The sequence below is a fragment of the Pseudenhygromyxa sp. WMMC2535 genome, from assembly GCF_011083025.2.
This window is the reverse complement of sequence record NZ_JABJWV010000001.1, coordinates 173,015-230,685: the sequence shown is the minus strand read 5'-3', so window position 1 is coordinate 230,685 and position 57,671 is coordinate 173,015. Positions and strand designations below refer to the sequence as shown.

General features: G+C 68.8%; 41 protein-coding genes (2 of these 41 running past the window's edge). 23 read left to right on the top strand and 18 right to left on the bottom strand.

The window, feature by feature from the left end:
- Positions 1–717: the 3' portion of an aldo/keto reductase gene (locus tag G6O69_RS00830; RefSeq protein ID WP_172301588.1), read on the top strand. Its footprint begins 279 nt before the window's first position; the window shows 717 of its 996 coding nt (coding positions 280–996); its start codon lies off the left edge, out of view; it ends in the stop codon at positions 715–717.
- Between the two features lie 133 nt (positions 718–850).
- Here the strand turns inward: G6O69_RS00830 and G6O69_RS00825 are convergent, their stop codons facing one another.
- Positions 851–2,185: a cytochrome P450 gene (locus G6O69_RS00825; protein WP_172301586.1), complete on the bottom strand. Its 1,335-nt coding sequence runs from the start codon at positions 2,183–2,185 to the stop codon at positions 851–853.
- 82 nt (positions 2,186–2,267) lie between these two features.
- Complete coding sequence (locus tag G6O69_RS00820; RefSeq protein ID WP_172301214.1) at positions 2,268–3,227, bottom strand: hypothetical protein; 960 nt, start codon at positions 3,225–3,227, stop codon at positions 2,268–2,270.
- Positions 3,228–3,370: 143 nt separating this feature from the next.
- On the opposite strand from G6O69_RS00820, the gene G6O69_RS00815 reads away from it, so the two are divergent.
- Positions 3,371–4,279 carry a Fe-S cluster assembly protein HesB gene (locus tag G6O69_RS00815; protein WP_172301584.1) on the top strand — a complete coding sequence of 303 codons (909 nt, stop codon included), beginning with the start codon at positions 3,371–3,373 and terminating at the stop codon, positions 4,277–4,279.
- Between the two features lie 3 nt (positions 4,280–4,282).
- Here G6O69_RS00815 and G6O69_RS00810 read toward each other — a convergent pair whose 3' ends face one another.
- Positions 4,283–5,275 carry a hypothetical protein gene (locus tag G6O69_RS00810; protein ID WP_172301582.1) on the bottom strand — a complete coding sequence of 331 codons (993 nt, stop codon included), beginning with the start codon at positions 5,273–5,275 and terminating at the stop codon, positions 4,283–4,285.
- A 280-nt stretch (positions 5,276–5,555) separates the two neighbouring features.
- Between G6O69_RS00810 and G6O69_RS00805 the strand changes: the two genes are divergently transcribed.
- Positions 5,556–7,370: an ABC transporter ATP-binding protein gene (locus G6O69_RS00805; protein WP_172301580.1), complete on the top strand. Its 1,815-nt coding sequence runs from the start codon at positions 5,556–5,558 to the stop codon at positions 7,368–7,370.
- Between the two features lie 60 nt (positions 7,371–7,430).
- Here the strand turns inward: G6O69_RS00805 and G6O69_RS00800 are convergent, their stop codons facing one another.
- Positions 7,431–8,579 carry a type I restriction endonuclease gene (locus G6O69_RS00800; RefSeq protein WP_172301578.1) on the bottom strand — a complete coding sequence of 383 codons (1,149 nt, stop codon included), beginning with the start codon at positions 8,577–8,579 and terminating at the stop codon, positions 7,431–7,433.
- 92 nt (positions 8,580–8,671) lie between these two features.
- Between G6O69_RS00800 and G6O69_RS00795 the strand changes: the two genes are divergently transcribed.
- The 3 genes from G6O69_RS00795 (at position 8,672) to G6O69_RS00785 (ending at position 11,819) form a co-directional block, all read left to right on the top strand.
- Positions 8,672–9,133 carry a hypothetical protein gene (locus G6O69_RS00795; RefSeq protein WP_172301576.1) on the top strand — a complete coding sequence of 154 codons (462 nt, stop codon included), beginning with the start codon at positions 8,672–8,674 and terminating at the stop codon, positions 9,131–9,133.
- Positions 9,134–9,253: 120 nt separating this feature from the next.
- Positions 9,254–11,188, top strand: coding sequence for a DUF6345 domain-containing protein (locus G6O69_RS00790; RefSeq protein ID WP_176396544.1), 1,935 nt, complete (start codon positions 9,254–9,256; stop codon positions 11,186–11,188).
- On the top strand, positions 11,175–11,819 hold the full coding sequence (locus tag G6O69_RS00785; RefSeq protein WP_172301573.1) for a hypothetical protein: 645 nt from the start codon (positions 11,175–11,177) through the stop codon (positions 11,817–11,819). The genes G6O69_RS00790 and G6O69_RS00785 overlap by 14 nt, the downstream gene beginning before the upstream one ends.
- An 86-nt stretch (positions 11,820–11,905) precedes the next feature.
- On the opposite strand, the gene G6O69_RS00780 is transcribed toward G6O69_RS00785, so the two are convergent.
- From G6O69_RS00780 to G6O69_RS00770, 3 genes are read right to left on the bottom strand one after another with little or no spacing between them, the layout of a single operon-like run.
- On the bottom strand, positions 11,906–12,748 hold the full coding sequence (locus G6O69_RS00780) for an alpha/beta hydrolase-fold protein (protein WP_172301571.1): 843 nt from the start codon (positions 12,746–12,748) through the stop codon (positions 11,906–11,908).
- Positions 12,749–12,779: 31 nt separating this feature from the next.
- The gene (locus tag G6O69_RS00775; RefSeq protein WP_172301569.1) at positions 12,780–14,507 is read right to left on the bottom strand and encodes an Hsp70 family protein; all 1,728 of its coding nucleotides are present in this window, start codon (positions 14,505–14,507) and stop codon (positions 12,780–12,782) included.
- A 26-nt stretch (positions 14,508–14,533) separates the two neighbouring features.
- Entirely contained in the window at positions 14,534–15,502 is a 969-nt protein-coding gene (locus G6O69_RS00770) for a J domain-containing protein (RefSeq protein ID WP_172301567.1), read from the bottom strand.
- Between the two features lie 71 nt (positions 15,503–15,573).
- Between G6O69_RS00770 and G6O69_RS00765 the strand changes: the two genes are divergently transcribed.
- A complete protein-coding gene (locus G6O69_RS00765) occupies positions 15,574–16,359 on the top strand; it encodes a hypothetical protein (protein WP_172301565.1) in 786 nt (261 codons plus the stop codon).
- Positions 16,360–16,429: 70 nt separating this feature from the next.
- On the top strand, positions 16,430–17,140 hold the full coding sequence (locus G6O69_RS00760) for an FHA domain-containing protein (RefSeq protein ID WP_172301563.1): 711 nt from the start codon (positions 16,430–16,432) through the stop codon (positions 17,138–17,140).
- Between the two features lie 15 nt (positions 17,141–17,155).
- On the opposite strand, the gene G6O69_RS00755 is transcribed toward G6O69_RS00760, so the two are convergent.
- The 5 genes from G6O69_RS00755 to G6O69_RS00735 all read right to left on the bottom strand — a co-directional run bounded on the left by G6O69_RS00755 (position 17,156) and on the right by G6O69_RS00735 (position 24,497).
- Positions 17,156–20,077 carry a serine/threonine-protein kinase gene (locus tag G6O69_RS00755; protein ID WP_176396543.1) on the bottom strand — a complete coding sequence of 974 codons (2,922 nt, stop codon included), beginning with the start codon at positions 20,075–20,077 and terminating at the stop codon, positions 17,156–17,158.
- A complete protein-coding gene (locus G6O69_RS00750) occupies positions 20,046–20,903 on the bottom strand; it encodes a hypothetical protein (RefSeq protein WP_172301559.1) in 858 nt (285 codons plus the stop codon). Before G6O69_RS00750 ends, G6O69_RS00755 begins: the two co-directional genes overlap by 32 nt.
- Positions 20,904–20,919: 16 nt before the next feature.
- Complete coding sequence (locus G6O69_RS00745; RefSeq protein WP_172301557.1) at positions 20,920–21,375, bottom strand: hypothetical protein; 456 nt, start codon at positions 21,373–21,375, stop codon at positions 20,920–20,922.
- 5 nt (positions 21,376–21,380) lie between these two features.
- On the bottom strand, positions 21,381–22,646 hold the full coding sequence (locus tag G6O69_RS00740; protein WP_172301555.1) for a hypothetical protein: 1,266 nt from the start codon (positions 22,644–22,646) through the stop codon (positions 21,381–21,383).
- A gap of 375 nt (positions 22,647–23,021) precedes the next feature.
- Complete coding sequence (locus G6O69_RS00735) at positions 23,022–24,497, bottom strand: MBL fold metallo-hydrolase (protein WP_172301553.1); 1,476 nt, start codon at positions 24,495–24,497, stop codon at positions 23,022–23,024.
- Between the two features lie 269 nt (positions 24,498–24,766).
- On the opposite strand from G6O69_RS00735, the gene G6O69_RS00730 reads away from it, so the two are divergent.
- From G6O69_RS00730 to G6O69_RS00715, 4 genes are all read left to right on the top strand, one after another.
- Positions 24,767–26,812 carry an integrin gene (locus G6O69_RS00730; RefSeq protein WP_172301551.1) on the top strand — a complete coding sequence of 682 codons (2,046 nt, stop codon included), beginning with the start codon at positions 24,767–24,769 and terminating at the stop codon, positions 26,810–26,812.
- A 217-nt stretch (positions 26,813–27,029) separates the two neighbouring features.
- Positions 27,030–29,024 carry an FG-GAP repeat protein gene (locus G6O69_RS00725; protein WP_217909738.1) on the top strand — a complete coding sequence of 665 codons (1,995 nt, stop codon included), beginning with the start codon at positions 27,030–27,032 and terminating at the stop codon, positions 29,022–29,024.
- Positions 29,025–29,237: 213 nt separating this feature from the next.
- Positions 29,238–31,091 carry an FG-GAP repeat protein gene (locus G6O69_RS00720; RefSeq protein WP_172301547.1) on the top strand — a complete coding sequence of 618 codons (1,854 nt, stop codon included), beginning with the start codon at positions 29,238–29,240 and terminating at the stop codon, positions 31,089–31,091.
- Positions 31,092–31,371: 280 nt separating this feature from the next.
- Positions 31,372–32,460 carry an aromatic ring-hydroxylating dioxygenase subunit alpha gene (locus tag G6O69_RS00715; RefSeq protein WP_217909737.1) on the top strand — a complete coding sequence of 363 codons (1,089 nt, stop codon included), beginning with the start codon at positions 31,372–31,374 and terminating at the stop codon, positions 32,458–32,460.
- A gap of 36 nt (positions 32,461–32,496) precedes the next feature.
- On the opposite strand, the gene G6O69_RS00710 is transcribed toward G6O69_RS00715, so the two are convergent.
- The 4 genes from G6O69_RS00710 to G6O69_RS00695 all read right to left on the bottom strand — a co-directional run bounded on the left by G6O69_RS00710 (position 32,497) and on the right by G6O69_RS00695 (position 39,320).
- Entirely contained in the window at positions 32,497–36,141 is a 3,645-nt protein-coding gene (locus G6O69_RS00710; RefSeq protein ID WP_172301545.1) for a M1 family aminopeptidase, read from the bottom strand.
- Positions 36,138–37,064 carry an ABC transporter ATP-binding protein gene (locus tag G6O69_RS00705; RefSeq protein ID WP_346016988.1) on the bottom strand — a complete coding sequence of 309 codons (927 nt, stop codon included), beginning with the start codon at positions 37,062–37,064 and terminating at the stop codon, positions 36,138–36,140. Before G6O69_RS00705 ends, G6O69_RS00710 begins: the two co-directional genes overlap by 4 nt.
- A gap of 160 nt (positions 37,065–37,224) precedes the next feature.
- Positions 37,225–37,710 (bottom strand): nuclear transport factor 2 family protein, encoded by a 486-nt coding sequence (locus tag G6O69_RS00700; protein ID WP_172301543.1) that lies wholly within the window; start codon positions 37,708–37,710, stop codon positions 37,225–37,227.
- A gap of 176 nt (positions 37,711–37,886) precedes the next feature.
- Positions 37,887–39,320 (bottom strand): tetratricopeptide repeat protein, encoded by a 1,434-nt coding sequence (locus G6O69_RS00695; RefSeq protein WP_172301541.1) that lies wholly within the window; start codon positions 39,318–39,320, stop codon positions 37,887–37,889.
- Between the two features lie 56 nt (positions 39,321–39,376).
- Between G6O69_RS00695 and G6O69_RS00690 the strand changes: the two genes are divergently transcribed.
- From G6O69_RS00690 to G6O69_RS00665, 7 genes are all read left to right on the top strand, one after another.
- Positions 39,377–39,616 (top strand): hypothetical protein, encoded by a 240-nt coding sequence (locus G6O69_RS00690; RefSeq protein WP_172301539.1) that lies wholly within the window; start codon positions 39,377–39,379, stop codon positions 39,614–39,616.
- Between the two features lie 175 nt (positions 39,617–39,791).
- Entirely contained in the window at positions 39,792–40,382 is a 591-nt protein-coding gene (locus G6O69_RS39605) for a beta-propeller fold lactonase family protein (protein ID WP_255215664.1), read from the top strand.
- Positions 40,379–42,514, top strand: coding sequence for a hypothetical protein (locus G6O69_RS00685; protein ID WP_255215663.1), 2,136 nt, complete (start codon positions 40,379–40,381; stop codon positions 42,512–42,514). Before G6O69_RS39605 ends, G6O69_RS00685 begins: the two co-directional genes overlap by 4 nt.
- Before the next feature lie 247 nt (positions 42,515–42,761).
- Positions 42,762–44,906 (top strand): serine/threonine-protein kinase, encoded by a 2,145-nt coding sequence (locus tag G6O69_RS00680; RefSeq protein ID WP_172301537.1) that lies wholly within the window; start codon positions 42,762–42,764, stop codon positions 44,904–44,906.
- 138 nt (positions 44,907–45,044) lie between these two features.
- Complete coding sequence (locus G6O69_RS00675) at positions 45,045–46,241, top strand: hypothetical protein (protein ID WP_172301535.1); 1,197 nt, start codon at positions 45,045–45,047, stop codon at positions 46,239–46,241.
- A 104-nt stretch (positions 46,242–46,345) separates the two neighbouring features.
- The gene (locus G6O69_RS00670) at positions 46,346–48,076 is read left to right on the top strand and encodes a protein-arginine deiminase family protein (protein WP_172301533.1); all 1,731 of its coding nucleotides are present in this window, start codon (positions 46,346–46,348) and stop codon (positions 48,074–48,076) included.
- Positions 48,077–48,078: 2 nt separating this feature from the next.
- On the top strand, positions 48,079–48,942 hold the full coding sequence (locus G6O69_RS00665) for a HEAT repeat domain-containing protein (RefSeq protein WP_172301531.1): 864 nt from the start codon (positions 48,079–48,081) through the stop codon (positions 48,940–48,942).
- Positions 48,943–48,961: 19 nt separating this feature from the next.
- Here G6O69_RS00665 and G6O69_RS00660 read toward each other — a convergent pair whose 3' ends face one another.
- Together G6O69_RS00660 and G6O69_RS00655 are read right to left on the bottom strand one after the other, a co-directional pair.
- Positions 48,962–50,251, bottom strand: a complete 1,290-nt coding sequence (locus G6O69_RS00660; RefSeq protein WP_172301529.1) for a TIGR04222 domain-containing membrane protein — start codon at positions 50,249–50,251, stop codon at positions 48,962–48,964.
- Positions 50,251–51,207, bottom strand: a complete 957-nt coding sequence (locus G6O69_RS00655) for a phage holin family protein (RefSeq protein WP_172301528.1) — start codon at positions 51,205–51,207, stop codon at positions 50,251–50,253. Before G6O69_RS00655 ends, G6O69_RS00660 begins: the two co-directional genes overlap by 1 nt.
- A 281-nt stretch (positions 51,208–51,488) precedes the next feature.
- Between G6O69_RS00655 and G6O69_RS39275 the strand changes: the two genes are divergently transcribed.
- From G6O69_RS39275 to G6O69_RS00635, 4 genes are all read left to right on the top strand, one after another.
- A complete protein-coding gene (locus G6O69_RS39275; protein WP_346016987.1) occupies positions 51,489–52,751 on the top strand; it encodes a hypothetical protein in 1,263 nt (420 codons plus the stop codon).
- A gap of 121 nt (positions 52,752–52,872) precedes the next feature.
- Positions 52,873–53,856, top strand: coding sequence for an HWE histidine kinase domain-containing protein (locus tag G6O69_RS00645; protein ID WP_346016986.1), 984 nt, complete (start codon positions 52,873–52,875; stop codon positions 53,854–53,856).
- Positions 53,853–54,221, top strand: coding sequence for a response regulator (locus tag G6O69_RS00640; protein ID WP_176396542.1), 369 nt, complete (start codon positions 53,853–53,855; stop codon positions 54,219–54,221). Before G6O69_RS00645 ends, G6O69_RS00640 begins: the two co-directional genes overlap by 4 nt.
- A 59-nt stretch (positions 54,222–54,280) precedes the next feature.
- On the top strand, positions 54,281–57,671 hold the 5' portion of the coding sequence (locus G6O69_RS00635) for an AAA-like domain-containing protein (RefSeq protein ID WP_172301524.1). It continues 311 nt past the right edge of the window; the window shows 3,391 of its 3,702 coding nt (coding positions 1–3,391); it begins with the start codon at positions 54,281–54,283; its stop codon lies off the right edge, out of view.

The window sequence follows — 57,671 nt, the reverse complement described above, 5'->3', positions numbered from 1 at the left end:
TCCTTCCAGGGCGTCCGCGGCGACCCGGCGTACGTCCGCGAGTCCTGCGACGCCAGCCTCCAGCGCCTGGGCGTCGACTACATCGATCTCTACTATCAGCACCGCGTCGACCCCAAGGTGCCGATCGAGGAGACGGTCGGGGCCATGGCCGAGCTCGTGAAGGCCGGCAAGGTCCGCCACCTCGGGCTGTCCGAGGCCGCGGCCGAGACCCTGCGCCGGGCCCACGCTGTCCACCCGATCACCGCGCTACAGAGCGAGCTCTCGCTGTGGACCCGGGATCTCGAGGCCACGACCGTGCGAGCCTGCGCCGAGCTCGGCGTCGCCTTCGTGGCCTACAGCCCGCTCGGGCGCGGGTTCTTGACCGGGGCGATCAACAAGGTCGACGACCTGGCCGAGAACGACTACCGGCGCAGCGCCGAGCGCCTGCAGGGCGAGAACTTCGACACCAACCGGGCGCTGGTCACCAAGCTCGAGAAATTCGCCGCGGCCCGCGACTGCAGTCCGGCTCAGCTCGCCCTGGCCTGGGTCCTGTCCCGCGGCGAGCACGTGCTGACCATCCCCGGGACGCGCAAGATCCATCGCCTCGAGGAGAACGCGAAGGCGGCCGAGATCACGCTGACGGCCGAGGAGCTCGCCACCCTCGACGAGCTCGCGCCGGCGGGGGCCTTCGCGGGCCTGCGCTACCCCAAGTCGAACATGTCGCTGATCAACGGCTGAGCAGGTTTGATCAGGCTTGATCAGGTTTGATCAGGTTTGGTCAGGTTTGATCAGGGCCGCGGGCGTGCGCGCGATGGCCCGAGCGCCGGTGCAGCGAGGCTGCATCGGCGCGGGTCCCCGCAAGGCGGCGGGCTCAGTCGCGCCAGCGCAGGGCGATGGCGACCTCGCCCGCGGGCCGCACGGTGGCCACGGGCTCGGGCTGGACGTCGGCGCCAGCGACCAGCTCGAACTCGGCGTTGCGCATCAGCGCGGCGATGATCACCGCGCTCTCGAGCAGCGAGAAGCTGTTGCCGATGCACACCCGCGGCCCGCCGGAGAAGGGCAGCCAGGCCCAGCGGTGGCGGTCTTTGACGGCCTCGGGGGCGAAGCGCTCGGGGTCGAAGCGCTCGGGGTCGGGCCACAGCGCGGGGTCGCGGTGGAGCAGCCAGAAGCTGGGCATGACCATGTCGCCGGGCTCGAGGGCGAAGCCGCCGATCTCCTCGTTGGCGATCACGTCGCGCATCACCGCGGCCGCGGCCGGGCGCAAGCGCAGGACCTCCTGCACGACCTGCTTGGTGTACTGCATGGCCATCAGCGTCTCGTAGCTCGGCGGCCCCGGGGGCAGGGCGTCGACCTCGGCTTGGAGCTTGGCGACCACCTCCGGCACGGGGGCGAGGAGCACGAACATCCAGGTCATGGTCAGCGCCGTGGTCTCGTGCCCGGCGAGGAACAAGGTCATCAGCTCGTCGCGCAGCGCTTTGTCGTCGAGGCCCTCGCCCGTGTCCTCGTCGCGGGCCTGGAGCAGCATGGACATCAGCGAGCCCTCGTCCTCGCCGCGGGCGAGGGCCCGGCGACCCTCGGCGATCAGCCGATAGATGACCGCGTCCAGGGACGCGCGCGTGCGCTTGAAGCGGATGTTGCTCGGGGTCGGTAGCCAGCGGGGGATCGGGACGTTGCCGAATTCCGAGAGGTCGATGAGCGCGCCCGAGAGCAGCTCGTAGGGGACCTCGGCGTGGGCGGTGATGCTGCGCCCAAAGAGCGTGGCCACGACCACGTCGAGGGTCAGCTTGGTCATCTCGCGGTGCGCGTCGAGGCGCCCGCCCTCGGGCATGCGCGCGCGCAGGTCGGCGATCCACTCGTCGGTGATCTCGACCATGGTGGTGGCGAGGCGCTGGAGGCTGCGCATGTGGAAGGCCGGCTGGGCCAGGCGCCGGCGCGCCTTCCAGTCGCTGCCCTCGAGGGTCACCAGGCCCATGCCCATGAGCCGGCGGACCGGATCGTAGGCGGAGCCCTTGACGAAGTTGGCGCGGTCCTCGAGCAGGACCTTCTGCATGTGCTCGGGCCGCGAGATGAGCACGACGTCACGGTTGAGCATGCGCATGCGGAACACCTCACCGAGCGCTTTGGCCTGAGACTCGACGAAGGGGAGGATCGCCGAGGGCTTGAGCTGCGCCGCGTGCCCGAGCAGGGGGAGGGCGCCAGGCGCCATGGGAGGGCGGGGGAGAGCGCTTGGAGTTCCCACCCGGGTATTGAACCACAGTGTCAGTCACGCGGTGGCGTGAACTGAGGGCTCACAACCAGGAGGTCCGAAACGCGTACCAGGAGTAGTAGGCGGTGAGCGCGCTCGAGTTGTTCGTGCACTCGGGCAGCCTGTGGCTCTGAACCGAAAAGAGCTTCCAGGCGGACACGACGTAGGTGAACGCGACATGGTTGCCGAGGTTGATGTGGTCCTCGCCGTAGTCGAGTTCGAAGTTGGTGGGTTGGCCAAGAGCGTTGCAGCATTCGACGGCTGCGCCGTCTAATTGGTTGCACGCACACGAGTTGGTCTCGAGGCCGGGGACTGGTGGGTCGGGGATCACGTTGTCGCCTGTGGCCGTGAGCGTGGCTCCGTCGCGGGAGGCGATGAGAGCGGGGTTGCTGGCTACCACGAGGGTCATCGAGTCGTAGTCGCAACGCTCATTTTCGATCCCGATGGCTGATCCGAGCTCGACCTCGATGCAGATTGGTGGGGAGACGTCATCTGCTTCCTCCACCTGATCCATGAGTTCGTCGGCCAGGCCTTGGCCATGGCGGACGTGGATGGTGTGAGGCGACTCGTCACAGTCACTGCAGAGGAGTCCGGTGCAGCTAGAGCCCCTGATTTCGAAGCCATTGGCGTCCCACTCGTAGCTGGTCGCCTTGATGCGGGTTGGGGGAGACGAGGGGCATTCCCCTCCGTTGTTCGTGCCCTGTGTGACGCCAAAGTGCAGGGGCTCGCGGATTTCGAGATATTCGCAAGCGCTGTAGTCGTCGCTCGTCTCGCCGCTGCTCTCGCTGTCGTCGCTGCTCTCACTCTCACTCTCACTCTCACTCTCACTCTCACTCTCACTCTCACCGCTCTCACCCTCACCAGCGCTCTCGCTCCCACTCGAGCCCGACTCCCCCTCGCCGCCGCTCTCACCCACCTCGCCAGCGCTCTCGCCAGCCTCGAAACCCTCATCGTCGAGCCCGTCTCCAAGGTTCTCGTCCTGCGAGAAAGCCGGGTTCGTCATGGTGCATGATGCACAGAGGACGGCGCCGAGCCCGGTGAAGTGAAGCGCATGCACACGCACCATGGGGGCGTTCTTACCATGTCGGCGACAACCCAGGTACGCGCCAACTTCGCGTCACGCTGGTGCGCGATTACCATGCACGCGTGCCGACTCGGAGCTTGCGAATCTCGGTCCCGACCCCCTACGACCTCGGCGTGGTCCTGCGAGGGCACGGCTGGGCTGGGCTGGCTCCACACGAGCTCGACGAAGAAAACCTGCGCAGCGCGCTGGATTTATCCGCAGTCTGTGGGCGAGGCCCCGTGGTCGACCTCGAGGTTGGGCAACGAACCCCGAGCGACGCGCTGCGTGTACGCGTGAGCGCTCGCCGGCCGCTCTCGCGCGAGCAGCTCGCCCATGTGCGTCGTGCTCTCGTTCGCAGCCTGGCCGTGGAGCTCGAGCTTCAGGAATTTTGGACGCGCTGCGACGCCGTCTCGCGCCTGGCCTGGGTCAGGCGTCAGGGGGCGGGACGGCTGATGTGCTCGCCGACCCTATTTGAAGACCTGCTCAAATTGCTGATGACCACCAACTGCGCGTGGTCCAACACCAAGGCCATGGTGAGGCGGACGGTCGAGGGCCTGGGTAGGCGCGCCCCCTCGGGCCGACGGGCCTTTCCCAGCGCCAAGGTCTGCGCGCGCGAGGACGAGAGCTTTTGGCGTGACGAGGTCCGCGTGGGCTATCGCGCGGGCCACTGCCGCGCCCTCGCCGAGGGCTTCGCCAGCGGTGGGCTCGAGGCCCGCCTGGATCCGAGCCTGCCCACGGTCGAGCTGCGTCGGCGGCTGCTCGCGCTGCCTGGCTTTGGGCCCTACGCCGTGGGTCAGGCGCTGCGCCTGCTCGGCCACTTCGACGACCTCGCCCTCGACAGCTGGGTGCGCAAGCGGGCGGCCGAGCTCCATGGCCTGAAGCCCGGCGACGACCGGGGGATCGCGGCCCGCTACGCGGAGTTTGGCCGCCACGCGGGGCTGGCCCTGTGGATGGACGTCACCGGGCCGGTGGGCGTGGGGGCCTCCGAGTGAGGCTCAGTCACCGGTGTAGTACATGAACCACGAGATGTCTTCGACGTCGTCACACAGCTGCCCATCTTGGGCCTGGGTGATCAGGAACTCGAAGTCGTACGTGTCCTGTTCGATGCTCTGGAAGGTGACCTGGGTGGGGACCTTTGGCGTCACCTCGACGCTGTTGACGTCGAGCACGCTGAAGGTCTTGATCCCCGGGCCATCTGCGCAGCAGTTGCTTCCGGAGCCGAGCTGGTCGCAGGGGCAGATGTCTTCTTGCAGCGGCTCGATGCTCTGCCAGTCGCTGACGTAACCATCCTTTGCCGTGCCTTCGGGGAAGTCTGCGTTACCACGGCCCACGGCGAACTTTGGCGGGGCGATCTGGGGCTCGATATCGAAGAATTTGACCGAGAGCGAGTTGTAGGCGCACATGCCATCGTATTCCCCGATGTACTCGTTGAATTCGACGATGTAGCAGGTCCCTTCGTTGCTCGTGGCGTAGTCCGGGACGCTGATGTTGACGGCGCCTAGAGGGTGCTCTCCGCTGCAATCGTCGCAGCCGATCCCTGTACAATGGCGAACCTTCCAAAAGTCATCGCTGGTGCCGCTGTAGGTCACGAAGAAGGGGTCCCCCGAGGGACAACCGTCGGCGAGATCGTCGGCGATCCCATACACGGGGTGCAGGGTCTCCTCGAGGTCGGGGTAGCAAAGCTCGACCCCGCTCTCACTGTCCGTGTCGGCGGTGCCGCCATCGGCGGTCGAGGTGCCATCATCGGCGGTGCCACCGTCGGCGGTCGAGGACCCGCCGTCGGCGGTTCCGCCTTCGCCGTTGGTCGTCGAGCCATCCGCAGAGCCGACCTCGTCGGCGGAGCCGCCGACCTCGTCGGCGCTCGCCTCTTCGCTGCCGTCTCCGCTGCCGTCGCCGTCGAAGTTCGGGTTGTACTGGTTGCAGGCGAGGAGCGGGAGGGTGAAGGGGAGGATGAGATGGAGCGCGCGAGGACAGGCCAAGGATTTCATGGTGGTCAAAAAGTAGCACCGTGGCGCGGGCTGTGGAGCGGGACGTAGTCGCGGTGAGGCTGGCGACGGGCGAGGCAGACTCCGGCGAGGGCTGGTGAGACCACGCTGGGTTGCACACGGCTCGCTGGGCTCGTGACCGCGCAACTTCGGCGCGACGATCTCGTGACGGCGACTTCAGAACCCGCAGACTGGGGCAGGACCTCCGCGCTGGGCTGATCCTGGACTCATCTCCACTCGCTCGCGGACCAGGCGCCCGAAAGCCGTGTATATGCAGCGCTTCATGGCGAGCTCTCCCTCCCACCCCTTGGTCCGCTTGTTGCGCCACGCGGACGGGCACCGCGGCACGATCGTCGTCGCCACGCTCTACTCCGTCCTCAACAAGCTCTTCGACCTCGCGCCCCCGATCCTGATCGGCGCGGCCATCGACATCGTGGTCTCGCGCCAGGACTCCTTCATCGCCAAGCTCGGCTGGCCCGAGGCCGAGCAGCAGCTGTGGGTCCTCGCCGGGCTCACGCTCGCGGCCTGGGGCGCCGAATCGGTGTTCGAGTACGCCTACGCCCTGAAGTGGCGGCGCCTGGCCCAGACCATCGAGCACGAGCTGCGCATGGACGTCTACCGCCACGTCCAGGACCTCGAGCTGGCCTACTTCGAGGACCGCAGCACCGGCGGGCTGATGGCCGTGCTCGCCGACGACATCAACCAACTCGAGCGCTTCTTGGACGACAGCGCCAACCAGATCATCCAGCTGATCACCACGATCCTCGTGGTCGGGGCGATCTTCTTCGTGGCCGTACCCTCGGTGGCGTGGATGACCATGCTGCCGATGCCCTTCGTGATCTGGGGATCAATCAGGATCCAGCGCCTGCTCCAGCCGCGCTACGCGGCGGTGCGCGAGCAGGTCTCGCTGCTCAACGGCCAGCTGGTCAACAACCTCGGCGGGATCGCGACCATCAAGAGCTTCACGGCCGAGGACCACGAGGTCGCGCGCATCGAGGCCCACAGCCGCGCCTACGAGGCCGCCAACGGCCGGGCGATCACGCTGAGCTCGGCCTTCGTCCCGGTGATCCGCATGTTCATCGTCGCCGGGTTCACGGCGATCTTGGTCTACGGCGGGCGCATGGCCCTGGCCGGCGACCTCAACGTCGGCCTCTACAGCGTGCTGGTGTTCATGACCCAGCGCCTGCTGTGGCCGCTGACCCGGCTGGGCGCGGTGCTCGACCAGTACCAGCGGGCCATGGCCTCGATCACCCGGGCCCTGGACCTGCTCGACACCGAGCCCAAGATCCGCTCGGGATCCAGGGCGCTCGCGCTTGGCGAGGTCCGCGGAGCCGTGTCTTTCGAGGACGTCGAGTTTCACTACGACCCTTCACTGGGGCCGAAAGACCTCGGCGGCGAGCAGGCGCAGCTCGTGCCGATCCTGCGCGGGCTCAGCGTGGACATCCCCGCCGGGCACACCGTGGCCTTCGTGGGCTCGACCGGCGCCGGCAAGAGCACGCTGATCAAGCTCTTGCTGCGCTTTTATGACGTCAAGGGCGGGCGCGTGTGCCTCGACGGCGTCGACGTCCGCGAGCTCGAGCTCGGCAGCTTGCGCCAGGCCATCGGTCTGGTCAGCCAGGACGTGTTCTTGTTCCACGGCAGCATCCGCGACAACATCGCCTACGGCAGCTTCGACGCCTCGGACGCGGCCATCGTCGCCGCGGCCAAGGCCGCCGAGGCCCACGAGTTCATCCTCGGCCTGCCCAATGGCTACGACACCATCGTGGGCGAGCGCGGCCAGAAGCTCTCGGGCGGCCAGCGCCAGCGCGTGTCCATCGCCCGGGCGCTGCTCGCCGACCCGCCGATCCTCGTCCTCGACGAGGCGACCTCGAGCGTCGACAACGAGACCGAGGCCGCGATCCAGCGCTCGCTCGAGCGGATCACCAAGGACCGCACGACGATCGTGATCGCCCACCGGCTGTCGACGATCCGCCGGGCGGACGCGACCTTCGTGCTCGAGCACGGCCGCGTGGTCGAGCACGGGACTCACGAGGCCCTGCTCGAGCAGGACGGGCTCTACGCCTCGCTGTGGCGCGTACAGACCGGCGAGGCCGCCTGAGTCAGCCCCGCGCGGCGCTCGGACGCCGCGCAGCGCTCGGGGCTGCGCGAGCTCTCCGCGTCAGCTCGCGCGCTCTTTGCCCTCGGGCGTGGGCTCGCCGTCCGCCGGGCTCGCGTCCAGAGACAGCCAGTGCTTGGCCGTGGCCCGCAGCTGCTCGCGCAGGCCGTAGATCGAGTCGAGGCCCTCGATCGGGTGGCGGGTCTCGGTCTTGTGCTCGTCGAAGGTGCCCACGTACTTGCGCGCGCGGTTGAAGTGCAGCCGGCACAGCGGCTTGCGGTTGTTGTCGTCGACGAAGATCGCAAAGTAGGTCTTGCTGTCACGGTAGGTCACGCGCTCGGGGGCGAGCACGTCGCAGACGATGGCCTTGACGATCTGAAAGCCCTCGAGCTCCTCGTTGGTGGTCACCACGCCGTCGCTCGGCGCCGCGGGGGCCTCGGGCTCGTCGGCGACGACGGCCGGGCTGTCTTGGGCCGGGACCTCGACGCGGGCGTCCTCCTGGGCGATGGCCTGGCGCAGCCGCGCGCCCACGCGGTCGCTGACGAAGCCGTTGAGGGTGCGCTTGACCAGCTGGGTGAACTGCTCCTTGGCCGACTGGGTGAAGCGCCCGTTGGGGTTGGCCTGCTGGAAGAAGAAGCGCACGAAGTCCTCCTCGGGCGCCTCGAACTGGCGCTCGAAGGCCGCGCGAATCTCTCGCATGAACTTGAGCTCGCTCGCGGCCTCGAGCATGTCGTCGAGGTCGAAGTGGGCCTTGGACAGCTTGCTGACCTCGTTGATCAGGCTCTCGCGCAGCTCGAGCAAGTTGAGCTCCAAGAACGGCTTTTCGTCCATCTTGTTGGGCTCCTCGAGGTCCGAGTAGAAGCGATAGACGACCCCGTTGGTCAGCACGGCGATGCGCGCCTTGGTGACCGTGAAGTAGCGAAAGAGCTGGCTGGAGTGCGAGATGTCGAGCTCGGCGGCGACTCTCTTGGCCTCGATCAGCATGACGATGTCGTCGCCGCGCTTGATCACATAGTCGACCTTCTCGCCCTTCTTGATCCCGACGTCGGCGTTGAATTCGGGGATGACCTCCGCGGGATCGAAGACGTCGTAGCCCAGGGCCGCGATGAAGGGCATGACCAGCGCGTTCTTGGTCGCCTCCTCGGTCTCGAGCATGCCGGCGGTCTTCTCGGCCTTGGTTGCGAGGTTCTTGAGTTTGTCTTCGAAGTTCACGGGCTCTTGTAGCGTTAATTTGCACCGGTCAATCGATAGATTGAGGGGAGCGCGCGGGCGAGCGCCGCGAGCGCTGGGGGTATACTGAGCCCATGACCGACCGCATGCGCCTCCACTTCGCCATCCAGATCCTCGCCATGATGGTCGGTGTCGCCGGTGCCTGCGTCGCCGTGATGGTCGACGCGATGTTCGCTGTCGAGCCGGCGGCGATGGTCCAGGCCACGGCCGAGTCGCAAGAACTCCCCGAGGCCGAGGTCCTGGATGGCTGCGAGCGCGGCTACAGCTCGGCGCGCTCGCTGGTCGAGGCGGATCTGGACCAGCTGTGGTGGTCGCGGGAGCAGGCCCTCGCCCGCTGCCACGCGAGCCTGGGGGAGGACGCGTCGGCCTGCGAGCCGGGGGCGATCATGCCCCTCGAGCAGGCTGTCTGCTTGGTCGAGGCGCAGATCGGCGAGGGCGAGGTCCAGCGCGTGGAGCTGCGCTTCGACGCGGTGCGTGGGCAGATCCATTGGCTGCTCGGGAGCAGCCGGCGGGCGTTTCGGATCATGCCCTCCTGAGCTCGGGGGCTACCAGGCATCCTCGACTGGCACGAGGCCGTCGTCCTCGACAGCGGCGCGTCGGGGAGCCGCGCTCGCAGGATTGTCTTTGACAGCAGGCCCTTCTCGGGACTGATTGGTGTGGTCGCGGTGGTGAGGCAAGCGCTGCGCTCGTGTCACGTGCTGGCCATCCCTTTGACAGAGATCCAGAGGCTCGACTATGGTGGGCTGATGAAGGGGCTGTCGGGGTCGAGCAGAGTGGCCTTTGTGCTGTCCGTGCTGACGATCGCGTGCGCTGATACGTCGATCTCCAGCGAAGGCTCGACCGGCGCTGACGAGGTCGGCGAGCCGGATGCCACCGACCAAGGCCAAGAGGACGACGGCTCACCCGCGGGCGCTTACGAGACCTTCTTCATCGGCGAGAGCACCAAGTTCGACGGGGGCGGGGCCTGTGAGAACGAGGATGTCTCCACGGTCACGAGCACCCTGCGCAACCGTCTGGACAAAGCCGGCTGGTCTGGGTTGCGCTTTGTCGACGACAATAGCTGGCCCGAGGACTTCTGGGAGCGCAGCATCTTGGCCCTCGGCCTCGACGATACCTATGGCGATCAGGCCTCGCTCGTGGTCTACGCCGGGCACGGCAACGTGGGGCGCTTGCAGTGGGGCCGCCCGTCGGACAATGGAAATTGCCGGGCTCGTATCCGCACGGAGGTCCGGCTGGGTCGACTCGCTGGCGACCGAGCCCGAGTCGCCATGTTTTTGACCTCGTGCACCTCTCGGCAAGACCTGCTGTGGTCGAGCTATCGGCAGAACGCCTTTCGTCAGGTTCTCGGCTATCACAATTCTCCCTACGTCGGCTATGACGAGGCCCGCAAGGTGTTCAAGCGCACCCAGGATGGACAGCCCACGGCCTACGCCTGGCTCGACGAGATGGAGAACAACGGCGCGCCGGGTAAGAACTCTCCTGTCACGACCACCCTGGGCAGCTCTGCAGCCGAGGCCGAGGCTGTCCATCCCCACACCAACCTCGCCGATGGTGAGGGCTTGTTGGGCGAGCTCCCCGAGCCGGCCGGTGGCTACTACTTCGAGATGTACGACAACGGTTGCACGTCTCCTTGTGGCAGCTGCTCCAGCAGCCTGCAGTCGATGCCTGAGGTCTCCATGGGACAGGTGGTGACGCGCCTGGAGCTGACCCGGCCTCAACGTGGGCGCGTCGAGTTGCGTGAGCGCGCGAGCGGCTTGGTCCTCGCTCTTGGTGGGGCCTTCGACCCAAGCGAGGACGAGAGGCTGGCGCGCTGGGCCGCCGAGATCGAGGCCAGTGGGAGCCTTGCCTTCGTGAGCCTCCTCTGCGACGGAGAGATCTTCGATCTCAGCTACGACCCCGATAACGATGAGCTGCGCGTGAGCAATCGTAGCGCCCTGGAGCGTGCGCGACCAAGCGTAAATCGACACCGCATGGTGGCTGACACGCTGAGCATGGACGAGACCCAGACGATTGCCGAGGGCACGCTCGCTCGGCTGCGCGACCAGCTGGACGCTTCCATGACCTGGGACGCAGCGATGGAAGTTGCCACGCGGTCGGGCGGATTTGGTAGCCGAGAGGATGAGGGAACCGCTCCCGCGACCCCCTTTGAGTACCTGTTCTCGATCCGGCCCAGGGTGGATGGCTTCGAGATCTCTGGTGCCGAGCTCCGCGTCGGAGTCACGCGCCTGGGCGAACTCTCCAGCGTTGTCCTCTCCGAGGTCTCGGCTCAACCGGCGGGCGCTGCCAAGATCCAGCGCACTGTGAAGCAGGCCGTCGCCGATCTCGAGGCAGGGCTGCGGGCTGTCGAGCCGGGGATGGGGGAGCTCGTCTTCGACGAGCTGCGTTTGGGCTACGCCCTGAGCGAGGGGGAGCGCGCCGCTGTGGTCGAGCCCGGCGTGCTCGTCGGCCATGTCGCCGCCTTCGCCCAAGGTGAGTCCGTCTCCCGGCGGGTTCCACTTCGGGTTCCGCTGACCTGCACGGCTTGCGACCCAGTGTTGCTCGCGCAGGCCGATCCTTCGCCCAGCCCTGGAGATAGCCGTGCTCCACGCTAGCCGTGCTCTCGTAGCCCTCGCCGCCTTGGCCATGATGAGGACCTGCCCCAGCGAGCAGGAACCTTGTCAGTACGAGGACTCGCCGCTCTCGGCCGATGACCTCACTCCTTGGGGAAGCGTCGTCGGGGAAGAGCTCGCCCAACTCGTGGGCCCCTACGAGGGCACCTGGTACTGGAAGGAGAGCCATGAGTACGTGGAAATCGTCGATGGCGGTCAAGCTGTCCCGGCGTCGGCCACCCTCGAACTCGACCTCGAGAGCATCCGATTGCACGAGTACGTCGCGGGTCGAGGGGTTGCCTGTGCGCCGACCGGGGTCGAGGTGGAGGGGGTGTTGACCTTTCGAGACGCGGAGGAGCAAGTGCTCTTGCGGGCGCCGCTGACCGTCTTCCGCGGGGAGAACCTGTACTACGCCGATGAGATGCTCCGGTCACCTGTCGAGGACTACACCTCGAAGGTCATTCCCAGCCCCGAGATCGAATCACAGCTCGACTCCAGCGGGCTGTCGGTGGTCGTCGACTGGGGTCCCGAGGGGGAGTCACTCTACGCGGATCTCGTCTACGGTGGCGTCGAGATGCTGACCGACGGGTCCGGCTGGGGGCCGTCGGTGTACGTCGCCGAATTCATTCAATGACGCCAGTGTGACGCGAGGGCCAGCGCAGGGCCGTCAAGTGGGCTCTGGGATCGACTCCAGGGCCAAGGTCGGCTGCTATAGCCGCCTCAGGGCGCGAACACGAGCCGCAGCGCCCGCAAGGCCGCGGGGTTGTAGATCGTGTTGTGGTGCTCCAAGCGCAGCGGGTCGTACCACCAGCGCAGGCACCTGGGCGCGTGCTCCTCGAGCGCCGCGACGAGCAGGTCGGCGCCCTCCTGGTGCTTCCAGCCCTCGTCGGCGGTGGTCAGGTAGAGCGAGCGCCCGCGAAAGTCACCGGCCTCGAGCAGCGCCGCGGCCTCGCGCCCGAGGGCCATGTCTTGCCACCACAGTGAGGGGCTGATCGCCAGGTAATGGGTGAAGCTCTGGGGCGCGCGCAGGAAGGTCTCGGCCACGAAGAGTCCGGCGAGGCTCTCGCCGATCAGCGCGCGCTCGCGGGTGGTGCGGTAGCTGGCGTCGATGGTCGGCTGGACCTCCTCGACCAGGAAGCGGCGGAAGTCGGCGGCGCCGCCGTTTTGGGGCAGTCGCTCGCGGTCGAAGGCGACCTCCGAGGGCGAGGTGAGCTCGTGGCCGCGGTCGTTGGACTGCACGCCGACGAGGATGAACTCGCGGTACTGGCCGCTGAGGCCCGCGAGCGCGGCCATGCCGGCCATGGGGACGAAGTCCTGGTGCGTGCCGCCGTCGAGGAGGTAGAGCACGGGGTAGCTGGCCTCGCCGCCCGCGTAGCTCGCGGGCAAGTAGACGTTGATCAGCCGATCTTCGCCGAGGATCTCGGAGTGGAGCACGAGGCTGTGGCCGAGCACGATCTCGCCGGCCTCGACGGGGGGAGGCGTGGGCGCCTGGGGACGGGCGCAGGCCGCTGTAGTGAGGGCGAGGGCGAAGGAGAGGGGGGCGACTCGTAGGAGCTCGTTCATGAAGTGCCTGTATGTGCCTGTCCGTGGTGAACTAGAGAAAACGCGAGAGGCCCTCGATGGTCGCCTGAAGCGACTCGCGGGCCTGCTCGATCTCCCGGGGCTCCTGCCCGCTGAGCGCGACCTCGAAGAACTGAATCTGCTCGCGCAGCAGCGCTCGCGGGGCGCCGCGCAGCTGCACGTGCAGCGCGTCGGCGCGGGCGAGGGTCGTGCGGTTGGGCAGGCTCTCGCGGGGATGGAACTTCAGGCGCTGCATGGCCGCGCGGGCGCGCTCCAGGGCGCTGGCCGTGAGCGCACCAGGGCGCTGCTCGATGACGAGGCTGTGCTTGTCCCCGGTCGCCTCGACGATCGCGTCGATCTCGAGGATGCCGTTGAGGTCGTAGGTGAAGCGCACGCCCACGCTCTTGTGCTCGGACGAGCCCGCGCGCGGCAAGGGCACGCGGATCTCGCCCAAGAGCGTGTTGTGGCGGACCAGGGCGTGCTCGCCCTGATAGATCCGGAGCACGAGGGTGTCCTGGGCGTCGTGGAGCGGAAGGTAGTGCTCGATTCGGCTCGCGGGGATGACCGTGCCGCGCTCGAGCACCGGCGAGAACATCCCTCCGATGGCGCGCCCGGCGACGCGGGTCGAGGTCTCCACGCCCATGCTGAAGGGGGCGATGTCCGTGACGACGAGGTCTTCGACGGCCTCGTCGTCGGCGATCAGCGCGGCCTGGATCGCTGCGCCCATGGCCACGGCCTCGTCGGGGGGCAGGCTGCGATTGGGCATGCGCCCAAAGATCCGCGCGGCCAGGGCGATGAGGCAGGGCATGCGCGTGGCCCCGCCGACGAGCAGGACCTCGTCGATGGCCGAGGGCTCGAGCTCGGCGTCGGTGAGGGCGCGGTTGATCGGTCCGCGCAGGCGAGCGAGCAGCGGCTGCCAGTGCGCCTCGGCGTCGGCGCGGGTCAAGCTGAGCTCGAGGTCGAGGCGCTCGTCGCCGAGGGGAAAGTCGGGGAGCGGAACGCGAACCTCCTCGGCCGCGCTGAGCCGCCGCTTGGCTCGCTCGCAGGCGGCGAGCAGGCGGGCGTGGATCTGCGGATCTTCGAGGTCGGGGGGAACGCCCTGCTGCTCGGCGATGCGCGCGGCGAGCAGCTCGACCAGGGCCTCGGCGAAGTCCTCCCCGCCGAGGCGAGCGTCGCCGGCGGAGGCCTGGATCTCGATCACGCCCTCGATGATCTCGAGCACGGTGACGTCGAAGGTCCCACCGCCGAGGTCGAGGACGAGGGCGCGCAGCTCCTGGTCGAGGCGGTGCAGACCATAGGCCAAGGCCGCGGCCGTGGGCTCGTTGATGAAGCGCAGGACCTCGATGCCAGCCAAGCTCGCGGCGTCGCGGGTGGCCTGGCGCTGGAGATCGCCAAAGTAGGCGGGCACGGTGATCACGGCCTGGGTCACGGGCTCCCCCAGGGCGGCCTCGGCGTCACGCTGGAGGCTGGTGAGCACGAGGGCAGACAGCCCCGGGGCCGACATCGACAGCTCGCCGAGGTGTTGGCGGCGGCTGGTGCCCATGTCGCGCTTGAAGTTGGTGGCGCAGCGCTGGGGGTGGGTCAGCGCTCTCGCGCGGGCGGCCTCGCCGACCAGGAGCTCGCCGGAGTCGTCGATGCTGACCGCGCTGGGGGTCGTGAGGCTGCCGACTGGCGAGGGCAGCAAGACCGGTTGGCCCGCGCGCATGATCGCAACGAGGGAGTTCGTGGTGCCGAGGTCGATGCCGACGATGGGTGTGGACATGGGGGCTCGTCGTTGCTGCGCTGTGCTCAGCTGCAAAAGTGCAAGCCGATGATGAGGATCACGACGCCGGCTTTGAGCAGGATCTGGAGGAACTTACGCATGAACTGGGCGCGCTCGCCACCAAGCTGAGGATCGGTGGTTTCGCCGAGGCTGGCCGAGTAGATCGCGGCGAGGCTGGGCGCGTGATGGTGCAGCTGCGCCCGGGTCTTGCGGGCTGCGCTCGGGCGGGCCTCGGCGAGCTCGCTGAGCTCCACGCGGCGGGCGTCTGGATCGCGCTCGTGGAGCGCCGAGGCGATCAGCGCGTAGAAGGGAGGTGGACAGCCCGGGGACTTGTCGACGAACTCGACGAGCTCGGCGAGCAAGAGCAGACAGGCCCGCTCCTCGTCCTCGAGCGCCGCGCTGCTCGGATCCAAGTCCGTGGTCAGCCTCGACCAGCGCGAGAAGGCCTGACAGGCGGGCTCGGGGTCGGACGCGTGCATCAAGGCCGCCGTGGTGATCTCGAAGATCAGCGCAGCGGGTGGGGCCGGAGCCGCTTCGAATTCGGCGAGGTCGAGGGCTTCGTCGATCAGCGCCCAGGTGGCCGCGAAGGTCCCGGTCTCCAGGGCGGTCTCGAGGGTGGCGTCGATGGCCTCGACGAGCGTCCACAGCTGGTCGCGCGGGGAGGGAGGGGCCTCGGCCTGTGGCAGAGGAGGGTCGAGGATCGGCGCCTCGTTGGCACTTGGGGCCGCTGATGAAGGTAGGGCCGCGAGAAAATCGGCGTTGGTCTCGCCGGATCTAGAAAGAGCGCTGGGCTCGTCCCATTCGTCTCGCGCGTCCCATTCACTGTCCTCGCGCCACGACTCGAGCAGCTCATAGGCGGCGCGCAAACGCTGAAAACCCTCGGGGTCACGCTCGGGCTTGGCCTTCTTGATCTTGCGCAGGTAGGCGCGCTTGAGCGTGCGGGCATCGGTGTGCGCGTCGACATCGAGGATGGCGCGAGCTTCGTCGGGGCTCATGGGGCCGGGATTCTAGTCGACCGAACAATAGGCGTCTACGCGTCGGACTTTGTGAGGGTAGGATTGAGCCCATGCTGACTTGTCACGCCTGTCATCGCTACGTCCGAGAGGACGAGCACCACTGCCCTTTTTGCGCCGCGAGGCTGCGCACTGTCCAGGCGCCGAGCGTGCTGCCTTCGCTCGCGCTGGTCGCGGGCCTGAGTCTGCTCGGGTGCAGCGACGACGGAAGTGAGGAGGCGAGCACTGACGACAACGCGGGGATGGACACGGAGGAGAGCGGGGAGAGCACGACGGCGGGGAGCGAAGGAGAGAGCGAGGCCGGCGAGACCGAGGCTGGCGAGACGGGGTCGGGAGAGTCGGGGTCGGGAGAGTCGGGGTCGGGAGAGTCGGGAGAGACGACCACGGACACGAGCGGAGAGACGACCACGACCACGACCACGGGCGAAGAGGAGTCGGCCGAAGAGTGGGCGGAGGAGGGGGGAGCCGACTACGCCGGGCCGCCGGAGTGCTCCGATATCTTCGAGGGCACCTGGTCGCTCGGGGACAACCCCGTGGACACGACGCAAGGGAGCAGCTGGGTGTGGAGTAGCTGCGGAGAGGCGAGCGGCGATGGGAAGGATGTGCTCCGTCTGTTCACCGCGGAGGAGGCCGGGGTCTACAGCTTTGCGCTGGTCGACGCCGACTTCGAAGGATGGCTGGTGCGCGGACTGGGCTTCGAGTGCGAGGCCATGGACGATCCCGAGTGCACGCTGCCGCAGGCGTCTTTGGTCCTCGACCTCAGCGCCGGCCAGGAGGCCTACGTCTGGGTCGATGGCACGGACTCGGGGACGGGCACGGTGGTCGTCAGCCAAGAGTGAGCTGCCCTGTCCTCTCGGCCATCCCCGCGTCTGGGTTTCGAGCAGCCGCTTTCGTGGGACAATCGTTGCAGTGGGCACGATCGCCGAGCGCTGGCTCCTCGAATTCGAAACGGGCTACTGCATTAGCTTGCGCGCGGGGGTGACGGTGCTCGGGCGTGGATCTTCCTGCGACGTCGTGCTGGATGACCCCGCCATCAGCCGGCGCCAGCTCCTGCTCTTGCCTCGGGCCGAGGGGGTCGAGGTCGTCAACGTCGGGCGCCAGGTCGCTAGCGTCGACGGCCAGGCCATCGACGCGCCGACCTTGGCGCGAGCTGGCGGCCGGCTGAGCATCGCTGGTGCTCCCCTGGGCACCATCTTGGTCCAGGGCTCGGACCCTTCGCAGGAGGCCAGCACGGTCCTGGGGCCGCGCGGCGAAGCCTCGCCTGCGGGCCTAAGCCTTCGCCTGGAGCGCTACGCTCGCGGCGGACTGTTGACTCTCAGCGAAGCTGACGAGCAGCGCTCGGTCTACCTCGCGCCGCTTCGCTTCTCCCTGGTCCACGCCCTACTCGTCCCCTCGCCACCCGCGAGCCCCGGTGACTTCGTCAGCGTCCGCGAGCTGTGTCGCCAGATCTGGCCCGACGACCTTCACAAGGACGACAACGACTTTGGCGTGCTGCTCCACCGCCTCCGCCAGGACCTCCAGCGCGCCGACTTGGACCCCAAACGGCTGGTCGAGCGAGCCCGCGGGACCGGGATGATCCGAGCCCCGCTGGCCAGCGAGGCCACGATCATCAGCGAGTAGTCCGCGCGCTCGCGCTCACTTTGCGAGCAGCTCCTCGAGCCGCCGGATCGCCCGGACGTTCTCTGCGTCGAACGCCCAACAGTCTCGCAGCCCCGCCTCTGCCGTGCTTCGCCAGCGCTCCGCCTCCCCCTGCGCGCGCAGCAGCGCCGTGTGGACCGCCGAGAGCCGACACTTTCCGCCCTCTTGGTCGCGGCTCTCGACGAGCCCCGGCGCGAGCGCTTCCCAGGCGAGGGTCGGCTCTCCGAGGGCGAGCCAGGCCATGGCGATCAGGCCGCGGATCTCGGTGATGTGCTGGTGCCCGGGAGCCAGGTGGGCCACGCGAATGGCCAGGGCGCGCTCCAGCGCTGCCAGGGCCAGGCGAGGGTGGCCGAGGCCGAGCTCGGCCTCACCGAGGCCGCTGAGCATCGTCGCCAGGCGGATGTCGTCCGCTCCGAACTCCCGCTCGCGGATCGCGAGGGCGCGCGCGTAGACCACCCGCGCGGCGGCGAAGTCCCGCTGATGAAGCGCGAGGTTGCCCAGGTTTCCGAGCACGCTCGCCACCGCTGGCTCCTCGGGTCCAAACTCTCGCTCGCGGATGGCCAGCGCGCGCTCGAGGTTGTTCCGCGCCGCCTCGTAGTCACCGACCATGCGATAGACCACCCCGAGGTTGCTGTGCATGGTAGCGACGTCCTCGCTCATCGCTCCCTTGCTCGCTGTCCAGCTGTCTTTGGCGGCTTCCCAAGCGGTGATGGCCTCACGGTAGCGCCCGGTCCGAGCGTGGAGGATGCCGAGGCTGCTCAGCCCCCGGGCGACGAGAGGGTGGCCGTCGCCGAGCTCGGCCGTCCACAGCGCGTAGGCTTGCTCGAGGCTGGCCTGAGCAGCCTCGTCGTGTTGCAGCTCGAGCTGCACGAGCCCGATGTCGTCGAGGACCTCTGCGTGCAGCAGGGGATCGGGGCGCGGGAGCTCGTCGAGGAGGGTCTGGGCCTCGCGGTAGGCGGCCAGCGCCTGCTCGGGCTCTCGCGCCGCCTCGTGGACCTCACCGCGGCCGAGCGCGAGCTGAACCCTGGCCAGCGCGTCGCCGCCGTGGTCGATCTTGGCCTGCGCCAGGCGGGCCCACAGCAGCGCGCGCTCGGCCTGTGCCAGGCGGTAGCCGCGGACATGCACCAAGCGCAGCGCGGCCTCCTGGGCGAGCTCGTCCGTGCCGCAGGCATCGGCGTCGAGGTATGCCTGCTCGAGCACCTCGGCCGCGGGCCTGGCCTCGCCGAGCTCGTCGAGGAGCTGACCATGGGCCAGCCCGACCTCCGCCAGCAGGGGTCGGTAGCCGAGCCTCGCCGCCTCCTCAAGCAGGGCCTCGCTGCGCGCGCGCGCCTCGACCAGCCGCCCCGAGCGGCCGAGCGCCCGGACCGTGGCGAGGGCCTCGCGGATCCTGGCGTCGGCGGCCTCCGTCGCTAGATCGTCCGGCGGCGGTCGCTCGGCGCTGACATAGTCGAGGTCTGCGCAGCGCTCGATCTCGGGGAGCGCCGCCGCGGCTGCCACGGCCCGCTCGGCGACCTGGTCGTCCGCGCTCGCGAGCACCCGCGCGAGCGCCCCGAGCTCGAGCGCGCGCCGGTCCAGGCAGTGCATGCGCGCGTCCATCATCGCCTCGGACTGCTCGCCGTGGACCCGCGTGGCCTCGCAGGCCTGGGTCCTCGCCGCCTGCCAGTCTTCGGCGTAGGTGTCGAGGCGGCCGATGACGGTGGCGGCGGTGTGCTCACCGTTGCTCGTCGCGAGCAGGGCCCCGCGGACCTCTTCGCGGACGTCTTCGTCCCACACCCCGATCAGCGCCTGCTCGGCGGTGCAGCGCTCGCCGTCGACTCGAGACCAGGCGAGCCCGGCGACGAAGGTCAGCAGTGTGAGAGCCGAGCCGAGCAGCGCCGCGCCCCGTCGGCGCCGTCGGGCCTCTGGATCCAGCGCCTGCAAGAGCGCGTCCATCGACGGCCACCGCCTGGCTCGCGGGCCGAGGCCACGCTCGACCGCCGCGTGCACCCACGCGGGGACCTTGCGTCCTGGCAGCGGGGCCGCGAGCGGACCAGCTTTCATGTTTGCGCGCAGCTCGGGGATGTCGGCGCCGGCGAAGGGACGCACGCCGTAGAGGGCCTCGTAGAGCGCGACGCAGAAGCTGAACTGATCGCTGAGCGCGTCGGCCTGTGCGCCGATGAGCAGCTCCGGGGCCATGTAGGCCGGGGTCCCAACCAGTGCCCCGCTCTCGGTCATCGATGCCAGCAGCTGACCGGGGAGGCCGCGCTCATGCTCGAGGTCGCTGGACTCCCCGAGGCGAGCCACGCCGAAGTCGGCGACTCGGATGCGGCCATCGCGACCGAGCAGCACGTTGGCTGGCTTGAAGTCACGGTGGATCAAATTCACGGCGTGGGCTGCCCGCATGCCGTAGCCGGCCTGTGAGAACAGGTGAAGGATCTCCCGCCAGCTGCGCGCGTCCGCGGCGAGCCACGTCGCCAAGCTGGGCCCCTCGACCAGCTCCATGGCGATGTAGACCTCGTCGCCGACGCTGCCGACTTCGTAGACGACCACGACGTTGGGGTGGGTGAGGCGAGCCATGGCCTGGGCCTCGCGCAGCAGCCGGCGCTGGCGGTCCGCGGAGCGCGTCGCCGGGCTGACGAGCTTGACGGCGACGCGCCGGCCCAGGGTCTCGTCGATGGCCTCGTAGACCACGCCCATGGCTCCGACGCCGAGCACCCGGATGACGCGAAAGCGGCTGATGGACGCGAGCGCGGCCGCCTTTGGGAGCAGGCGCGGATCGAGAGCGTCGATCCCGCTCGAGTCTATGGTCTCGGCGGTCTGAATCTCGTCGTCATAGCACGCACGAGGGCGGGCGCCCCCGGCCGAAGAGCCTGGAGACGCCCGCTTCGTCGGTGGGTGAGCGCCGAGCTCAGCGACCGATCGCCAGCCAGTGAAAGCCATACGAGCCATCGATCGAGGCGTCGCGGTCGACGATGAAGCTGCGCGCGTTGACCGGGCGAGTCTGCGAGACGATCGCCCGCGAGCCGGCCCCCTGCAGCGCCGTGATCACGGCGAAGTTCATGTCCTCGAAGGGCTCGGGGAAGGAGAATGCCTGCTCGTAGTCCGAGTTGGTGGTCGCCCGGCCCCACTGGAGCTTGAGGTCGCCGATCTGCTGGACCCCGGTCGCGGTCTTGCCAGGCTTGGCCCCCATCGCTACGTAGTTGAAGTCGATCCCGCCGTTGACGTCGTTGTGGCGATTGAGGGTGAGCTTGCGGTTGGGTCCGTCGAAGCTGGCCATGCCCAGCGCCGAGCGAATGTTGGCCTCGGTGACGGTCAGCACCGCCGCGGAGGTCCCCCCGCCGAGGGCCGTTGGGGTCGTGAACACCTGGTTGCCGTCGTAGTCGCTCAGCGCGTCGTTCCAGGTGATCACGCTGTCGCCGAGGGTGGCGTAGTGAGGGGCGGCGATCGAGGTGCCCGGAGCGTCGCCGATCGCCAGCCAGTAGAAGGGGTAGTTGCCGTCGATCGCACCGTCGCGGTCGACGGTGAAGCTCGAGCGTCCGCGGCTGGCCAGCGCCAGGGCGCTCCACACGTTCTGCCGTGAGCAAGAGGTCAGCAGGGCATAGCAGCGGCTGCCGAAGGACTGGTGCAGGGCAAATGCCTGGCTGGTGTCGAGGGTGCTGTTGTGCTGGCCCCACTGGAACATCAGGTTGCCGACGACGGCGGCGTCGTGAAAACCGTTGTAGTAGTAGCCTGCGTCGGTCTTGATGGTGAATCGTGTTGCGGTCATGACTGAAGCTCCGAGATCACCAGCCGACGGCGATCCAGTTGAAGGGGATGGTGCCGTTGATGGCGGCGTCGCGGTTGACGATGAAGCTGGCCTCGTTGATCGGGCGCGAGACCGACAGGCCGGCTTGGATGTTTGGGGACATGATCGAGGTGACGACGCTGAAGTTCATCGAGCCGAAGCTGGTCGGCAGCGAGTAGAGCTGCTCGTCGTCGCTCGAGGAGTTGCTGCGACCCCACTGGATGGTCACGCCGCGCTCGCGGAGGATGCCCTGGCTGAGGGTCTCGCCCTCGGCGGGGCCGATCGCCAGGTAGGTGAAGGGCAAGCTGCCGTTGATGACCGCGTCGCGGTCGACGGTGAAGCTCCCGGCGCTAGTGTGCGCGGCAGAGGACTTGAAGGGTCCCAGGCGCCGGACCGCCGGTTGCTGACGAGGCGCGAGGAGGGAGTTTGTCGGGCACAAATGACTGACGAGCAACGAAGTCAGCGGCCGGTGCTCCAAGCCTGGGGCCCTTCAAGTCCTCTGCCGCGCACACTAGCGTTGACCGAGCTCAGCGAGATGCCCGGGCGGACCCCGCCTTGATCGGCGCATACGACCACCGAGACCGGCCCGCTGCCGAACTTTGCCGGCAGGCTGAAGCTCTGGCCGTCGTCGCTGGTGCTGACGCCGCGGCCCCACTGGATGCGGACCGAGCCGTGGTCGACGTAGCCGCTCTCGGCCATCGAGGCGCCGGGAGCAGGGCCGAAGGCCAGCCAGTTGAAGGGGATGTGATAGCTGATGTCGTTGTGGCGATCGATGCTGAAGCTGTTGGCCGCGCGGGCGCTCACGGACAGGCTCGAGGCGATGTTGGGCCGGGCGGTGGTCACCAGCGCGGCTCGGCAGGGGCCGCCAAAGCTAGTCGGAAAGCCGACGACCTGGGCCCCGTCGACGAAGCTCGCGCCCTGGCCCCAGGCGAACATGAAGGTGTCGATGGCCACGCCCGAGGACGAGGCGTTGACCAGATAGGGCGGGGGCGGGCTGTCGCTGCCGCCCCCGCCAAAGAAGTCGGCGACGGCGTCGACGATGCTGCCGGCGAAGTCGGCGACGTAGTTGGCGACGTCGGTCGCGAGGTGGCCGAGATCCTGAGCCCAGCCTAGCAGGTAGTCCTCGATGATGTCCTCGATCTCGTCGAGCATCACCTCGAGGATCTTGTCGGAGATCGACGAGATCGAGTTGAGGGGGACCGAGAGGGGGATCGGGCCGACGCTCACGCTGACGCCGAGGATCGACGCCGAGACGGTGAAGGCTTGGCTGGTGCCGAGGGCCGGGAGGGTGTCGAGTTCGATTGTGGTGATCTCCTGGAAGGTGAACTGCGGGGTCAAGGACACGCCCTTGTAGGAGAGCGGGAGATCGACGGTAATGTCGAGGGTGACCTCGACCTCGTTGCCATCGAGCTTGACCCGGCCACCGACCTCGGCCCCGTCGACGTCGACGCTCGGCAGCGGGACGTCGAAGCCGGTCTCGCTGGCCATGATGTAGATCTCCTTTTCATAGAGACCCGCGAGCAAGATCAGCTTGCCGTCGATGGTCGCCGACAAGGGGTCGTAGCTGCCCTGAATCAGGGCGCCGGCGTCCTCGTCTTGGCTCGAGCAGATCCGCAGAACATCGATGCCCGAGAACTGATGTACGATGAGCTCGAGCGTCCCGCTAAAGCCGCTATTCGTGGTTTCGACCGTGGCGGTATATCCACCAATGTTGATTGTTGCCATTGTCTTCTACGCTGTGTCGAGGGTTGGGCGACGATCCCTCGCGCCGCGTCATCGCGGGTGCGCTCGGGGTCGCCGTCGGGTCTCAACATGCACGTCGATCCGCGGCCGAACCATGTCATCGACATTACGCGGAGCGATGCGCGCCCCGATGCGCGCCCCGACGAGGCTGGTCGAGGCGAGGGGGCGTGAGCCCATCGCTAGTGTGCGCGGCAGAGGACTTGAAGGGTCCCAGGCGCCGGACCGCCGGTTGCTGACGAGGCGCGAGGAGGGAGTTTGTCGGGCACAAATGACTGACGAGCAACGAAGTCAGCGGCCGGTGCTCCAAGCCTGGGGCCCTTCAAGTCCTCTGCCGCGCACACTAGTTCAGGCCGCGGGTCATGTCAGCGAGGCGAGCAGGCGAGCGTAGAGTCGACGGGTGCGATCGGGTCGGTGCAGGGGATGGGCAAATTCCCAGAGCAGCTGCGGCGAGACTCGCAGGCGCTCGGGGGCGGCGTTCCACACCCGCATTCGCCCTGCGTAGCAAAGCGCGCTGGCTGGGAGCTCGCCCTCGAGCAGCGCGAGCAGGTCGACGGCCCAGCACTCGAGCCCCGAGGCGTAACGGAGCGTCGGCTCGGCGCAGCTGCGTGGCTCGAAGCGCCCGCGGGTGGGCGCGTAGACGTAGACCAGATCGTCGGCGCCGAGGCGGCGTAGAGCCAGGCACAGCGCCGCCTCGCGGCCATCGCCGAGGCGGGGCGGGAGCGAGTGCAGGGCGCGAAAGATCGGGCCGGCAAAGAGGAAGCGGGCGAGCGCGTCGAGCTCGAGCTCGACGCGGGCGCGGGCGTCTTCATCGAAGGTCGCGGGGTCGGGCTCGGGGGCGGGGTCGGGGACGCTGGCCGGGGCGTAGTCCGCGAGCGTCGGCCCGGGGCCTCGGTAGTCGCGCGCAGGCCATCGGTCGCGCGGCTTGAGGTGCACGAAGGTCGCGCTGCTCGGTGTGTCGACCAGTCGACCTTCGCGCAGGCAGAGGATGTCGCCGGGCACGAGCGCGCGGGTGCGAAGCTCCGGTCGCGCGTTGGCGAGGGCCTCGGCGAGAGCATCGCCGTCGATGGGGAAGAGGTGGTGGTTCATCCACGCGCGCGCACCGTCGAGGCTCCAGCCGCCGCCGCAGATCGCCGCGAGCGCAGGGAGCCCCCACTGCGCGACGAGCTCGTCGAGGCGCCGGGACAGCACGCGAGCGAGGAGCTCGGTGTCAGATGGCTCGTCGCGGCAGCTCGGGTCCGGGGTGGGGGTCGTGGACAGGCCGATGTGCTGGAAGCTGGCGCGCGAGCTGTTGTTGGCGATCGTCCAGATCCCCGGGGCGACGCCGAGCTCGGCCATGCGCGACCACAGCCCCGGCGGCGGCGGGAGGTCGACGGTCGAGGCGAAGCTCCCGTGGCCCTCGCGGTCGTGAATCAGCAGCGCGCAGGCGTCCCACTCGTCGCCGGATCCTGGGGCGCGGTGGTCTCCGAGGTAGGTGTGGACCATCAGCCCGCCGAGCTCGAGGCTGGTCTCGGGTTCGAGGGCGTGGATCGAGGTGAAGCCGAGGTCGGCCACGGCCGCGAAGGCCGCTGCGCTCGCGCGGCTCGACAGCCACAGCGGGACTTCGCGGTCGAGCGCGGCCAGCGAGCTGAGGTCGAAGTGGTCGTCGTGTTCGTGGCTGATGATCACCGCGTCGATGCGCGAGAGCGCGCCCACCTGGATCTGGCGGGGCGGATAGAGCAGACCCAGCAGTCCACCGTGGCCGAAGCGCGCGCCGAGCAGCGGGTCGAGGAGCAGCGAGGTCCCGGACGCGGAGATCTGCCAGCCTTGATGGCCGAGGAAGGTGGATGAGAACACTCGTGGCTCATAGCGCGGCAGAGCGCAGGGGGATAGCCCGTTGCTCGGGACCGCAGTCGAGCTTGGTTTGCGCGACTAGCGGGACTTCGCGGTGTGGATTCGAGTGACCAAGATTTTTCGATAATTTCGTGAAGGATTTCTGAGGGACAGTCTCAGCACTCGGTGTGGATAGTCGGCGCATTGAGTGCCGCTGGTTTTGTAAAATGTCATGATTGATTAAATGGTGTTCGAACGTGCGTGGTGCAATCGCGCTGCTACGCTCGCGCACCATGAAGCAAAGGAAGTGTGCGCTGATGATCGTCAGTGGGGTCCTGGCCGCGACCGGCTGCGGACCCGATGACGTCGGGGTCGAGGACGATGAGGCCGGCGAGATCGGGGGAGAGACAGACTCGACAACGGGGAGTGAGGACGAAAGTGGCCCCGGAGACGAGGGCAGCTCGGAGGACGATGTTGGTTCGGAGGGGGAGAGCGGCTCGGAGGACGATGTCGGTTCGGAAGGGGAGAGCGGCTCGGAGGGCGAGGGCGGCTCGGAAGGGGAGAGTGGCTCGGAAGGCGAGGGTGGCTCGGAAGGCGAGGGGGGCTCGGAGGGGGAGGGCGGCTCGGAGGGCGAGAGCGACACGGATGGGCCGGGCCCGGAGCCCTCGACCCTGAGCCTGAGCTTCTCGGCCATCAAGCAGTTCGACTTCGAGTGGACGGCGTCGCCCGACGCGGACTTCTACCGCCTACTCGAGCAGGACGATGGCCCCTTCGTGCAGCTGGGTGAAGACCTCGAGCAGACTTCGCTGAGTCTGACGATGCCGCTGCACGCGAAGTTCGGGGCGACCTACGTGCTCCAGGCCTGCAACGCTGACGGCTGCACGGACTCGGAGCCGCTGGTGGTCGAGGATCACATGGTCGAGGCGATCGGCTTTTTCAAGGCCTCGAACGCCAGCGAAGGCGACGTGTTTGGGGCGTCGGTCTCGCTGAGCGCAGACGGCACCATGATGGCGGTGGGCGCCACGGGCGAGGATGGGGGGGTGCCGGGGAGCAATGGGGATCAGCAAGACAACTCGTCCACGCAGTCGGGCGCGGCCTACGTGTTCCGCCACGATGCGCAGCAGGGCTGGATCCAAGAGGCCTATATCAAGGCTTCGGACCCCGCGTCGTGGGACCGATTCGGGTGGAGGGTAGCGCTGAGTGCAGATGGCAACGTGTTGGCCGTCGGCGCCCCCGCCTATGTGGACTCGCTGGGCAACACGGTCGGTGCGGGGACAGCCTATGTGTTTCGTCGCGATGGCCAGGCGGGCTGGAGCGAGGAGGCCACCTTGCATGCTGCCGAGCCAGATGCGGAAGACATGTTTGGGGCTGACCTGGCGCTCAGCGGCGACGGCGAGACCCTGGCGGTTGGCGCTTTTCGTGAGGACAGCGGGGCGACGGGGATCAATGGAGACCAGACAGGTGACTCGGCCCTGGATTCCGGAGCGGTCTACGTGTTCCGTCACAGCGGACAGGGCTGGGAGCAGGAGGCCTACGTCAAGGCCTCGAACACCGACGACGGAGACGACTTTGGGGTCAGCGTGGCGCTGAGCGATGACGGGAACACGCTCGCCGTAGGCGCTGACATGGAGGACAGCGGGGCGACGGGCATCGACGGGGACCAGGGAAATCACGTGAGCGGGTACGATTTTGGGGCGGTGTACGTGTTTCGCCGAGACGCGCAGACGGGTTGGACACAAGATGCCTACGTCAAAGCCGCGACCATGGATCTGGGTGACAAGTTCGGCAGGAGCGTCGCGCTCAGCGGCGACGGTGAGGTACTGGTTGTGGGCGCCGTCGGTGAAAACGGCGGAGACACCGGTCTCGACGGCCAGGACTGGGACAACACGACGTTGGATGCGGGCGCGGCGTATGTGTTTCGTCGAGACGAGCAGGTGGGGTGGGCGCAGGAGGCCTACGTCAAGGCGACGAGGACGTTCTTGGGCGCCGAGTTTGGTGGCGAAGTGGCGCTGAGCGCCGATGGGCGCTGGCTGGCTGTCACCGCCTTGAGCGAGGGGATGAAGGTGATGGGGGTCGGGGGGAGCGGACAGGTCGAGAGTCTGGACTTTGCTGGGGCGGCCTACGTCTACCACGATCTCGAGGGCGAGGGCTGGGTCGTGGAGTCCTACGTCAAGGGCCCATTGGCAGACGACTATGACTTTTTTGGGTACGAGATTGGGCTGAGCGGTGATGGCGGGGTGATGGCGGTGGGCACAATAGGGGAGGGGAGCGTCACGCAGGGGATCGGTGGGGACTTCAGCGAGGGCGCGGCGTACTCGGGCGCGGTCTATCTCTACTGACCGGGCGTCGTCTTCGATAGCCGACGACTGGGTGCTCGCAGGTGATCGAGAGCGGTCACTTGCGAGCGCTCCTTTGTCGTATGCGATGGCGTCGAATGATTCGATTTTAGGTTTGTCGGCGCGCTCGAGCGGCTCGTGTCGTGTTGGATGATTTGAGTGTTCGATGCATGGAAATCGAGTGCATGGTTTGAATGTGCTGCTACGCTGGCTCCCAATGATGCGAGGGAAATCTGCGCTGTTTCTGAGTGGTTGCTTGAGCGTGGTCGGCTGTGTGCCCGAAGGCGGCGGCGCCGAAGACGACGAGGTGGGGGAGAGCGGAGCAGAGACTGACTCCGAGGGCGAGGAGGAGAGCGGCGCCGAAGGCGAGAGCGGCTCGGAGGGCGAGAGCGGCTCGGAGGGGGAGAGCGGCTCGGAGGGGGAGAGCGGCTCGGAGGGGGAGAGCGGCTCGGAGGGGGAGAGCGGCTCGGAGGGGGAGAGCGGCTCGGAGGGCGAGGGCGGCTCGGAAGGCGAGAGCGACACGGATGGGCCGGGCCCGGAGCCCTCGACCCTGAGCCTGAGCTTCTCGGCCATCAAGCAGTTCGACTTCGAGTGGACGGCGTCGCCCGACGCGGACTTCTACCGCCTACTCGAGCAGGACGATGGCCCCTTCGTGCAGCTGGGGGAAGATCTCGAGCAGACTTCGCTGAGTCTGACGATGCCGCTGCACGCGAAGTTCGGGGCCACCTACGTGCTCCAGGCCTGCAACGGCGACGGCTGCACGGACTCGGAGCCGCTGGTGGTCGAGGATCACATGGTCGAGGCGATCGGCTTTTTCAAGGCCTCGAACACCGGCGAAGGTGACGGGTTCGGGGGCGCGGTAGCGATGAGCGCCGACGGCAGCATGCTGGCCGTCGGCGCGCCCTATGAAGACAGTGGGGCGGCTGGGATCAATGGGGATCAGCAGGACGACTCGATCCAATGGGCGGGAGGGGTCTATGTGTTTCGCCTCGACGAAGAGCAAGGCTGGATTCAGGAGGCCTACGTCAAGGCCTCGAACCCTGGACAGAACGATCGCTTTGGGGGGCGGGTGGCGCTGAGCGCCGACGGGACGGTGCTGGCCGTCGGCGCTGGATTGAAGGATGGGCCCGAGGGGGAGGACGCGATGGGGGCCGCGTACGTGTTTCGCCGGGACGATCAGGCGGGCTGGGAGGAGGAGGCCTTCCTGCGCGCCTCGAACGGGGAGGGGGGCGACTACTTTGGGTGGCGGGTGGCGCTGAGCGGTGACGGCGAGACCCTGGCGGTGGGCGCGATCCTCGAAGACAGCGCCGCGCAGGGCATCGACGGGGACAAGACGGACAACGCGTCACCGGCGGCCGGAGCGGTCTATGTGTATCGCCATGATGGGGGGGGCTGGACGGAGGAGGCCTACGTCAAGGCCTCGAACATGGGTGCCGGGGACCAATTTGGTGAGAGCGTGGCGCTGAGCGGAGATGGCAGCATGCTCGCGGTGGGCTCGATCCTGGAGGACGGAGGGACGACGGGGGTCGGCGGGGACGAGGCGGACAATTCGACTGAACAGTCCGGGGCGGTGTACGTGTATCGCCGAGACGAGCAGACGGGTTGGGCGCAGGAGGCCTACGTCAAGGCCTCGAACACCAACCTTGGGGACCGCTTCGGGACCGTCGTGGCGCTCGGGGCCGAAGGCGACGTGTTGGCGGTGAGCGCCATGCGTGAATGTGGCGGCGGTGAGGGTGTCGATGGCTTCGACTGGGACAACTCGCTCAATGCATCGGGGGCGGCGTATGTGTTTCGCCGGGACGAGCAGACGGGGTGGGCGCAGGAGGCCTACGTCAAGGCCTCGGACCCGGGCGAAGAGGAGCTCTATGGACAGAGCCTGACGCTGAGCGGCGATGGGCGCTGGCTGGCCGTTGGCTCGATCTACGAGATGAGCGGCGCCGAAGGGGTGGGGGGGGACGACTCGCTCAGCGGAGCCTCAGCCGCCGGGGCAGCCTACGTCTATCATGACCTCGAAGGCGAGGGCTGGGTCCTGGAGTCCTACGTCAAGGCCGCGAACACCGAGAGCGAGCAGGGCTTTGGATTGAGCATGGCCCTGAGCCACGACGGCGCCGTCTTGGGCGTGGGTGCCGGATGGGAGGGGAGCGGCTCGCAGGGCATCGGTGGAGACGCCAGCGGCTATGGCGCGGAGGCCTCGGGCGCGGTCTACCTCTACTGACCGGACGTCGTCTTCGATAGCCGACGACTGGGTGCTCGCAGGTGATCGAGAGCGGTCACTTGCGAGCGCTCCTTTGTCGTATGCGATGGCGTCGAATGATGCGACTTTAGGTTTTTCGGCGCGCTCGAGCGGCTCGTGTCGTATTGGATGATTTGAGTGTTCGATGCGTGGAAATCGAGTGCATGACTGGAATGCGCTGCTACGCTGTGTGCCATGATGCACCATGAGTCGGCGTTATTGTTGAGTAGCTGCTTGGTCGTCGTTAGTTGTGTGCCCGAAGGCGGCGGGGCCGAAGACGACGAGGCGGGGGAGAGCGGAACACAGACAGACTCCGAAGACGAGAGCAGCTCGGAGGAAGAGAGCGGCTCGGAGAGCGAGAGCGGCTCGGAGAGCGAGAGCGACACGGATGACCCGGGCCCGGAGCCCTCGACCCTGAGCCTGAGCTTCTCGGCCATCAAGCAGTTCGACTTCGAATGGACGGCGTCGCCAGGCGCGGACTTCTACCGCCTGCTCGAGCAAGACGACGGTCCCTTCGAGCAGCTGGGGGAGGACCTCGAGCAGACCTCCCTGAGCCTGACCATGCCGCTGCACGCCAAATTTGGGGCCACCTACGTGCTCCAGGCCTGCAACGGCGACGGCTGCACGGACTCGGAGCCGCTGGTGGTCGCGGATCACATGATCGAGGCGATCGGCTTCTTCAAGGCTTCGAACGCCAACGAAGGCGACGGGTTCGGGGGCGCGGTAGCGATGAGCGCCGACGGCGGCATGCTCGCCGTCGGCGCTCCCCATGAAGACGGCGGGGATCCGCAGAACGACACCGGGGCGGTCTACGTGTTTCGCCTCGACGAAGAGCAGGGCTGGATTCAGGAGGCCCACGTCAAGGCCTCGAACCCTGGGCAGAACGATCGCTTTGGGTTGCGGGTGGCGTTGAGCGCCGATGGGATGGTGCTGGCCGTCGGCGCTGGATTGAAGGACGGGCCCGAGGGGGAGGACTCGATGGGGGCCGCGTACGTGTTTCGCCGAGACGTGCAGGCGGGCTGGGAGGAGGAGGCCTTTTTGCGCGCCTCGAACGGGGAGGGGGGCGACTACTTTGGGTGGCGGGTGGCGCTGAGCGGTGACGGCGAGACCCTGGCAGTGAGCGCGATCCTCGAAGACAGCGCCGCGAAGGGCATCGACGGGGACAAGACGGACAATTCGTCACCGGCGGCGGGGGCGGTCTATGTGTATCGCCATGATGGGGGGGACTGGACGGAGGAGGCCTACGTCAAGGCCTCGAACACGGGCGCCGGGGATCAATATGGCGAGAGCGTGGCGCTGAGCGGAGATGGCAGCATGCTCGCGGTGGGCTCGATCCTGGAGGACGGAGGGGCGACGGGGGTCGGCGGGGACGAGGCGGACAATTCGGCTGAAGATTCTGGGGCGGTGTACGTGTATCGCCGAGACGAGCAGACGGGGTGGGGGCAGGAAGCCTACGTCAAGGCCTCGAACACCGACGCTGGGGACGTGTTCGGGACCGTCGTGGCGCTCGGGGCCGAGGGCGACGTGTTGGCGGTGAGCGCCATGCATGAAGACGGCGAGGGCGCGGGCGTCGATGGCTTCGACTGGGACAATTCGCTCGACTTTGCGGGGGCGGCGTATGTGCTTCGCCGGGACGAGCAGATGGATTGGGCGCAGGAGGCCTACGTCAAGGCCTCGACCCCGGGCCACGGGGATTTCTTTGGCTGGAGCCTGACGCTGAGCGGCGACGGGCGCTGGCTGGCCGTAGGTTCGGTCTTCGAGACCGGCGGCGCCAAGGGGGTCGGTGGAGACGACTCGCTCAGCGGAGCCTCCACCGCCGGGGCGGGCTACGTCTATCATGACCTCGAAGGCGAGGGCTGGGTCCTGGAGTCCTACGTCAAGGCCACGAACACCACGAGCGATCAGGGCTTTGGGATGAGCATGGCCCTGAGCCATGACGGCGCCGTCTTGGGCGTGGGTGCGGGATGGGAGTCGAGCGGCTCGCAGGGCATCGGAGGTGACGCCAGCGGCAATGGCATGGAGGGGTCGGGCGCGGTCTACCTCTACTGACGCGCGTGCTCGTGAGTGGCCGAAGGGTCACTCGCGAGCAGCTCTTCGCCTGCGAGATGTGGGTCGAGCTGCGCAACTCGGAGCACAGCGTGGTTGAACGTTGGTCGTGGACGCCTATGGCCATTTTCCGCCTTGCTGCGAAAGCGACTTCGCTATCGAATTGGGAGCTCGATAAAGCAAAATTGGTGGTGCCTCGAACTCGAAAATTTATTTCCAAAACAAATAAATAGCCGCCAGATATTCTATTGGACCGAATATCTGGTGCTCGGGATCATGAGCCGTGACCGTAGATACCAAGCTGGAAATCCAATCCAAGCGCACGCGACCCTGGCTGCAAAACACCTGGTACGTGGCCGCGCTCTCCCAAGAAGTGGGCCCCGAGGCGCTCTTTGCCCGCACGCTGCTCGACACGCCGGTGCTCATCTATCGGCGGGAGGAGAACGGCGAGCCGGTGGCGCTGCACGACCGCTGCCCCCACCGCTTCGCCCCGCTGCACCGCGGCTGGCGAGAGGGAGACGACGTGGTCTGCATGTACCACGCGCTGCGCTTCGACTGCACGGGCACCTGCAACCACAACCCGCACGGAAAGGGCAAGATCCCGGTCCTGGCGCAGGTCCGCAGCTTCCCCCTGGTCGAGCGGGACGGCTTCATCTGGATCTGGATGGGCGACGAGCCGGCGGACATGTCCGCGCTGCCCGACTACGGCGAGCTCGTCAGCGGTCACCCCAACAGCGTCGGCTACACCTATATGCCGGTGGGCGCCAACTACCAGCTGATCACCGACAACGTCATGGACCTCAGCCACATCGATCACGTGCACGGCGAGATCATCACCACCCGCGGCCAGCTCACCCCGCTGATCCCCCAGGTGGCGCTCGGCGAGCGCTCGGTCAACGCGCGCTGGGAGTGGAGCCAGCAGCCGGCGATGATGATCTTCGCCAACTTTCTGCCCGCGCCCAGCGAGCCTGCGCGGCACTTCTTCGACATCACCTGGACCCCGCCCGGGCACATCCAGCTCTCGGTCGGGGCCACGCAGGAGCCTCGAAACGCCCTCGACCTCGACCACACCATCGGCCAGTACGACCTGCACACGGTCACCCCCGAGTCGATCGACCGCACGCACTACTTCTTCGCCACGCGCCGCAACCACCTGGAGGAGGACGCAGAGTACAACGCGCAGAAGATCGCGGGCATGCACGGGGCCTTTCAGGACGAGGACGTGCCCTTGATCGAGTCGGTGCAAGAGCGCATGGGGACCGACGATTTTTTTGGCCTCGAGCCGGTGCTGATGAGCAACGACGCCGCCGCGGCCAAGGTCCGCCGCAAGCTGCTGGAGATGCTGCGCGAGGAGGACCAGCGGCTCGGCTGAGCGCTGGCCTCCCTCCCAAGCTCAGTTGGCCAGCGCTCAGTCGGCGATCGTCTTGCGGTTGTCGTCCGGCTGGCGATCGATCAGCAGGTGACGCGGATCGATCCCGACCTCGGTCGGGCGCTCGTCGAGCGTGAGCGTCAGCTCGATCGTGTCGTCCTCGTCCAGCTCCGCCGAGGAGAAGCGGTGCAGCTCGAGGTAGATCGGCTCGTCGTCGACGAAGGCCCCGACCTCGATCCAGTCGTCGAGCTGCTCGGCCTCGGTCTCGACGCCCTTGCCGTCGGCGTAGAGCTTGCGGACCTGGAGCTTCAGGCGAAGCTCGAACTTGCCGTCGTCGCGCGCGCTGACCTCGGCCTCGAGGGTGCGGTTGTCGTGCAAGGTGATCTTCTCGAACATGTCCTCGAGCAGGTAGCGATACTTGTCCGGCGTCGCCCGCTTCAGGTGCTCGTAGAGCTCGTAGGACACGGTGAAGGGCGGCTCCTGGAAGCCGACCTCGGCGATGTAGTCGCTCAGCGCCTGGTTGAGCGCGTCTTCGCCGATGTACTCCTCGAGCGCGTAGAACACCAAGCTGCCCTTGTTGTAGTGGATGTACTGCTGGTTCTCGACGAGCAGCAGCGGCAGCTCCTCGATGCGCTCGCCGCCGCGCGCCCGGAGGTAGCGGTCGAGCTCGTACTCGAGGAACTTGGGCATCTTGTTTGGCCCGTAGTGGCGCTTCATGACCATCAGTGAGCTGTACTGGGCCAGCGACTCGGACATCAAGGTCGCGCCCTGGACGTCGGCGCCGATGACCTGGTGCGCCCACCACTGGTGCGCGACCTCGTGGCTGGTCACGTAGAACACGTAGTCGATGTCCTCGGGGTCGCTGGCGTCGGCGATGAAGCCGATGCTCTCCGAGTAGGGGATCGTGTTGGGGAAAGACTGGGCGAAGGTCGAGTACTGGGGGAATTCGAGGATCCGGACCTGGCGGTGCTGGTAGGGCGAGAACTCGACGGTGAAGTAGTCGAGGGACAGCTCGATCGCCTCGATCATCTTGTCGACGTTGGTGTCGTGGGCGTCGTGATAGAAGATCTCGATGGCCACGGGCTCGGTGTTGGCGCTGCCCTCCGGGGGCGTCCACTCGGCGCGCCGGACCTGGTAGCGGGCCGAGAGCACCGACCAGAAGTTCAAGATCGGCGCGTCCATCTCGTAGCGGAAGTAGCGGCGTCCGTCCTCGAGCCACTCCTTTTTCAGGTAGCCGGGGGCCACGGCGATCTGGTCCGGGGCCGTGGAGACCGTGGCCGCGAAGCTGATCCAGTCCGAGTCCTGGGAGAGATAGGTGTTCTGGCGCGCGAGCTGATCGTCGATCTTGGGCATGCGCAGGCGCTCGGGCAGGCCGTACTCGCGCCGCTTGGTCGGGTCTTCGATCTCGTACTGCCGCGCGTAGCCAAAGTAGGGCATGTAGGCGTAGCTGTTGAAGAAGGTCCCGTTGGCGACGAGCATGTTGTCGTTCGCGCTGTTGCCGAAGCCGCGCGGGTGCTTGCGATAGTCGTACTTCACCTCGAGCTGGTCGCCGGGCTGCATCGGCGTGGCGAGGTGATAGATGCGATAGCCGAGCACCTCGTCTTGGTGCTCGAGCGTGGCCCCAGGGATGTCGAGGAGGGCGATCTCGACCTCCGGGTCCGCGCTCGGCACGTGCAGCGTCTCGATCGCTTCGTCGCTCTCGTTGACGATCTGGAGCGTGCCGCGGACCTCGACGCGGCGCGCGTAGGGGTAGAGGTCGACCTCGACCTCGACGCCCACGACCCGCGGCTGGGCGAGGCCCTCGTACTGCTTGTACTCGGTCTCGTAGCGAACCTGGCGCTGCTCGGCCGCGTCGCTGGGCAGGTAGGTGTTGAGGACGTTGGTGTTGTAGTAGATGAAGGCGCCCGACCCCAGCCAGACCAGCGAGAGCGCGACGATGGCCGCGACGCGCCCGCGGGTCAGGCGAGCGCGGGCCATGGCGAGGCGGCGCTTGAAGGGGTTGTCGGTCCCGCGCACCCAAAACAGCTCGGCGATCATCACGAGCAGGCCCGCGACCGCGCCCCAGTAGATCGAGAACGCGATCTGGCCGGTGACGAAGTGGCCGTAGGCGTTCATGTCCGAGTAGGTCACGCCCGGGAAGCTGGCGAAGTTGTAGAGGTGGTGCTCGAAGTCGAGGGCTGGGAGCGCGGCCTGGGCGACGAAGATCAGGACCATGACCGTGTAGCCGAGGAAGCGGTGGTTGACGATGACCTGGGCGGCGACGGCCGCGACGCAGAGCACGGCCCAGACCTGGAGCTGAAACAGGAAGATGTCACACAGATAGAGGCCGAGTTCGAGGCGGGTGTAGCCCGCGTCGAGCTGGAAGCTGATCGTGGTCAGCATCGCCATCAGCAGCAGCAGGATCATCGCCACGACCATGGCCACGAGCTTGGCCACGAGCGGGACCCAGTTGGGCGTGGGCAAGGTGTCGTAGAGCTGGTCGAGCTTGTACTTGCGCTCGCGGTGGATCAGCTCGCCGGCGTAGAACACCAGCACGAGCAGCATGAACACCGACATCCCGCCCTCGATGACCGAGAGCATCAGGTGGGTGACGGGGAGCGTGGTCGTGCCGCCGCGCTGGATGAAGCCGGAGGTGGCGCCGAGGACGTTGCCGATGCCGAACAGCGCGATGACCACAAAGGGCGCGCTGCGCACGAGCGAGCGGACCTCGAAGCGGGTCTGAAAGCGCAAGGCCGCGAGCTGGGCGCGCAGGTCGTAGCGCGGGGTGAGCGTGGGCAGGGTCGAGCCTGCGCCCGCGTAGGCGCGCGGCGGTGCGCTGAGCTCGGCCGCGGCTGCGAGCTTGGCCTTGGCCTTGGCCGTGCGCGGACGCCTGCCCTCGATGCTCATGCGGTAGCGGGCCAGCGTCAGGCCGAGGATCGCCAGGCTGATGGCGATCCAGATCGCTCGGTTGGCGAGGATCTCCGCGCTGAAGGGCGCGGCGATCGTGTTCTTCTCGGCGGGGGTCCAGTAGCGGACCGAGTGGCCGTAGGCGCGGATCCCAAACGGCTCGCTGATCGCGGCGAGGAAGTCGTTGTCGAGGTTGTCGATGTAGTTGCCCGAGACCACGTAGAGGACCAGCAGCCCGAGCAGGGCCACGTAGCTGAACATGGTCCGGCGGGTGAGCGTGGCGACCGAAAACGAGATCGCGCCGATCAGCAGCAGGTTGGGGAACAAGAACACGACGAGGGCGTAGGCGTAGGGCGTCAGGCTCAGGCTGACGAGGCGCTCGGGGTCGTGCCAGGGCATCAGGCTAGCGAGCAGCGCGCCGACGGCCAGGCCGCTGATCATGAACCACGCCGCGAGCATCGAGCCGCTGAACCTGCCCAGGAGGTAGGGGAGCTTGCGCAGCGGTGAGGCGAAGAACAGGCCCTGGATGCCGTAGTCGGCGTCGCGGTTGACCGAGGCCGAGACGAAGGCGGTGGTGATCACCAACCCGAGCAGCAGGCAGTAGACCAGCAGCATGCGCATGAGCGCGACCGGGGAATTGAGCGCCACGACCCCGACGCCGCCGAAGGGGTTCATGCCGTCGGGGATCGCCACGGTCAAGAACGCGAACGCGAAGCACAAGCCGGTGAAGATCCACAGCGGCGGGTGCCGGCGGCGAAAGGCCAGCTCGAAGCGCAGGACGTCGAGGAGCTGGCTCATGCGGCCCCCGGCTGGGACTGGGGCTGGGGCTGGGGCTCGGACGCGCCCGCGGACTTTGTGTGGATCGTATGAAAGTAGACGTCCTCGAGCCGCGGCTCGACGGCCTGGAAGCTGTCCGTGGGCTGGGCGTCGGCGAATACGTGGATCAGCGTGCGCCCCGAGGACCAGCGCTTGGAGATGACCTCGTGCTCGCGCTCGTAGCTCTCGAGCTGCTCGCGGTCGATGATCGTCTTCCAGGTCTTGCCGCGCAGCCGGGCGATCGCGGCCTGCGGGGCGTCTTGGGCGAGCACCTGACCCTTGGCGATGATCGCCATGTTCGTGCACAGGTCGGCGACGTCCTCGACGATATGCGTCGACAAGATCACGACCACGTGCTCGCCGATCTCCGAGAGCAGATCCAAAAAGCGGTTGCGCTCCTCGGGGTCGAGGCCGGCGGTGGGTTCGTCGACGATGATCAGCCGCGGGTTGCCGAGCAGGGCCTGGGCGATGCCGAAGCGCTGGCGCATGCCGCCCGAGTAGCCGCCGAGCTTGTTCTTGCGCACCTCCCAGAGGTTGACGCGGTGGAGCAGGGCCTCGACGACCTGCTTGCGCTCGCCGCCGGTGATGCCCTTGAGCGTGGCGAAGTGGGTCAGCAAGGTCAGGGCGTCGACGTTGGGGTAGACACCGAAGTCCTGGGGCAGGTAGCCGAGCACCCGACGCACGCCCTCCTTGTTGCGCAGGACGTCGAGCTCGCCGAGGCGGATCGAGCCGGCGTCGGGGTCCTGGAGCGTGGCGATGGTCCGCATCAGCGTCGACTTGCCCGCGCCGTTGGGCCCGAGCAGGCCGAACATGCCCGTGGGGATCGTCAGCGAGACGCCGCGCAGGGCCTGGACGCCGTTGGAGTAGGTCTTGGACAGGTCTTCGATGACGAGGGAATTGCTCACGGTGCCTCGAAGCGACCGCAAGGGAGGTCGCGGGCCTCAGACTCGGCGAAGGGCGCCGATGTTTCCAAATTGTGCTCAGTTCTCCATGGGTCCCGTCCGCGTCCTGCTGGACGGGATCCATGGAGATGCCGGAGGGGCATGGCGCCCTTCGAGGGCTTCGCTAGCTGGCCTGGTGCTTCGCCAGATAGTCCTCGAGCCCAGCCCGGGCCTGGGTCTTGACCTTGTTTTGCAGCATCGAGGTCCAGCCCAGGAGCAGCCCCGCGGGGCCCAGGGCCTGCTTGGCCCAGCGGTGAAAGTCGAAGCGGTCGCGGTGCTCGATGATCAGGCCGTCGGCGAAGCGGAGCTCGGCCTCGACGACGTTATGGACCTTTCGCCCCGTCGTGGAGAGGGTGTACCAGGCCTCCCAGTGCGCCGAGCCGCGCTCGCCCTCGGCCTGGACCGCCGAGAACTCGAGCTTCAGGTCCTTGCCGCGCTCGACCAGCATGCGCCACATGCCGCAGGCCTCGCGAGCGTCGAGATCGCCAAAGGCTGGATCGGAGAAGCGGACCTGCGGGTGGTAGCAAGCGACCATGCCCTCGGCGTCGTGCTGGGAAAAGGCGGTGTAGAAGCGCTCGATGAGGGCGCGGTGGGTGGCGTTGTCGCTCATGGTGGAGACTCCTGCGTCGGGGCCTCGCTGGCCCGGCGCGGGTGGATCTCTAACATTTGTCGAGCGGGCGCGCGGCGGTGCGGCCGGAGCGGAGGAAAGTCGCGCGCTGGGGGCTGAGCGGGCTGCTTGGCACCTGGCTGTGCGCGGGGAGTTTGGCTGGCCGCTCGCTGGCCGAGCTACTCGGAGACGACACCGACGGCTTCGGCCCCGGCCGCGAGCGCTGCTCGCTCGCGCTCGAGCAGGCGCTCGCGTCGTTCGAGCTCGGCCTTCTCGGCCGCGATCCGGATCTCCTCGGACTTGCGGGTGATCTCGTCCATCACGGCGAAGGTGTGCAGCGCGTCGTCGATGATCGCCACGCGATCGATGCAGTCTGCGACGGCGGCGGTGTAGCGCTTTTGGCCCTTGGCCATGGTCTCGAAGGTCTCGCAGTGGCCCTTGGCGGTCGCATAAAAGGCCTCGATCTGCGGCCGCTCCACGCCCTCTTGGCTGATCAGGTGGTCCTGGTTGAGGACCGCGAGGTTGTACCAGGGCCGGGGGTCTGCGCTGTCGACCTTCATCGCCTCTCGATACCAGCGCTCGGCTTCGGGGTAGTCCTGGAGCCCGCGCTTGGCCACGCCCATGGCGATGTAGACCTCGGGGTCGCGCTGGACGGCCTCGTCGTGGAGCGCGACCTCGAAGGCGGCGACGGCCCCGGCGTAGTCGCGGAAGCGGATCGCGATGAAGCCGATGTTGCGGCTGGCGTCGGCGTGCTCGGGGTCGATCTCGACGGCGCGCTCGAAGGCCCTGAGCCCGTCGACTTGGTTGTCGTCCTCCATGAAGAGCAGCCCGCGGAGGTTCCACAGCGCCGCGCTTTGTCGGCCGTCCTTTTCGAGCACGCGCATCGCCTGGGTCACGACGAGGTTGGCGAGCACGAGGTAGGACTGGTCCTCGAGCCGGCCGCGGTCGTAGTAGAGCCGGGCGAGGTTCTCGTAGGCGGCCTTGTTGCTGGTGTCGACGGCGAGGACGTTCTTGATCTCCTTTTCGGCCGTGGCGAAGTCGTCGGCGTCGAGCTCGAGGGCGTAGCGGTCGCGGTGGATGGCGGCGAGGTTGTTGCGGGCCGCGACGGCCTGAACTTTGTTTGCGTCGACGGAGCGCGCGAAGAGATCGAGGGCCAGCTGCGTGTTGCCTCGCTCCCACTCGAGCACGCCGAGGTTGTTGAGCGCGAGGTGAAAGCCGGCGTGGGCGAGCTCGGTGTAGATGGCGATGGCCTCGTCGAGGCGGCCGCAGCTCTCGAGCACGGCCCCCGCGTTGAAGCGGGCGATGAGCATCGAGCGTGGGTGTGCGTCGTAGACCTGGTTGAAGCCCGCGCTGAGCGCGGCGCACTCTGCCTCGTCGAGGGCGCCGTCGGCCTCGGCGGCCTCGAAGGCGGCGTATGCGGCGTGGAATTCGGCCAGCGCCTGCTCGTTGGGCGCCTCGAGCTCGACCTGGGCCGGCCGAGGCTCGTCTGTTGGCGTCACGCTTGGCGTGGGGTCTTTGGTGCCGCAGGCGGTGAGCAAGCCCGTGCTCAGCGCGAGACAGATCAGGGTGCTGGCGTGGGGCTTTGGTCGGGGGAGGGGGGAGGAGTGGGTCATGATCGTCATCGAGGGTGGGTCTGGCTTGTCGGGCTCGCCTGCGTACGCATGACCGGGTGGATCCGACCTTCAAAATTTTTGGGCCCATTCTCGGACAGGTGGACGCTTTCGACGGCCGCCTCGGCCTCGAGGGAGCTGCCCGGATGGACGGGCTCGACTCGACAGTCATCGCACGCTGGGTTCGAGAGCGCGCCTCGGGGCAGAATGTGCGCGCTTTGCCGGGGAGAAATGCATCAGTTTTTAAAATGATACAATTGTTGATGTCCTCCAGTGACGCTGGCTTGGCGATACTGTGATGGAAGAAATGACGGTATTTATTCTGATGTGATGGCGAGGTGACGCTGTAGGATATTGTCGTTATCAGTAGAATCTCGAAAAGTCTCTGGAAATTATGAGCGCATTGATCAATGATGAATCATGGGTCGTCAAAGAGTCGTCGTTCCGCTTCTGTCGGCAGCTATCTGCCTCTCGGTGGCGGTCGAGGCCAGGGCCGCGCAGCCCTTCACGGCCTTCGAGAGCGGCCAGGTGCGTCCGCTGGCCCTGTCCCCAGATGGCGAACGCCTGTTTGCCGTCAACACCCCGGACAACCGCCTCGAGATCTACGCGATCACCGATGATGGCCTGGTCCACGAGGGCTCCGTGCCGGTCGGCCTCGAGCCGGTCGCGGTCGCGGCTCGCAGCGCGCACGAGGTCTGGGTGGTCAATCACCTCTCGGACAGCGTGTCGGTGGTCTCGCTGACGCCGCGGCCCCAGGTCTCGCGCACGCTGCAGGTCGGCGACGAGCCGCGGGATCTGGTGTTCGCGGGGCCCGGCGGCAAGCGGGCCTTCGTGACCGCGGCCCACCGCGGGCAAAACACGGCCTTCGATCCTCAGCTGACCACGCCCGGCATCGGCCGCGCCGACGTCTGGGTGTTCGACGCGAACCACCCCGGGCAGGCGCCGACGATCCTCAATTTGTTTTGCGACACCCCGCGGGCTCTGGCGGTGAGCGCCGACGGCAAGCGGGTCTACGCGGCCGCGTTCAATTCGGGCAACCAGACTGCGGTGGTCCCCCGGGGGTGATCACCGACGAGGGCGAGGCGGCCGGCGGGATCCCGGGGCCGAACATCAGCCACGGCGGCGAGCCCGAGCCGGACATCGGGCTGATCGTCAAATTCGACGGCGCGCACTGGGTCGACGAGCTCGGGCGCAGCTGGGACGAGGACATCAAGTTCAACCTGCCCGACCGGGACGTGTTCGTGATCGACGCCTGGGGCCCGAGCCCGGCGCTGGTCGCCGGCGAGCAGGGGGTGTTCACCGGGGTCGGCACGACCTTGTTCAACATGGTGGTCAACCCGGTCAGCGACAAGGTCTATGTGACCAACACCGAGGCCCGCAACCATGTCCGCTTCGAGGGCGCGGGTCTGTTCTCGGGGAGCTCGGTCCGCGGTCACGCCGTCGACAACCGGATCACCGTGCTCGACGAGCAGGGCTCGCACCCGCGCCTGCTCAACAAGCACATCGACCACGACGCGTGCTGCGGGCCGGTGCCCAGCGGCGAGCGCGAGCTGAGCGTGTCCCAGCCCCTGGGCATGGCGATCTCCAGCGACGGGGCCGTGCTCTATACGGCGGTGCTCGGCAACGACAAGCTGGCGATCTACTACACCGCCGAGCTCGAGGACGACAGCTTCTACCCCGACGCCTTCGACCAGATCCCGCTCAGCGGAGGTGGGCCCACGGGCCTGGTCCTCGACGAGGCCCACGACCGGATCTACGCGCTGACCCGCTTCGACAACGGGATCTCGATCGTCGACACCGACGCGCTCGAGGAGATCGATCACCTGAGCATGCACGACCCCGAGCCGGCCGCGCTGGTCGCCGGGCGTCGCTTTCTCTACGACGCGGAGCTGACCTCGAGCCACGGGGATCAGTCCTGTGCTTCCTGTCACATCTTCGGTGACAAGGACGACCTGTCCTGGGACCTCGGGGATCCCGACGGAGATGTCACGGCGACGCCAGATAATATTCGTACGGACTTCGCCGTTGGCGACGTCGACTTTCACCCGATGAAGGGGCCGATGACCACGCAGAGCCTGCGCGGTCTGGACAATCACGGGCCGATGCACTGGCGAGGGGATCGCAACGGCGCCGGTGAGGAGCCCAGCGCCCAGCCCGACACGGGGGCCTATGACGAGGTCGCGGCCTTCATGGCCTTCAATGTCGCGTTTCCCGGGCTGGTCGGGCGGGATCAGCCGCTGAGCGAGGCGCAGATGCTCTCGTTCACGGACTTCGTCCTCCAGCTCACCTACCCGCCCAACCCGATCCGCAACCTCGACAATTCGTTGACCGAGCAGCAGCAGATTGGCCGGGACTTCTTCTATGACAATCTCTCGGTGCTCAACACCGCGGACAACAGCCTGATGACCTGCATCAGCTGCCACCGCATCGACCCCGAGGGCAACGCGGAGTACGGCGTCGAGCGCCCGGGCTTCTTTGGGACCGAGGGCCAGATCGTCCTCGCCGAGCTCGGCCAGACCCTCAAGATCCCGCACATGCGCAACCTCTACACCAAGGTCGGGAGCTTTGGCTATCCGGGGGGCGACCCGCTCTTCAACGCGCCAGACATGCCGCTCTACGACGAGAGTCACCAAGGCGATCAGATCCGCGGCTTTGGCTTCGCCCACGACGGCTCGAAGGACGGCTTGCTGCGTGTGTTCAACGCGTTCACCTTTGCCCCCGAGGGCTTCGAGGACGTCGAGACCATGCTCGCCGTCGCCAGCTTCTTGGTCGCGATGGACTCCAACCTCGCGCCGGTCGTGGGTCAGCAGGTGACCTTGGGGGGCGGCGGCGACAATGCGGGCAAGCACGGCAAGCACGGCAAGCACGCCAAGCACGGCCTCGGGGGTGCAGCCGGCTGGGCGGCCGCGCTCGCGCGCGTCGAGCTGCTGCGCGCGCGCGCCGAGGCGGGAGAGTGCGAGCTGATCGCCAAGACCAGGCTGGGACCCTTCGAACTCGGCCTGCTCTACGAGGAGGGGGGCTACAGCACCAGCTTCTCGGCGCTGCCCAGCCTCGACGCGGCCCAGGTCCAGCTCCTGGCCGTCGGGGGGCCGGTGACCTTCACCTGCGTACCTCCGGGCTCGGGCGAGCGCCTGGGGATCGACCGTGACGGCGACGGCGTGCCCGACGGCGACGAGCAGCTGTGGTCGACGTGGTAGCGCGGTCGCTGTGGTCGCTACGGCCGGTCGGGTGGTTGGCCGAGTTTGTCGTGTCGGCGAGCCTACCTACTGGGCACTCGTCCGGCGGCGTCTTGGCGCCGCGTGCTCTGGGGGGTGCTGGTGATCTGCGCAGCTCGTGTGACGCGCATGATCCCCGCCCCCCGTCGGGGGGCATCGGTGGGCGAGTTCGCGCGATGTGCCTTGGCTCTTCAAGCCGACCCCCAGGGCCCGATACAATCGGTCGAGAATGGACGATGGTGCCGAGACCGCGAGCGAAGACGGAGGCAGGACCTCGCTCGCGGGCACCCACGACTCGCGCGGGGGCTTTGTCGAGGAGGAGGAAGAGGTCGAGACCGACGACCTCCAGCGTGGCTCTCATATCGGGCGCTACGTCGTCATCTCGAAGCTCGGTGCGGGCGCCATGGGGGTGGTGTTCGCGGCCTACGATCCCAAGCTCGACCGCAAGGTAGCGATCAAGCTGCTCGAGTATCGCGGTGGTGACCGGGAGGCCGCGCAGGTCCGGCTCCAGCGGGAGGCCCAGGCCCTCGCCAAGCTCAACCACGCCAACGTGGTCGCCGTGCACGACGTCGGCATCCACGCCGAGCGAGTGTTCCTGGCCATGGAGTTCATCGAGGGCAAGACCCTCGGCGAGTGGATGGCGGACGGCGAGGGCAAGCGCCACGCGCGGCCGTGGAAGGAGGTCGTGGCGATCATGTCCGCGGCCGGTCGCGGGCTTGCGGCGGCGCACGCCGTGGGCCTGGTCCACCGCGACTTCAAGCCCGACAACGTGATGATCGGCGACGACGGCCGGGTCCGGGTCATGGACTTCGGCCTGGCGCGGACCAACGAGGAGCGCGGCTTTCGAGGGGGCACGACCACGCGCTCGCAGGCCTACGACGCGCTCAACGCCTCGCTCACCCGGACCGGCGCGATGATGGGCACGCCGGCCTATATGGCGCCGGAGCAATTCGAGGGCACGGAGATCGACGCGCGCAGCGACCAGTTTGGGTTTTGCGTGGTCTTCTACGAGGCGCTCTTTGGCGAGCGCCCCTTTGGCGGCGAGACCGTGGCCGAGCTGGCGATCGCCGTGCTCGACGGAGAGCGGCGCAAGCAGCCGCGCAGCCTCGAGGTCCCGCTGTGGCTGCGCGAGGTGGTCGAGCGCGGGCTCTCGTCGGCGCCGGAGGAGCGCTACGCCGACATGCTGGAGCTGCTCGCGGCCCTGGCCGCTGGGGGCAAGCGTCGCCGCCGTGGTCAGGTCAGCGTGGCGGCCCTGGCCGCGACCTTGGTCGCCGGCGGCGCCCTGGGCTACCAGCGTTGGGAGGGCCTCCAGCGCGAGCAGGCCTGCGCCGACTACGGGGCGACCATCGACGAGCTGTGGAGCATCGCGGCCCAGGAGCACGCGCGCGAGCGCCTGGGCGAGGCGAGCGAGCGGGTGCTCCCGTGGATCGATCGTCAGGTGGGGCGCTGGCGGGAGCAGGCCACCGAGGCCTGCGAGCGCGCGACCATCGAGGACAGCTGGGACGCGGAGCGCTACGCCCAGGCGGGCTGGTGCCTCGACGAGCGCCGCCTCGAGCTCGAGGTGCTAGTCGCCGCGCTGGCGGAGGAGGGCGAGGCGGATCCAGGGATCGTCGAGGCGGCCGCCGGGCTCTCGCCGCTGTCGACCTGCCTCGACGAGGCGGCGCTACACGGTCGCGGTGAGGCGCCGACGCTGGCCCTGCGCGTCCACCTGGCCGCGGTCCGGCGCGAGCTCGCCCAGGCCCGCTACCTCGAACGCGTCGGGCGCTACGCCGAGGGCCTGGATCTGGCCGCGCGCGCGCGGGAGCAGGCCGAGGGCCTGAGCTGGACGCCGCAGCTGGCGGCCGCGCGCGTGCGCGAGGCCTCGCTGCTCCGTGATCTCGGGCGCTACGAGGAGGCCGAGGCCGTGGGCGTGCAGGCCTACGGCGAGGCCGCCCGCGCGCGGACCTGGGACGTCGCCAGCGAGGCGGCCGTCGACCTTGTCGAGACCGTGGGTGTGCACCTCGAGCGCCACCGCGAGGGCCAGGGCTGGGCCGAGCACGCCGCGGTGGTGATCTCGCTGGCGAGCGACGTCTCGGTGCGGCGCGAGGCCGATCGTGTGACCGCGCTGGCCCAGGTGTTGCGCGCGGCTGGAGAGCCCGAGCGAGCCAAGCCCTTGTTCGAGCGCGCGGTGGCGCTGCGCGAGCGCGAGCTGGGCGATCAGCACCCTGCGCTGGCCGACAGCGTCTATGACCTCGCGCTGACCGAGGAGGCGCTCGGCGAGCGCGCGGCGGCCAAGCTCGACTTCCAGCGCGCGCTGGAGATTTGGGAGCGGGCGCTCGGCGCAGAGCACCCGAGCGTGGCCGCGGCTCGGCTCTCCCTGGCCGAGCCGCAGTAGTCGTGTGCGCTGCGGCGCTCGACGCCGCCGACGTGGATGTCCGTGGGCCCTCGGCATGGCGTGCCTTGGTTGGAGAGTGAGTCTCCCCCGCGCGAAATGTGTCATTGGTTCAGCGGTGATTATGATAGGTCACTCGCCATGACCGCAGCTGTTCAGCCATCGCTCGAAGACCCCAAAGATAGCTGGCTCGTCTACGCCGACGCCCTGCAGGCGGCGGGAGACCCCCGCGGAGAATTGATCGCCTTGAGCCAGGCGATCGAGGATGGCGCGAGCCCGGGGGACCGCGACGCGCTCTTCGAGCGCCACGCCGAGGCGATCTTCGGCAGCTTGGCGGCCCATCGCGCCAAGCTCGAGATCGACTGGAAGTGGTGCGTGCCGCGGACGCTGTCGGTGCTGATCGATCCCGACGATGACGTGGCGGCCGTGATCGCGGCGCTGCTCGCCTCGCCTCTGGCGACGCAGATGCAGACCCTGCGCCTGGTCGCGCGCACGCCGAACGACGAGAAGGTCGAGCTCGGCCCGGCGGTGGCGGCCCTCGCCGAGGGCCTGCCGGAGAACTGCACGGACCTCGAGCTCGTCGACGAGCGGGCCAGCAAGTCGCGGATCATCGTCTCGGCGGACTACTCTCCCGACGAGAACCTTGTCGACTTCGGCGAGCTCGAGGCGCTGTGGAGGATCCCGCAGCTGCGCAAGCTCCACCTGGTCGTGGCCGACATGACCCAGGTGCCGCTCGGAGAGATCGACGCTCCGGCCCTCGAGGACTTCTCGTTTTTGGGGCTGCGGTGGGGCGAGGGCTACTCGATCCCCAGCGAGACGGCGGAGCCGCTGATCGAGGCGAGCTGGCCGAAGCTGCGTCGCCTCGCGCTGCGTCTGCCCGAGACCCTCACCTACGCCTGGCCGGAGCAGGACGGGGCCTACGTAGAGAGTGAGCGCTACGACGACTACAGTAATTACTACGAACAGTACGAGGACGACGAGGGCTGGCACGAGGACTATGACTGGGCAGGTGAGCTCCGCGGGCTGCTCGCCGCGCTGAAGCAGACCGAGATCGAGTCGCTCTCGCTTACCTCCTTTGCGAGCGCGAGCAACCTGCTCGAGGCGCTGGAGGCCGGCCTGCCGCCCACGCTCGTGCACCTCGACCTCAGCGGCAGCGACCTCGGCGACGACCACGTGGCGTGGATGGTCGAGCACGCGGAGATCTTCGAGCGCCTCCAGACGCTCGATCTCCGCGATACGCTGATCCACAATCCGAGCCCGCTCGCGGCCCTCGAGCCCGAGGTCTTGCACAGTGACGGCGGCGGCGCAGCCTATCGCTTCGCCGTGGGTATGGAGTAACCCTGTCTGCGCGCGGGCGGGCGAATGCTCGTCAGCGGGCGGCCACGGCGGGTCTGCGGGTGCGCTGAGCAGTTCGCACCCGACCTGCGTGTAGCATGCCGGCGATGCGCTCCGACTCGATCTCGATCGCGCGAGTTCTCGCCTGTGCCTCGTGGCTGCTCACCGCCTGCTCGGACGACGGCGGGGGTGGTGGTGACGAGGTCGACACGGGCACGGGGGAGAGCGCCGAGGAGGGCAGCGAGGCGGAGAGCGGAGAGGGCAACGAGGGCGCCGAGACGGGGGACGCGGGAGACACCGGGGACACCGGAGACACGGGCGAGGAGGCGCCGCCCGGGCTCTACGGCGTGCCCAACCTCGACGACGACGATCAAAACGGTCAGGCCGACTGGGACGATCCGGCGTTCGACGCCGACAACGACCTCACGGACTGGTCGCTGCCCGAGGCGGCGGTCGAGGCCGCGGGCGAGGGCGGCTCCGTCGAGCTGCTCGTCGAGGGCGACGTCGACCAGCTGCGCTTTTGGCTCGAGGGGGAGGCCATCCTCGGCCAGGTGGGCGCTGACGAGCCGGTGACCAGCGTCGCGCTGACGGGCGCGCAGCTCTCGGCCACGCTTCAGGTCGAGTTCGGCGACTTTCATCGCTGGGGCACGATCACCGCGCGCAGCCTCGACGCCGGGGGCGTGGAGGTCGCGACGCTCAGCCTCGAGTTCATGGCCTCGCCGCTGGTCATCAACCACCACGGCCAGCCGACCGAGTACGTCTGGGCCGTGCCCGCGGGCTCCAACTCGGAGATGATCGCGGAGTTCGAGGGCGTGCTCGGGGACCGCTTCGTCAGCGTGTCGAGCAACGACGTGTGGATCCAAGACGAGCTCGAGTGGGCCACGGCCACGGCCCCCGACAAGCGCCTGAACATCGCCATGGACTCGATCCGCGACCGCGCCCTCGACAGCTACGTCAAGGGTCTCGAGGCCCCGGACATCCAGCCGATGACCTGGGGCCAGGCCGGGACCGACGTCACCGAGGACAAGTTCGGCAACCTCGAGGTGACCATGCCGGTGAGCGCCGGCGGCGTCGACTATCCCTTTGGGCGGATCTACTACGGCGACAAGGACGGGAGCGGGCCCAACGAGATCATCAAGAGCTTCCTCGACGAGCAGGCTCTGCAGGCGCCGATCCGCGTCGACACGACCTGGCTGTGCATCGGCCACGTCGACGAATTCCTCAGCTTCATCCCCGACCCCGACTCGGCGCGCGGCTTCAAGTTTCTGATCACCGACACGAACGCGGCCTGGGAGCTGCTCGAGGCCATGGACCCGAGCACCAGCTTGCCGCGCTACGCCCAGAGCCACGGCTACGCCACGGTCGCCTCGATGCTCGACGACGACGAGCTGCGCGCGACCAACGACGACGTCCAGGCCAACTACCTCGACGCGGTCCGCGAGCAGCTCGAGGCCGAGCTCGACCTCGATCCCGAGGACATCATCCGCATCCCCGGGCTGTTCGAGCGCCTGTCGCAGTGCCCCTACAGCGCGGCGCCGCTCGAGACCGCGGCGCTGATCCCCGGGATGCTCAACTTGGTGGTCGTCAACCTGCCGGAGGAGCCGCTGCGGATCTTCGTGTCGGATCCCTTCATGCGCACGGACACCAGCGACCAGGGCAGCGATCCCTTCATCGCTGCGTTCGCGGACGCGCTGCCCTCGGCCTACGAGATCCACCACGTCGACGACTGGTACACCTATCACGTCTACATCGGCGAGGTGCACTGCGGGTCCAACGTGTCCCGCACGCCCACCGACGACTGGTGGCAAGACGGCATGCACCTGCTTGGAGAGCAATGATCATGGACGCGCGTAGCTTTGCCCTCATGTTTTGCGTTGGCCTCGCTCTCGGCTGCGACGGCGAGAGCGTCGAGTCGCCCGAGCCCGCCCAGGCGTCGCAGCCCGCCGCGAGCGCCCAGCTCGAGGCGCCCTCGAAGTCTGCGTCTGGCGCCCTCGATGTCGATGTCGATGGCGCTGGCGCTGGCGTGGACGCGCCGGTGAGCGCGGGCAGCCCCGAGCCCGCGGCGGCCTCGGACACCGCCGAGGGGCCGCGCCCACGAGCGACCCGCGGCGGGCAGCTGCGCTTCGCGGACGAGTCGATCGAGGACCCCGCGATGGCGCCGGTGCTCCTCGCCCGCCTGGGCGACACCAGCGAGCCCTCGCAGACCCGCGCGGCCCTGGCCGCCGCGCTCCCGCGGACCGGGGGCGAGTGGGCGGACGCGCTCGTCGAGCTGCTCGCGCAGGAGGAAGATGCGGCCGTGCGCGCGGCGATGGTCTCGAGCTTGCGCCGGGCCCCGAGCGAGGCGGCCCTGCGCGGCCTCGCGCTGGGTCTGGACGATCGTGACGCGGGCGTGCGCTACGAGGCCGCGATGACGGCGGCGGGGGTTCCTGGGGCGAGCGAGCTGCCCCTGCGCGAGCGCCTCGGAGATCAGGACGCGCGCACGCGGGCCGCGGCCGCGCGCAGCTTGGGCGTGCTGGGGGTCGGCGAGGCCTTCGACGAGATCGCGGCTCTGGTCGAGGACGAAGATAAATATGTTCGCCTCGAGGCGCTCCAGGCCCTGGGTCGTCTCGATGCGGAGCGCGCTCGGGAGGTCGCCGCGCGCATGGTGGAGGACGAGGACTCGACCGTCGCCCGCGCGGCGCTGCGCCTGCGCGACGCGCCCTGAGCTGAGCTGAGCCTGCCCCTCAGGGCGAGGGCGTGGGCTCGTCCGTCTCGGGGGCATCGTCGGCGCCGAGGTGCTGGGCCGGCTGCCTATCAGCGCTCTCGTCCACGTCGGTGTTCGCGGGCTCGCTCGCGGCCGCGAGCGCCTGGGCCTCGCCCTGGTCGGCGGGCAGCGCCGACGCAGGGGGCTGGTCGCCGGCCTCGAGGGCGAGCTGGCGCTCGAAGAGCGCGCGGACGCGGGCGCGGTCTCGGCGGAGGAAGGCCTGCCACAAGAGGGTGGGGACGGCGACCAGGGCGAGGGCGCCCATGGCGGGCGAGAAGATCAGGCTGAACTGGGCGACGATGTAGGCCGTGGCCGAGGCCGTGAGCAGGCTGTACCACGAGGCCTGCTCGAGGCCGTCGAGCTCGCGCAGCTTGATCCGGCTGGCGCGCTTGCCCAGCTCGGGGGTCCAGCCGGGGTGGACGAAGGCGCGCTTGTAGAGCTGGCGCAAGCTGGCGTAGGGGCGGTCTTTGGCGTTGGTGTCACGCGAGAGCGCGGCCTCGCGGCCGTGCAGGGCCTCGTCGTCGAATACGGCGTGGAGCAAGGCCACGCTCGCGGGCTCGAGGCGCTCGGGCTCGCGCTCGGCGATGCCCCGGGCCTTGTCGTACATGCCGCGGATCAGCGGCAGGGCGATGTCGCCGTGGCTGGTCCGGTCGTTGTCGCGCTCGGCCTTGCGCTGGCCGAGGGCGAGCACCATGGAGGTCATCAGCCAGCCACCCAGCAGGCCCACGGTGAACAGGGAGGGGCTGATCATCAGCGCGATCAACAGCGTGAGCAGGCCAGGGACGGTGGAGAGCAGGGCGATGGCCCTGGTCAAGGTGCGCAGGCCCTGGCGCTCGTCGGGGTCGACGAGCAGGCCGCGCTCGCTCAGGCGGCGGCTGAGCCCCTGGTCCTTGGCCAGGCCCGCGCAGCGCTCGTAGAGCTCGTCGATGCTCCAACTGTGGCCCTGGGCGGCGGTGATCGTCGCCAACACCTCGCGCTCGGCGGGGACCGCCGGCGGCTCGGGGGCCTCGCTGCGGTAGTTGACCTCGGGGAGCGCGAGGCGTCGGTCACTGGTCATCGTGAGCGCGCCGCGGCGCAAGAGCGCGGCTACGGCGGTCTTGATGACGGCCGGCTCTCCCCCGCGCAGCAGCGCGAGCTCGTAGGGGTCGAGGTCGGCGAGCTGCTTGCGATCCGGCACGCCCGCGCGCCAGCGCTGGAGCGAGAGCGCCAGGGTGTTGATGACGTAAGCGAAGAGCGGCCCGAAGACGAGCAGCAGCCCGATGCTCGACATCAAAAGCGCACGACCCAGCCCACGCCGCCGCCGTGGGGAGAGGTGATCGGGAACAGGCGCGCCGTCGGCCTGGGCTTGGCGGCCTTGACCTCCTTGCGCAGGCCGACGCCCTGACCCAGGAAGATGCCGCCGGGGATCAGCAGGCCCGTGGCGAGGACCCCGGTGATGCCGCCGGCGGTCCAGGCCGCGGCGCGGCCCGAGCCGAGGCCGGTGTCGAGCTCGGGGATGACGCTGAAGATGCCCAGGGAGACGAAGGCGAAGATGCCTCCGATGCCGGTCATGACCGCGCCGCCGACGATCCGCTTGTTGCCCTTGGCCCACTTGGGCCCGAGCACGGGGTCTTGCTCGACCTCGGCGTCCCACTGCTGCTGGGGCGAGAGCGGCCGCTTGGGCGGGGGCGGCTGCTGCTGATCGGACTCGGCCTGCTCGGCCTGCTCGCCCTGCTCGCTGGGGACCTCGGAGAGCGGCGAGGCTTGCTCGCCGGCGGCCTCGGACTCGGCGATCTTGCGCTCGAGCTCGGCGAGGCGGTCCTCTGCCTCGGCCCGCTCCGCGATCGCCTCGGGCGTGTCACCGTAGAGCGCCCGGTGGTCCGCGCGGTAGTTCTCGAGCAGGATCTTGGCCTTGCGCAGGTGGGTGGGGTTGCGGGTGACGTCGTAGGCGCGGCTGTGCGCCTCGGCGATGTTGTAGACGAGCGCGTGACGGATCGCCCGGGTGTCCTCACCGTCGGGGAGGATGGCGTAGGCCCGCTTCCACAGCACGAGGGCGTCCTCGTAGTCGGCGGTCTGAAATTTGATCTCGCCCTCTTTGTAGAGCGCCTGGGCCTCGACCAGCGGATCCTCGCCGTCTTGCTCCGAGGACGCCGCGGGCGCCTGGGCGTGGGTGAGCGAGGGGTGCACGAGGGTCGCGCAGACCAGCGACGAGGCGATCGTGAGCGAGAGCTGTGGAGCGCAGCGCACGGGGCGAAGCTATCACCGATGGCTGCGGGGTCGTAGCGAGCAGCCCGTGCTGGGGGCTGGACGAGCCTCGGTACCGTGGGGAAACTCCCGACATGCCCGGGCGAGAACCCCCGAGTCGCCGCGCCGCGTCGCTGATCTGGGCGCTGGCCGGCGCTTGCGTCGGGTCGGGCTGCCCAGCTGGGGGGGAAGCGGGCGAGGTGGGGGAAGATTCGGGGGGCGAAGGGGAGGGGAGCGAAGGGGAGGGGAGCGAAGGGGAGGGGAGCGAAAGTGAAAGCGAAGGGGTGGGGGAGAGCGCCGGAGCGCTGTGTGGCAACGGCGTGCTCGAGCCCGGCGAGGTCTGTGACGACGGCAACCTGGAGGTGGGTGACGGCTGCTCTCCGGCCTGTGAGATCTCCGCCTGCGGGATGGTCTGGAGCGCGAGCGTCGACATCGACTCGGCGGTGGAGGGGGCGAGTGACCTCACCGTCGACGCTGCGGGCGAGCTCTACCTCGCCGGTCTGCGCGTCGAGGCCGACCGCGACATCTGGCTGCTGCGCAGCGACGAGCATGGACCGGTGTGGAGCGTGAGCGTCGACGGCGGCCAGGGCAACGACGGCGCCGAGGCCCTGGCCTTTGGTCCAAGCGGCGAGCTGCTCGTCGCCGGCTGGCAGGCGCGGGCGGGGGAGGCGATCTGGTACGCGGCCTACGACGCCGCCGACGGCGGCGAGCTGTGGTCGCAGATCGTCGACGCCGAGGGCCCCAACCTGGGCTCGGACGACCGCGCGACCGCGCTGGCGACGACGCCCACAGGCGACGCGGTCGTCGTCGGAAACCTGCGTGTGGGCGAAAACGACGACGACGTCTGGGTGCGGCGATTCGACGCCGCCGACGGTGAGGCGATCTGGGACGCGACCTGGTCGGGCGTCGGCGATGGGACCTGGTCGATCGATCGCGCGGGGGCGGTAGGGATCGCCAATGACGGGACTGTCTGGGTGGGGGGTCGTCGCCACGACGACTACGATTCACACGAGGCGGTGCTGCTGCACTTCGACGCCGAGGGGGTGCTGCTCGATGAGATCCAGCCGCGCCCGAGCGGGGACCACATACATGATCCCGTGGCGCTCGCCGTCGATTCGAATGGATCGCTATACTTTGCAATTGAAAGTCAGGGGGCAGTCTTCCACAGCTGGTTATATCGCCTCGACGCCAGCGGCGCCGAGCTGTGGGTGAAGACCGAGGCAGACTGGGCCACGCACGGGTCGCGGTGGCGCACGCGGGGCGTCGAGCTCAGCGCCGCGGGAGGGATCGCCGTCGCCGGGAGCTTCGACAACGAGGACGAATTCGAGGCCCTGGAGTGGGGTGAGGCCTGGGTCGCGCGCCTCGACGCGGCGGGAAACTTCGTCTGCCGGGGCACGCACATGGTCGACGACGGGGCGATCATTCCCCCCTCGCTCCTGACCACGGCCGTGGGCGTCGGAGCCGGCGGCGCCATCGGCCTGGGCGCGCGCCTCGAGGCCGGCCAGGGCTCACAGGCGTGGCTATGGTTAGCCTATTTTCGAGGATGAAATCCAACATTGGTGGAGGTGTGGAGAGTGTTGCCAATCGTGAGGTTGGGGTGTTGGATAATCGTCGATGAATGTAGCCACTGTCTGTGGCGAGAACGGTAGCCGCTGCTAGAGTTTGTGTGTGGGTTGGACAGAAGAGCGGCTGCGAGCCCTTGTGGACGCTTGCCCCCATGGCGTCCAGGAGTGCGACCGCGAGGGCATCATCACCTTCAGCAATTGTGCACACGCGCGCATGCATGGATACGCGCCGGGAGAACTGGTCGGTCGATCAGTCCTCGAGCTGATCGCCCGGCCCGCTGACCGCGAGGCCTTCATCGGCTACATGGCGGGCCTGGTTCGGGATCAGCCCGCGCCCGCGCCCTACGAGACCCTGGCGCTAGTCAAGGGCGGCGGCGTGTTCGATGTCCGCGTGGACTGGGACTATCTGCGGGACGAGGAGGGGGATGTGCGTGGCTTCGCGTGCATCGTCACGGACATGAGCGCCCAGCGGCGGGCCGAGTCCGAGCTGCTCGAACACGAGCAGGCCGAAGAATTCCGCACACGCACGCTCCGCGAGCTCGATCACCGGGTCAAGAACACGATCGCGGCGATCTTGGGGCTCATGCACCTCAGCGCCGTCGGGGTCGAGGACGTCGGTGACTTCGTGTGCAGCTTCGAGGCGCGGCTGCGGGCGATGGCCCGGGTCCACGAGGCCCTGGCAGAGGACGGCTGGGAGGGCCTCGATCTCGGCGAGATGCTGCGGACGACGCTGCGCCCCTTCGCCATCGATTGTGTCACGCTGCGCGGTCCGAGCACCGAGCTCGCGCCGGCGGTGATCGTGCCCCTGGCTCAGGTCATCTACGAGCTCGCGACCAACGCCTTCAAGTACGGCGCGCTGGGTTGCGAGGGCGGCCGGGTCCTGGTGACCTGGACCTGCACGGACGGGCGCAGGGTGATCGAGTGGCGTGAGCGCGGCGTCGAGTCGCCGCCCAGCTCGCTGCGCGAGGGGGTGGGGATGAGCCTGGTGCGCGGGCTCGTCGAGTGTGAGCTCGGCGGCTGCGTGGCCCACGAGTGCACGCCCGAGGGGGTCTGCTGGCGGCTCGAGCTCGCGCGGGAGGCGTCATGAGGCTGCTCCTGGTCGAAGATAATTTTCTCGCGGGCGAGCACCTCCGCCACGTGCTCGAGGGCCTCGGGCACACGGTCATCGGGCCGGTCGGGTCCGTGGAGCAGGGCCTGGCGATCATCGACGCCAAGGGGGTCGACGCGGCCGTCCTCGACTTTGCGATCCGCGGCGGCTCGGCCTTGCCGATCGCCGAGGCTCTGCGCCGGCGCGGGCGGCCGTTTTGCTTCTTGACCGGCTACCGCGACCCCGAGCTGATCCCTGCGGGCTACGCCCGGGTGCGCCGGCTCGCCAAGCCTTTTTGTGAGCGGGAGCTCATCGAGGCCCTGGCGAGCTTCGGCAGCGGCCACAGCCCCAGCCTGGGCTGTTAGCGCCGCTGGGCCGGCCCTGTGCACAGCGCACCGGCTTCGCAGTACCATCGCGGGGCCCGATGCCCAGCGAGCACACCCCCAAGCGCGGCCAGCTCTTCTATGGTCCTGGCCCCTACGTCGAGCGCGAGATCGACGAGGCGCTGTTCGAGTCCCTGAGCGCGGGCGAGCATGCCCTGGTGTTTGGGCCGCGCGGGGTGGGCAAGTCGAGCCTGCGCGTGCGCACCCAGGCGCGGCTGCGCGAGGCGGGGATCCGCGTGGCTACCGTCGACCTCGGGGCGATCGGGGCCGAGAGCCGGGTCGACGTGTTTTGTGCGTCCTTGCTGGTCGAGGCCGGGCGCAGCCTGGGCCTGGCCGAGGAGGCCAAGAACGCGTGGCGGCGGTCCAAGGGCCCGCCCCAGCTGCGCCTGCGCGCCGGTCTGCGCGAGGTGGTGCTCGAGCGCAGCGAGGCGCCGCTGGTCTTGTTCATCGACGAGCTCGAGCTGTGCCGCGCGCTCGGGCCGGCCCGCGACGACGTGTTCGCGGCGCTGCGCGCCATGGCCGAGGCCCGCGGCCACGAGCCGATCTGGGCGCGGCTGAGCGTGTGTCTGATCGGCGCGCTGACCCGCGACGAGCTCGCCAGCGACACCCGGCGCGGGCCCTTCGATCTCGGGGCCAGGGAGCTCGCGCCGCGGGACTTCTCCCGCGAGCAGCTCGGCGCCTTCGCCCCGGTGCTCGACGCCCTCGAGGTCGACACCGAGGCCGTGCTCGACGCGCTCTACGACTGGACCAGCGGGCACCCGGCGCTGTGTCAGTGGATCGCCGGCGACCTGCTGCTGCGCGAGGTCAAGCGCGGCGAGGAGGCCAGCGCGGTCGAGACGGTGATCCGCGAGAGCTTTTTGCAGCGCGGGCCGGAGCTCGACCCGCTGCTCGGTGACACGGCCCGGCGCCTGCGTCGAGATCAGCGCGATCCCTGGCGGACGCGGATGCTCGGGGCTTACGAGCGCGTGCTCAGGGGCGAGCGCGTCGACCTGCGCGGGCGCCAGCTGGGCTCCGAGGGCGCGTTGATCGTCGCGCGCATGCGGGTCGCGGGCCTGGTCGCGGGAGACCGCGGCGGCAAGCTGCGCGTGCGCAACAAGATCATCGAGCGCGCCTTCGATCGCAATTGGGTGCGCCGGGCCCTGGCCGGTCGCCCGATCAGCGACGCCCTCGAGCGCTGGGAGGCCAGCGGGCGCCGGCCCGGGCAGCTCCTGCGCGGCGCGGCCCTCGAGCGCGCGCGGACGTGGATCGAAGGTCGCCCCGACGTCACCGCCGGCGAGCTCGACTTCGTGCTCGCCAGCGAGCAGGCCCGCACGGCGCGGCTGCGACGGCTGACCTGGGTGGGCGGGGCGCTGTGCCTGAGCCTCGGCGGGCTGCTGGGCGGCGCGCTGTGGCAGTACCAGCGCGTCGTCGACGAGTCCTTGCAGGCCACGGTCGACCAGGCCGCGCGGCGCAGCGAGCTCGATGGCCGCCGCGCCCGAGACGAGCGCGCCCAGGCCGAGGAGGCCAAGCTCGAGGACAAGCACAAAGCTGGCGAGGGCGAGGGGCCGACGAGCTTCGTCGGCCAGACTCGCCAGGCCGTGGAGCAGGCCTCGGGCGTGGCCTTGAGCCTGGAGAACGAGGACCTGCGCAGCGAGCTGGGCGCGCTCTCCCAGCGCCTGGCCGTGGAGCAGGCCGAGCGGGCGCAGCTCCTGGCGGAGGACCCTCGCCGCCGCGGTGAGGGCCTGCGCCTGGCCCTCGCCGCCCTCGAGCCGTGGGCCGGGGAGCCCGAGTCCGCGCCGGCGTCGGTCACCCGCGCGCTCACGGCCAACCTCGCGAGCCCCGGAGACAGCGTGCTCGTCCAGGCCTACGAGGGCGCGGGCGTCGAGCTGCTCGCCCTCGGCCGCGATCGCGCGGTCACCGTTGGCCACAGCGGCGGGGACGAGCGAGGCGGGCGCGTGCTCGCCAGGGTCTGGTCGCTCACCGACGGCCAGCGCGTGGCCGAGCTCGAGAGCCCCGCGGGGATCCTCGAGCACGTCGCGATCTCGCCCGGGGGCCGACGGATCGCCGCGCTGAGCCGCGCCGGCGCCCTGACGACCTGGGATCTATCCGACAACAGCGTGCACGGGCCCGCGCCGATCCTCCCGCCGGTCGGGCCCTCGCCCGCGCGCGAGAGCCTGCCCGCGCCGGTCGACAGCCTGCGCATCGACGACGGCGGGGCGGTCAAGCTCCTGCGCCGCGACGGCAGCGTCCAGCTCGTGGATCCGGCCGCGGGCAACAGCAGCGCCCTGCTCAGCGCGAGCAGCCTCGCGCCTGGGGTGGCCGTCGAGCACGTCGGGGTGCTCGAGCCGACCTTGACCCAGGCCGCCCGGGTCGCCCGGGTCGACGGCGGGGCGCTCGAGCTCTGGGACCCCGCGGCCGGGCGCGTCGTCGCCAGCGTGCCCGCGCCGGTCGAGGCCGCGGCCGTCGGGCGCGTCGAGCTGCTGCCAGGGGCCACGCGCGTGCTGCTCCAGATCGAGGGCGGGACGGCGCTGCTGGCCTGGACGCTCGAGCGCGGGGCGGTCGAGCACGTGGCCGAGCAGGACGAGGTGATCACCGCGCTGGCCGTGAGCGCCGACGGTCAGCTGATCGCCACGGGCGACGAGGCCGGCGGCCTGCGCCTGTGGTCGAGCGCGGGCGAGGCCGTGGCCGCGCTCGACGGCCACGCGGGCCCGGTCAGCGTGTTGGTCTTCGCCGGCGACGCCCTGGTGTCCGGGGATCGCAACGGCGAGCTGCGGGTGCAGGCGCTGCGCGTCCGAGATCAGCCGGCGCCCCGCCAGGCCCGGCTGACGCCCGAGGGCGAGCTCTCGCTCGCCGGGCGCGAGGGTCCGGAGGGCCGCACGCTGTGGTTTGGCGGGCGCCCCGACCTGCCGCACATGCGCCTGGTCATCGAGGACGGCCTCGAGGTCGAGGAGGTCGCGGTCGATCTCGGGGTCACCCGCGTGGCGCTGCGCTTCGCGGACGGCCGCGCCGCGCTCTATGATCGGGCGGCCGTGGCCAAGGGCCGCGTGGGCCCAAAGACGCCGGCCCTGCTCACGCTCGAGGGCCGCGTCCTCGATCTCGAGCTGGGCGCGGGCGGGCGGCTGCTGGCGAGCGCGGGCGAGGATCGCCGCGTCGCGCTGTGGGACGGCGCGGGCCTGCCGATCGCGACCTTGTCGGGCCATGAGGCCCCCGTCGATCGCCTGGCCCTGTCTCCCGACGGCGCGCGCCTGGTCAGCGCCGACCGCAGCCGCGAGCTGCGGGTCTGGGAGCCGGGCACGGCGGCCCTGATCGCAACCTTGCCGGCGGAGCACAGCGCGAAGTGGCTGGCGATCCTCGCCGACCTCGTGGCCCTCGTCGACGCCGAGGGCGAGGCCGAGCTGTGGTCGATCTCCAAGCGCGAGCGCCTCGCCACGGCGAGCCTCGGGTCCGCGGCGA

Excerpts from the sequence above, each read along its gene's own strand:
- G6O69_RS00825 (WP_172301586.1), bottom strand. The coding sequence starts at position 2,185 with ATGGCGCCTGGCGCCCTCCCCCTGCTCGGGCACGCGGCGCAGCTCAAG.
- G6O69_RS00820 (WP_172301214.1), bottom strand. The coding sequence starts at position 3,227 with ATGACGAACCCGGCTTTCTCGCAGGACGAGAACCTTGGAGACGGGCTC.
- G6O69_RS00810 (WP_172301582.1), bottom strand. The coding sequence starts at position 5,275 with ATGAAATCCTTGGCCTGTCCTCGCGCGCTCCATCTCATCCTCCCCTTC.
- G6O69_RS00805 (WP_172301580.1), top strand. The coding sequence starts at position 5,556 with ATGGCGAGCTCTCCCTCCCACCCCTTGGTCCGCTTGTTGCGCCACGCG.
- G6O69_RS00795 (WP_172301576.1), top strand. The coding sequence starts at position 8,672 with ATGACCGACCGCATGCGCCTCCACTTCGCCATCCAGATCCTCGCCATG.
- G6O69_RS00780 (WP_172301571.1), bottom strand. The coding sequence starts at position 12,748 with ATGAACGAGCTCCTACGAGTCGCCCCCCTCTCCTTCGCCCTCGCCCTC.
- G6O69_RS00775 (WP_172301569.1), bottom strand. The coding sequence starts at position 14,507 with ATGTCCACACCCATCGTCGGCATCGACCTCGGCACCACGAACTCCCTC.
- G6O69_RS00770 (WP_172301567.1), bottom strand. The coding sequence starts at position 15,502 with ATGAGCCCCGACGAAGCTCGCGCCATCCTCGATGTCGACGCGCACACC.
- G6O69_RS00765 (WP_172301565.1), top strand. The coding sequence starts at position 15,574 with ATGCTGACTTGTCACGCCTGTCATCGCTACGTCCGAGAGGACGAGCAC.
- G6O69_RS00755 (WP_176396543.1), bottom strand. The coding sequence starts at position 20,077 with ATGGCTTTCACTGGCTGGCGATCGGTCGCTGAGCTCGGCGCTCACCCA.
- G6O69_RS00750 (WP_172301559.1), bottom strand. The coding sequence starts at position 20,903 with ATGACCGCAACACGATTCACCATCAAGACCGACGCAGGCTACTACTAC.
- G6O69_RS00740 (WP_172301555.1), bottom strand. The coding sequence starts at position 22,646 with ATGGCAACAATCAACATTGGTGGATATACCGCCACGGTCGAAACCACG.
- G6O69_RS00730 (WP_172301551.1), top strand. The coding sequence starts at position 24,767 with ATGAAGCAAAGGAAGTGTGCGCTGATGATCGTCAGTGGGGTCCTGGCC.
- G6O69_RS00725 (WP_217909738.1), top strand. The coding sequence starts at position 27,030 with ATGCGAGGGAAATCTGCGCTGTTTCTGAGTGGTTGCTTGAGCGTGGTC.
- G6O69_RS00720 (WP_172301547.1), top strand. The coding sequence starts at position 29,238 with ATGATGCACCATGAGTCGGCGTTATTGTTGAGTAGCTGCTTGGTCGTC.
- G6O69_RS00710 (WP_172301545.1), bottom strand. The coding sequence starts at position 36,141 with ATGAGCCAGCTCCTCGACGTCCTGCGCTTCGAGCTGGCCTTTCGCCGC.
- G6O69_RS00700 (WP_172301543.1), bottom strand. The coding sequence starts at position 37,710 with ATGAGCGACAACGCCACCCACCGCGCCCTCATCGAGCGCTTCTACACC.
- G6O69_RS00695 (WP_172301541.1), bottom strand. The coding sequence starts at position 39,320 with ATGACCCACTCCTCCCCCCTCCCCCGACCAAAGCCCCACGCCAGCACC.
- G6O69_RS00680 (WP_172301537.1), top strand. The coding sequence starts at position 42,762 with ATGGACGATGGTGCCGAGACCGCGAGCGAAGACGGAGGCAGGACCTCG.
- G6O69_RS00675 (WP_172301535.1), top strand. The coding sequence starts at position 45,045 with ATGACCGCAGCTGTTCAGCCATCGCTCGAAGACCCCAAAGATAGCTGG.
- G6O69_RS00670 (WP_172301533.1), top strand. The coding sequence starts at position 46,346 with ATGCGCTCCGACTCGATCTCGATCGCGCGAGTTCTCGCCTGTGCCTCG.
- G6O69_RS00665 (WP_172301531.1), top strand. The coding sequence starts at position 48,079 with ATGGACGCGCGTAGCTTTGCCCTCATGTTTTGCGTTGGCCTCGCTCTC.
- G6O69_RS00660 (WP_172301529.1), bottom strand. The coding sequence starts at position 50,251 with ATGTCGAGCATCGGGCTGCTGCTCGTCTTCGGGCCGCTCTTCGCTTAC.
- G6O69_RS00640 (WP_176396542.1), top strand. The coding sequence starts at position 53,853 with ATGAGGCTGCTCCTGGTCGAAGATAATTTTCTCGCGGGCGAGCACCTC.